Consider the following 57,270-nt stretch of genomic DNA (forward strand, 5'->3'; position numbering starts at 1 on the left):
TAGGACTGGAACATCATGTTGACCGGCCGCTGGTACGGCGGCAGCGCGTCCAGGCGCTGGCCATCGAGGGTGATGCTGCCCTTGGTGGGCGTCTCGAAGCCGCCCAGGCAGCGCAGCAGGGTCGATTTGCCACTGCCGGAGCCACCGAGCAGGGCAAAGATCTCGCCCTTGCGCACGTCCAGGTTGACGTCGTCGACGGCGACGAAACCGTCGAATTCCTTGCGCAGGTCACGAATGGAGAGATAGCCGGGCGCACCGGTCGTGTCGACGACGGCGGCTACCGGCTGGGCTTCAACGGGCATGGGGGCTCCGGGAGCGGGCGGTGGACAGCGGCCGCCATTCTACCGGCCGGGGGCCGCAGGGGATATGACGGCAGCAGGTGGAACCGGCCGGTGAGCGGCCTCGGGGCCTCGAGGGGTGTCGGTTTTCCCCCGCCATGCTGGCCTGTCCGCCGGAAGGCCCGGGCTCTCTTCGACGCCCGGGCGGCCGTCCCGACCAGACACCACGGGCGGCAGCCCGATCTGCAACATTTTTCAGAACGGGATCCGTTGAAAGCCAAGGACATTCCCCGCGCAATGCCTCGGATCAAGGCCTTGCATGGACCCACACTGGTGATTCCCCCGGACAGCCCCTCCCCCTCCCCCTTCCCGCCCCGCCTGCCGGGCTCCCTGCCCGCAAGGCTGCCACTGGTCATCATCGGCGCCGGCCAGGCCGGGTTGTCGCTCAGCGCGCTCCTGCAGGAGGCCGGCGTCGAGCATCGCGTGCTGGAGGCCGAAACCGTGGGCGCCAGCTGGCAACGGCGCTGGGAGTCGTTCCAGACCAACACCGCCAACGCGACGATGGCCCTGCACGGTCATGCCTATGCCGGCGATGACCCGGAAGGCTTCATGGGCGCCCCGGAGGTGATCCGGCACCTCCGCGAGTATGCCCACGAGCGTTCCCTGCCGATCAGCGAGGGGTGCGTGGTCCACCGGGTCGGGCCCGAGTCCGGTGGCTATGCCATCGACAGCAGTGAGGGGCCGATCCATGCCCGCGCAGTGGTGGTCGCCACCGGTGAATACCGCCGCGCGCGGATGCCCCGGGCCCCATTCGCACCCGCACCAGGCCTCACCGTGCTGCACTCGGGTGACTACCGCAGTCCCGGCCTGCTACCCGAGGGCGCGGTGTTGGTCATCGGCGGCGGCCAGTCCGGCGCGCAGATCGCCCAGGACCTGCGCGACAGCGGTCGCAGCGTGTACTGGTCACTGGCCCAGCGTCACTCGCACACCCGCCGGCTGCGCGGGAAGGACTCGATGACCTGGTGGGACATGGCCGGGCGCATCCACCAGCATGTGAGTGAAGCGGCCGCCGTACTGGCCGGAGAACCGGATGCGCTGCGCAGGGCCCGCACCGCGGAGTTTCCGCTGATCTCGGGCAAGGGAAGCGGCGGCCGGGGCAGCTCGATCAGCCTGCTGGCGATGCACCGCGCAGGCATCAGGTTGCTGGGCCGGTTGCAGGAAATCAGTGGAAACACCGCCCGCTTTGCCGATGTCCGCCCGCAGCTGCGCACCGCGATCGAGGTCACTCGGGCCGAATATGCCTATCTCGATTCGCTGGCCAGCGCGTACTACGCAACGCGGCCCGAACCGCGCACCGACGATGCCCGCTACATTCCCGAAGAGGTCTACCTGCACTGGGAGCCGGAACCGTCCCCGTGCGAGCTGGATCTGCAGGCCGCAGACATACGCTCGGTGGTGCTGGCCACCGGTTTCGTCGCCGAATGGCCGTGGCTGGACGTGCAGGGCGCGCTGGATGCACACGGCTATCCGCTCGGCGAGTTCGGTGTTTCACCGCAGCCGGGGTTGTTCTTCATCGGCATGCACAACCTGCAGCGGATGAGTTCGTCGTTCCTGTGCAACGGCGGCCGCGATGCACGCGACCTGCTGCCGGCCATCCTGCGGCACCTGGGCCGAAGCGGGAGTACAGGCTTCGGCGCAGGGTAAGGGAGCCGCCGGGCAAGGCCCGGCGGCGCCAGACCAGCTCAGCGGCCGGTCTTCACCTCGGTCCACAGCCGGGTGTAGAGCTTGTCGGTCTCCGGCGTGTTGATCGAGTACGTGAACATCTTCTCGGCCACATCGGCCGGCGGGTAGATGGTCGGGTCGGTACGGATCGCCTCATCCACCAGCGGGGTCGCAGTCGGCACCGGGTTGGCGTAGTGGATGAAGTTGGTGTTGGCCGCGGCAACCTTCGGCTGCAGCAGATAGTTGATGAACGCGTACGCGGCTTCCGGGTGCTTGGCATCCTTCGGGATCGCCAGCATGTCGAACCACTGCGGGGCGCCTTCCTTCGGGATCGAATAGGCCACGTGCACGCCGTTGCTGGCTTCCTCGGCGCGGTCGCGGGCCTGGATGATGTCACCCGACCAGCCGACCACCAGGCAGGTTCCACCGTTGGCCAGCGAACCCACGTACTGCGAGGAGTGGAAATTCTGCACGTACGGGCGGATCGACTTCAGCAGGTCGGCCGCCTTCTGCAGCTCGGCCGGGTCACCGCTGTGCGGGTCCAGGCCCAGGTAATGCAGCGCGATCGGAATCATGTCCGCCGGCGTGTCCAGGATGGTCACGCCGCAGTCCTTCATCTTGCTGATGTTCTCCGGCTTGAACACCAGGTCCCAGCTGTTGGCGATGTCGGTGCTGCCGCCGAAGCGCTGCTTCAGCATGTCCACGTTGTAGCCGATGCCGGTGGTGCCGATCATGTACGGCACGCCGTACTGGTTGCCCGGGTCCTGGGTGGCGATGCGCTTCATCACCGCCGGATCGAGGTTGGCCAGGTTCGGGATCTTGCTCTTGTCCAGCGGCAGGAACACGCCGGCCTGGATCTGGCGGCCGAAGAAGTTCAGCGTCGGCACCACCACGTCGTAGCCACTGTTGCCGGCCAGCAGCTTGGTCTCGACCATCTCATCACTGTCGAACACATCGTAGGTCACCTTGATGCCGCTCTCCTTCTCGAAGGTCGGGATGGTGTCCTCGGCGATGTAATCGCTGTAGTTGTAGACGTTCAGGACCTGGCTGTCCTGCGCGCCGCCGTTGCCACCGCTGCAGGCGGCAAGCATGGCGGAGGCCAGGCCGAGCGTGAGGATACGCAGCTTCATCGGGTGCTCCAGAATGCGGAAAGGGGGCCGGCGGGGCCGGCAACGGGTGCCAGCCTACCCCCCGGCGGCGGATTTTTCTATTCCAGATGCTCAGACGTTCAGCAGCAGGAACTCGCGCTCCCACGAGCTGATGACGCGGAAGAAGGTCTCGTATTCCTTGCGCTTGACCGAGATGTAGGCGCGGCAGAAGCGCTCGCCCAGCAGCGCCTGCAGCTCGCTGCACTGCTCCAGCCCGTCCAGCGCTTCGCCCAGCGAGCGCGGCAGGTTGTAGCCCAGTTCCTTGGCACTGCCGGTGACCGGTGCGTCCGGTGCCAGCCGCTCACGGATGCCCAGCAGGCCGCAGGCCAGGGTCGCGGCCATCGCCAGGTAGGGGTTGGCGTCGGAGCCGGCGAAGCGGCTTTCCACGCGCATGTTCTCAGGCGTATCCAGCGGCACGCGCAGCCCGCAGGTGCGGTTGTCATAGCCCCAGTGCACGTTGCTCGGCGAGACCTCGCCGAACACCAGTCGCCGATAGGAATTCACATTCGGCGCGAAGAACGCCATTGCCTGCGGCACGTACTTCTGCAGGCCGCCCAGGTAGTGGCCGAACACCGGGCTGAACTCGCCTTCGGCATGGGTCTCGCCGGCGAACACATTGCTGCCATCGCTCACCCGCACCAGGCTCTGGTGGATGTGCATGGCGCTGCCCGGCTCGTTCTCCATCGGCTTGGCCAGGAAGGTGGCATACACCCCGTGGCGCATCGCTGCCTCGCGCATGGTGCGCTTGAACAGGAACACCTGGTCGGCCAGGTCCATCGCATCGGCGTGGGTGAAGTTCACCTCCAGCTGCGCTGCGCCGGATTCGTGGATCAGCGTGTCCACGTCCAGCTTCATCGCATCGGCGTAGTCGTACATCAGGTCGAGGATCGGGTCGAATTCGTTGACCGCGTCGATCGAGTACGACTGCCGCGCGGTTTCCGGGCGCCCGGAGCGGCCGGCCGGTGGCAGCAGCGGGAAGTCCGGGTCGGTGTTCTTCTGCACCAGGAAGAACTCCAGCTCCGGCGCCACCACCGGGCGCAGGCCCAGCTCGGCGTAGGCTGCCAGCACGCGGCGCAGCACATTGCGCGGTGCCAGTTCGTGTGGCTCACCGTTCTTCGTATAGCAATCGTGGATGACCTGCGCGGTGGCATCGGCCGCCCACGGCACCATGCGCACCGTGTCCGGATCGGGGCGCAGCATCATGTCCGAGTCCGACGGCGAGGTCAGCTCGTAGTAGTCATCAGGGAACTCGCCGGTGACGGTGGTGGCGAAGATGCCTTCGGGCAGCCGCGTGCCGTAGTCGTGCGAGAACTTGTCGGCGGGAATGATCTTGCCGCGCGCGTTGCCGGTGATGTCCGGCACCAGGCATTCGACCTCGGTGATGCGCCGCTCCTTCAGCCAGCGCAGCAGGCTGCTTTCCTGCGGTGCGGGGGGCGTGGCCGTCTTGCGCGGGCGCGTTCGGGAACTCATCGGGAATCCAGTCGGTTCTGTTGGTGCTGCCGGCAAGCTTGGCCGAACGCACGGAAAATAGCGTGATAGAACGGCGCCTGCATGACACGCCACTCCGGGTGCCACTGTACGCCGAGCACGAAACGATGGTGCAGGCTGCGCGCCGCCTCGACCAGTCCATCATCAGCCACGGCCTCGACCTGCAGACCCTGCGCGAGGCGGGCAATGCCCTGCCCGTGCACCGAATTGACCTGCGCCCGGTCACTGCCGTGCCACTGCGCCAGCCAGCCATCGGCAACCAGGGTAACCGCGTGGGCCGGTCCGTACTGCACCTCCACCGGCGCCTGCGGGTCTTCGCGATGATCGGACAGGCCCGGCACCGCATGCACCTGCGGATGCAGGCTGCCACCCAGCGCGACGTTCAGTTCCTGGAAGCCGCGGCAGATCGCCAGTACCGGAACATCCTGCGCCAAAGCCTCACGCAGCAACGCGAACGCATTGGCATCACGGGCCGGGTCATGCGGATTGCCCGGCCAGCTGCGACCGCCCTCGTAGTGCTGCGGTTCGATGTTGCTGACCGCGCCGGTCAACAGCAGGCCATCAAGCCCCTGCAGCCAGTCGCCAGCCGGCAAAGGAGGCTGCAGGCTCGGCAGTACCACCGGGGTCACTTCGGCGGACTCGGCCAGCGCGCGCACGTACTTCTCGCCGGCCACCGCGAAGCGGTGATGGCCGAGCACGGTACTGTCGGTGGGCAGGCCCACCCAGGGCAGGCGGCGCATGGAAAAACTCCTTGACGTGCCGACACGTTACCCGTCGCCCGGCGAAGGCGGCAAGTCGGTGCCGTCACACCACAGCCCTCACGCATCGGCGAAACTACTTGGGTGAATGCTGATCGTCCTCCCCCGCTCTCCTCTCCCGCACTGCGCCCGCGAGGCCTGCGGTGAGTGCCGCGTTCCCGCCCAGCTGGTATGCCGCCAGCCTGCCCGAACCACCCGCGCTGCCCCCGCTGCAGGGCGAGGTTCAGGCCGATGTCGCAGTGCTTGGTGCGGGCTACACCGGCCTGACCGCGGCCCTGGAACTGGCCTCACGTGGCCAGCGTGTGGTGGTGCTGGAGGCGCAGCGGATCGGTTGGGGCGCGTCCGGCCGCAATGGTGGCCAGGCGCTGGTCGGCTATGGCTGCGAGGTGGACGAACTGGAGCGTCAGCTCGGTCGTGATGATGCGCGCCACCTGTTCGACTGGTCACGCGACGCGGTGCAGGCAATGCGCACACGCATCGATCGCCACGGCATCGACTGCCATTGGGTGGAAGGCCACGCCAGCGTCGCCATCCGCGAACGCCATGAGCGCGACCTGCGGGCCAACTGCGAGCATCTGCAACGCCACTACGACTACCCCATGCAGTGGTGGGACCGTGATGCCCTGCGCGCACAGCTGGACAGCCCGCGCTACCGCGCCGCGATGTTCGATCCGCTCAGCGCGCATCTGCAGCCCCTGGCCTATGCCCGCGGACTGGCCGATGCGGCGCGTGCGGCCGGCGCGGTGATCCACGAGAACTCCGCAGTGACCCGCGTGCAGCGCGGACCGCAGCCCACCCTGCATACCGCGCAGGGAAGCGTGCGCGCCGCGCATCTGGTGGTGGCCGGCAACGCCTGGCTGCAGGGCCTGCTGCCCGAGCTGGAACGGCGGATCATGCCGGTCGGCACCTATATCGGCGCCAGCGCGCCGCTGGGTGCCGAGCGCGCCCATGCCCTGATCGGCAACAACATGGCCGTGGCCGACACCGCCTGGGCACTGGACTACTTCCGTCTCAGCCACGACCACCGCCTGCTGTTTGGTGGCCGTGCCAGCTATTCAGCACTGCCCCCGCCCGGCCTGCGCGGGGTGATGCAGCGGCGCATGCACCAGGTGTTCCCGCAGCTGGCCGACGTGGCGCTGGAACAGGTCTGGGGCGGCTACGTGGACATCACCCGCAACCGCGCCCCGCATTGGGGCCGGCTGGACGGCAACCTGTACTTCGCGCAGGGGTTCTCTGGGCACGGGGTCGCCGCCGCCGGGCTGGCCGGGGAGGTGATCGCCGCCGCGATTGCCGGCCAGAGCGAGCGCCTGGACGTGTTCCAGCGCCTGCGGCATGCCCCCTTCCCCGGCGGCCGGCTGCTGCGCACGCCGCTGCTGGTGGCGGCGATGTCGTGGTACAAGCTGCGGGATGCGTTGTGGTGAAACAGTGAGCTGACACGGAGAGATTCCGAAGAACTGGCAATTCCTGGACCTCCACAGCATGTGAAGAGCACTCATCCAGAAGGGCGTGACGGAATTCTCATTTGATCGGCAGATCGCATCGGCAATTGCATTATCTATTTCATGCCGATACCGTCCCTCAGAACCGGGTCCCGCGGCGAATGGATGCTGACAGGGAACGTACTAGAGGGAGATGTGCGATTGAACTGGTGGAATGAAGGCCTGCAGTTGAAGTTGCGTATCCGCCCGGCGGGGCTGGTCCTTGCGCTGTTGTACGCCATCGCATGCTGGGCGTCTCGCCAGTTGTCGCTCGACCAGTTCTACCTGCCCGCCGGCGTCCGCGTGGCTGCGGTGCTGTTGTTCCCGCCTCGATGGTGGCCGTACCTGCTGCTGGGCGAATACGCCTACTTTGCGCAGATGCGCGTGCCAATGATCGAGAAGTATGGACTGGCCTGGATAGTGCTTGGTTCGGCACTGCTGATGCCTGCAGTGATGCTGATCGTGCATCTGCACCGGAAAATGATGGTGACCACGAAGAATGCATGGCTGATTTCAGTCGCGGCGGCTTCGGCACTGGTGGTCACGGCGCTCAATCTGATGTTGGCACACCTTCTGTGGCCGACACCTCCGGAGATGCCGGTACTTGCGAGCATCGCGCGCCTGGTCGTTGGCGACTTCATCGGCATACTGACCCTTGCACCGCTTGCGTTGCTGTGGACACGCCGGACCGGCAACGCCCGTTGGACATCAGGTTTCGCCCCGCCTGCACTCGCTGCCCTGACGCTGATGGCCATAATTGGCCTGTATGCCGCACAGCTGCCCTTGGACGAAGCCAACGCCAAGACATCGATGCAGCTGCTGATGGCGCTGCCGGTCGTCGTGCTCACCTGTCTGTATGGCTGGCGAGGTGCGGCGATCGGAGTACCGTCGCTCAACTTGATCATTGGCCTGACCACCCCAAGCCCCTACACGGGTGCGTTCGATCCAGCTGCGTTCGCGACCCAGCAGATCATGGCGGTCACCGGCGCTGCACTGCTGGTGTTAGGGTCGCGCATCACCCACTACTACCACCGTTCGCGATTGGGCGAAGTGGGTGAAAGAGATGCGCTCAAGCACGCGCGCAATTCACTGGTGGCAAGCGAGCTTGATCTCCGTGAGCGCGCGCGACACCTGAGGAAGCTGGGGGACGGCATCGACACCTCGCTCAGCGAGGTGGTGAATTGGCTCAATGCGCATGGCCATCCCACGATAGCGAACAGTCTCCTGCATATGGCTTCGGTCCATTCGCGACAGTTCCGCGAACAAACCAGCATGGTCTATCCCGCAGCACTGGAACATCTTGGGCTCTACGTCGCCCTCCAGGCCGGCGGCGTACGCGAAACCTGGGACCTGAGCCATCGCGTGATGCGCCCTCGATTGCTCGGCGATCCCTGTCAGCTCAGTGTCGGCCTGCAGCTGGCCGCCTATCGCGCCCTCACCGATGCCGTTTCGCTGTTGATCAACAGTGAATCCGGTCAGATCAGCATCCGCGTGCGTTGCGGCAGGAGAGGAGGACGCCGCGGCATCCTGATGACGGTCGCACTGCTGGATTCATACCGCAGCCTGTCACCGTCAACCGTCACCGCCACGGTCGAGCGCTTGGCTGGCCGCACGATTGCCTATGGCGGAACAGTGCAGTGCCATCGGAATCGGATACGGATGGCGATGGTGGAGACGGGTGACTCCGCCGCCATCGGCATTGCATCGTTCAACGCTATGGATCACGTGACCATCTCCGGGCAGGGAAACTCGCAGACCCAGATCTGATGGCCGGTGTCCGCCAAAGGGCCGGCCCTACAATAATCGCCCTCTGCCGCGTTCATCGCGGCAAGCGCAGCGGCGCAGGATATCCCGACACCGCTGCGCACTTCTACGTCTTTACGGTGTTTCAACCGACCAGATGACCTCGCCGCCACTACGATAACGCACCAGCGAAAAATCGCTGCCGCTGTAGATCTGCGAGCGGCTGGCGCCTGCCGGTATCTGGATCTTCTGCTGGGGCAGCGAAACCTTGGTCGCATTGTTGCCTGCCGGCAGCACCCAGTAGGTCCCCCCTGCGTTGCCGATAATCAGCTGCACGTTTCCGAGGAGGTCGTTCACCTGCAAATAGGTAATGCCATCACGCTGGAATCCATACAGTTGCCAGCTGGGGTCCTGGCTGAGATTGACCGCAGCCGGACTGGCCTGCCCCAACCCAGCCGTGGCCAATGGCTTTCCATGAAAATCCGAGGGACCGCCCGCGATTGCCGGGGCAGCGGCAAGCATCAGAAATCCAGTAGCCGCACCAAAACATGAAAATCGCACAGTGACCTCCAGGTCGAAGTTGAAATCGAGAACCTCCAGCTGATACTAACCGCTTCCCATCTGAGCAATGGGCCAAACGACGAGCACGGACGTTTTCGTCCTAAAGTTACGCCCGAAACCGCCGCTATCCGTGCCGAGCCCTCCTTCGTGAGCCACCGCATCATGCCCGTCCTGCCGCAGGCCGCCGTCGATGGCGACCTGGCCGATCCCCTGCCACAGCGGATCCTGCTGGTCGAAAATTCCCGTGCGTTCACCGGCATGCTGCGCGAAGCCATCGAACAGCGTCTGGAACTGCCGGTGGTGATCGCTTCCACCCTCGCCGAGGCCGATCGCCTGCTCGGCGAAGGTGGCGGCTGGTTCCTGGTGCTGACCGGGCTGGTGCTGGCCGACGGCGACCGTGATGCGGTGGTCGAGTTCTTCCTGAAGCGCGACCTGCCAACGGTGGTGGTCAGCGGCGTGTACGACGAGGACCTGCGCAAGCGCGTGCTGCAGCAGCAGATCATCGACTACGTGCTGAAGAACACCCCCGGCAGCATCGACTACCTGGTGTGGCTGGTGCAGCGGCTGGAACGCAACCGCCGCATCGCCGCGCTGGTGGTGGACGATTCGCCGTCCGCGCGTGGCTATGCTGCGGCCCTGCTGCGCATGTACGGCCATGAGGTGCATGAAGCCGCCGACGGCAACGAGGGCCTGGCTGCGATCGAGGCGCACCCGGCGATCCGCCTGGCGGTGGTCGACCAGGAAATGCCCGGCATGCAGGGCGTGGAGTTCACCCGTCGCCTGCGCACCCTGCGCTCGCGCGACAAGGTGGCGGTGATTGGCATCTCCGGCAATACCGATGCCTCGCTGATCCCGCGCTTCCTGAAGAACGGCGCCAACGATTTCCTGCGAAAACCCTTTTCGCGCGAGGAATTCTTCTGCCGCGTCTCGCAGAACGTGGACCAGCTGGAACTGATCGGCACCCTGCAGGATCTGGCCACCCGCGACTTCCTGACCGGCCTGCCCAACCGCCGCTGCTTCCTGGAGCAGAGCCAGCGCCAGCTGCCGCAGCTGCAGCTGCATGGCCAGTGCGTGGCGGTGGCGATGATCGACATCGACCACTTCAAGCACATCAATGACACCCATGGCCATGAAGCCGGCGACGATGCACTGCGTGCGGTGGCCGGCGCGGTGGCCGCACATGCGCGCAGCCAGGACCTGATCGCACGTTTCGGTGGCGAGGAGTTCTGCCTGCTGGTGCCGGACATGGAACAGGACGAGGCGCTGCTGTACTTCGAGGAACTGCGCCAGCGCATCGCCGCGCTGGAAGTGGACATCGGCACCGCCACCCTGCGCATGACCGTGAGCATCGGCCTGTGCTGCCTGCGCCCGCAGCGTGATGCACTGCACCGGTTGATCTCCGAGGCCGACCGCCAGCTGTACCTGGCCAAGGCCGGTGGCCGCAACCGGGTCAGCTGCACCACGGTGGCCAGCCCGCTGCGCCCACGCGAGCCTGCCCTGCCCTGACCGGCCCGCTTTGATCCAGATCAACGCCGCACCCGCGCGGCAGTTCTACAGTCGGCCCCGACATACGCATGAAGGGGAGCCGGGGATGGCACTACTGGTCTGGCAGGACGATCTGAACATCGGCATCGATGTGATCGACCAACAACACCGCCGCATCATCGAGATGCTCAACCACCTGCACGTGGCCCAGGCCAGCATGCAGCGTGCGGCGGTGGGTGAGGTGATCGATGAGGTGGTGGACTACACCATGTCGCACTTCGCGTTCGAGGAAGAGCTGATGGAGGAAGCGGGCTATCCATTCTGTGCCGCGCACAAGCGCGTGCATGAGGTCTTCATCAAGCGGGTATCGGAATACCGCATGCGCTTCCAGGCCGGCGAGGACATCAGCGATGAACTGCGGACCATGCTCTCGCGCTGGCTGTTCAACCACATCCGCGGTGATGACCAGGCCTATGCCGAACAGGTCAAGGCGCACCTGAACCAGTTCGCCCGCGAACACCAGGGCGGCGGTTGGCTGGGGCGCACGCTCAAGCGCTTCTTTGGTTGAGCTGCAGCGCGCGCCGGTGCAGTGCCACCAGCGCGCACAGGGTCGCCACCGCGGTCAGGCACAGGTAGTAGCCCACCGCGACCAGGCCGAAGCGTTCGGCCAGCCAGGTGGCCAGGTACGGCGCCGGTGCCGCACCGAGGATGCCGGCCAGGTTGAATGACAGCGACGCGCCGGTATAGCGCACCTCCACCGGGTAGATCTCGGCCAGGAAGGTGCCGCAGGGGCCGTAGGTCAAGCCCATCAGGAACAGGCCCAGGCACAGAAAGCCGGTGACCAGCCACGGGCTGTGCGGCTGGAACAGCGGCGCGAACAGCACACCGAAGCCGACGATCAGTACGCTGGCGACGATCATCGTGCGCCGCGTGCCCCACCGGTCGCCATAGCGCGCCGACAGCGGGATGCCCAGTGCGAAGAACAGCATGCCGGCCATCTGCATCAGCAGGAACTGCTCGCGGCTGTAGCCCAGCACCGCAGTGCCATGGCCGAGACTGAACACCGTCATCAGGTAGAACAGCACGAAGGTGGCGAACGCGCCCAGGGTGCCCAGCAGCATGGGCACCGGATGGTCACGCAGCACCGTCCACATCGGCAGCCGCACCGGCGCCTTGCGCTCCAGCGCCTTCTTGAAATCGGGTGTCTCGTGGATGTTCAGGCGCACCCACAGGCCAAGGCCGACCAGCAGCGCGCTGGCCACGAACGGAATACGCCAGCCCCACTGCAGGAAGTCGTCCTGGCTCAGGCAGCGGCCAAGCACGAGGAAGATGCCGGCCGACAGCAGAAAGCCGAGCGGTGCGCCCAGCTGCGGGAACATGCCGTACCAGGCGCGCTTGCCCGGCGGTGCGTTCTCGGTGGCCAGCAGCACCGCCCCGCCCCATTCCCCGCCCAGGCCCAGACCCTGGCCGAAGCGGCACAGCGCCAGCAGCGCCGGGGCCCACAGGCCGATCTGGGCATGGGTGGGCAGCAGGCCGATCAGCACCGTGGACAGGCCCATGGTCAGCAGCGCGGCCACCAGTGTGGCCTTGCGGCCGATGCGGTCACCGAAGTGGCCGAACACCGCCGAGCCCACCGGGCGCGCGATGAACGCGACCGCAAACGTTGCCAGTGACTGCAGCAGCGCCGCCTGTTCACTGCTGTCCGGGAAGAACAGGTGCGGGAACACCAGCACTGCAGCCGTGGCGTAGATGTAGAAATCGAAGAACTCGATGGTGGTGCCGATCAGGCTGGCCAGCAGGACTCGACTGGGGGAATTCACGGGCGGCGCGGCAGCGGTGATCGTCGACATCGGCAACACGGGTAACGGCGGATCGCCCGATTCTGCCACGGGCCGATGGCCACACGGGGCGATGGTTTCAGCCGACACCGATGCCAACGGAATTTTTCGGGCCGCCCGCTAGTCTGCGCCACCGGTCCCTGCATGGATGCTTTGCCAATGACTGCAGTCGCGCTGTCGTGGTCCGATTCGCCGAAGCTGCCGCGCATGGCGGCGTGGCTGGTGGTACTGCTGGTGCATGGCGGGCTCGCTCTGTGGCTGCTGGACAGCGGCCGGATCGAACTGCGCAGCGACGACGGCCCACGGATCTTGCTGCGTTGGCTGCCACCGGAACTGCCGACGCCGGTAGCCAAGCAGCCCACCTTGCCCTCCGCACAGATGACGCGTCCGGCCGCATCGGTGATGCCCCGCCCGGCCCCGGTTGCGCAGGCAGACAGCGCCCAGCCTGCCGCAGAGAACGCGGCTGCGGTGGCGCCACTGATCCTGAGTCTGCCTGCGGGCAGCATCGACGGTGGTGACGGCATCAGCGCCGCAGGTATCACTCCCCGCCTGATCGGCCGCCGCGAGGTCCATCCCGCGTTCGGGCCGCACCGCAATTACTTCCGGATCCGTCGGCAGATGACCCCCGAGCAGATCGTGCATGGCGTGGCGCAGCTGCTGGGGTTGTGGCCACCGGGGTACATCGTCGACCCGTGCGAGCTGGGCAAGCAGGACATGGACTATTTCCAGAACGCCGTCGAAGAAGCCGACCGCGACATGCTGCGTGCGGCAGTGCTGCAGGTGAGCACCCGCTGCCGGTAGCGGGCACGCCTTTGTAGAGTCGAGCCATGCTCGACTGCTCTTGCCGAGACGCAGCCGAGCATGGCTCGGCGCTACAGAAGAACGAACGGCAGTCGAGCATGGCTCGACTCTACAAAGAGCGAACAGCCATCCAGCAATCGCGTCGTCACAACTGGATCCAGGTAGCCTTGATCTCGCTGTACTTGTCGAACGCATGCAGCGACTTGTCCCGCCCATTGCCGGACTGCTTGTAACCACCAAACGGGGCGGTCATGTCGCCACCATCCCAGCCGTTCACCCAGACACTACCCGCGCGCAACTGCCGCGCGACCCGATGGGCGCGGCTGAGATCACGCGTCCACAGACCCGCGGCCAGGCCGTAGCGGCTGTCATTGGCCAGGCGCACCGCTTCGGCCTCGTCGTCGAAGCCGAGTACGGCCAGCACCGGCCCGAATACTTCCTCACGAGCCAAGGCCTGCTCCGGGCGCACCTGGTCGAACACTGTCGGCTGCACATAGCTGCCGCCGGCCTCGACCTCGGCCCGTCGCCCACCCAGCAGCAGCCGCGCGCCCTCGCCTTCTGCGCGTGCGATATCGTCCATCACCTTGTCCAGATGCGCGGCATCGACCAGTGCGCCCATCGGTGCATCGGCCTCCAGCGGATGCTGCGGCTGCATGTGCTGGCCATGGGCGATCACCTGATGCACGAAATCCTCGCGGATCGAGCGCTGGACCAGCAGCCGGGAGCCGGCAGTACAGACTTCGCCCTGGTTGAAGAAGATGCCCTGTGCCACCGCCTTGGCGACGACGTCCAGATCGGGGGCGTCGGCGAACACCACATGCGGGCTCTTGCCACCGCATTCCAGCCAGACCCGCTTGAGGTTGGATCGCCCGGAATGCTCCAGCAGTTTCGCGCCGGTGGCACTGGAACCGGTGAAGGCCAGCACGTCCACGTCCATGTGCAGGGCCAACGGTTCACCGACGCGCGCACCGTGGCCCGGCAACACGTTCAGTACGCCCTCCGGCAGGCCCGCCTCGGCGGCCAGTGCGGCCAGCCGCAGCGCACTCAGCGGTGACCGCTCGGAAGGCTTGAGCACCACCGAGTTGCCCATGGCCAAGGCCGGTGCGATCTTCCAGCACGCCATCAACAGCGGGAAGTTCCATGGCACGATGGCCGCCACTACGCCAGCGGCCTCACGCGTGACCAGCCCCAGCTCGTGCGGGCCGGTGGGCGCGACCTCGCCGTACAGCTTGTCCACCGCTTCAGCGGTCCAGCGCAGGCAGCGCACCACGCCGGGCAGGTCGATACGGCGCGCGTCACGCACCGGCTTGCCCATGTCCAGGGTTTCCAGCAGGGCCAGTTCATCGGCGTGCGCTTCCACCAATGCCGCCAGCGCCAGCAACACGCGCTTGCGATGGGCCGGAGTGGCCTGCGACCAGTGGCCCGCCTCGAAGCTGCGTCGCGCGGCCAGGACCGCGCGCTCGACATCCTGCGCGTCGCAGTCGGCAACCGCAACCAGCACGCGACCGTCGATCGGGCTGATGCAGTCGAAGCGGGCGCCACTGGCGGCATCGACATAGCGGCCGTCGATGAAGGCCTGGCCCGGCATCGACAGCTGGAGGGCCAGCGCCTGCCAATGGCTACGGTCGGGGAAATCAGCCATGGGAAGCTCCAACATTCAACGAGCCTTGGTTATACCGGGACCGCCGCGACTCCGCCGTGACGCGGCTGCGCTACATTCGTCGCATCGGACCCGACGGAGCTGGCATGAAGCGTCCCGAAAGCGACCTGCACGACCTGGCCACCCAGCGCCCCGAGTCACTGGACGCGTACTGGATGCCGTTCACCGCCAACCGCCAGTACAAGGCGGCACCACGCATGCTGGTGCGCGCCGAAGGCATGCACTATGAGGATGTCGACGGCCGCCAGATCCTCGATGGCACTGCCGGCCTGTGGTGCTGCAACGCCGGCCATGCCCGCCCACGCATTGTCGAGGCTATCGTCGAGCAGGCACGCACCCTCGACTATTCGCCGGCCTTCCAGATGGGCTCGCCGCCGGCCTTCGCGCTGGCGCAGCGGCTGGCTGCACTGGCGCCGGGCCCGCTCAACCACGTGTTCTTCACCAGCTCCGGTTCCGAGGCGGTGGATACCGCGATGAAGATCGTGCTGGCCTACCACCGCCAGCGTGGCGAGGGCCAGCGCACCCATTTCATCAGCCGCGAGAAGGCCTATCACGGCGTCGGTTTCGGCGGCATGGCACTGGGGGGGCTGCCCAACAACCGCAGGGCGTTCGGCCTGCAACTGGGCGGCGTGGACCACCTGCGCCACACCCTGGACCTGCCGCGCAATGCGTTCAGCAAGGGCCTGCCGCGCCAGGGCGCGGAACTGGCCGACGACCTGGAAAGACTGATCACGCTGCACGACGCCTCGACGATTGCCGCCGTCTTCGTCGAGCCCATCGCCGGCTCCGCCGGGGTGATCCTGCCCGCACCCGGCTACCTGCAGCGCCTGCGCGAGCTGTGCGACCACCACGGCATCCTGCTGGTGTTCGATGAGGTCATCACCGGCTTCGGCCGGGTTGGCATGCCGTTCGCCGCGCAACGCTTCGGGGTCACCCCGGACCTGCTGACCTTTGCCAAGGCGGTCAGCAACGGCGCGGTGCCTCTGGGTGGCGTGCTGGCCAGCGACGCCGTGCATACCACGCTGATGCAGGCACCGCCGCAGGCCATCGAGCTGTTCCATGGCTATACCCATTCCGGCCACCCGCTGGCCTGCGCCGCAGCGCTGGCGACGCTGGACGTCTACGCCGAGGAGCGCCTGTTCGAGCGCGCCATCGAGCTGGGCGAGTACTGGCAGGAACGGCTGCATGCGCTGCAGGGCCTGCCCAACGTGATCGACATCCGCAACTTCGGGCTGGTCGGCGCGGTCGAGCTGGCACCGCGCCGCGATGCTCCCGGCAGCCGTGGCTACGAGGTGTTCCGGCGCTGCTTCCATGACGGCCGGTTGCTGGTGCGCTGCACCGGCGACATCATCGCGCTGTCGCCGCCACTGATCGTGGACAAGGCACAGATCGACCAGATCACCGGCACCCTGGGCGAGATGATCCGGGCCACCGCCTGAGCCCGGGCCGGCGGTGGCGAGCGGGTACAATGGGCGGTTCCGCTCCTGCTCGCTGCCGTGCCCATGGATATCGTCGTCAAAGAAGAACTCAAGGCCTATATCGACCCGCTGACCGCGGACGAACATGACGCGCTGGAGCGCAGCATCCTGGCCGAAGGCTGCCGCGATGCGCTGGTGCTGTGGGGTGATGTGCTGGTCGATGGCCACAACCGTTTCGGCATCTGCCAGAAGCACGGACTGCCCTTCAACACCGTGCAGAACACCCGCTTCCAGAGCATGGAAGACGTGCACCTGTGGATGATCGAGCAGCACCTGGGCCGCCGCAGCGTGTCCGATTTCCAGCGCGGTGTGCTGGCGCTGCGCAAGCGCGACATCCTGGCCGCCCGCAAGCAGGTCGAGCAGGCCCAGCTGCAGCGCGAGAGCGACGGCACCGCCGACGTCGTCGAAGACGCGGGTGAGGACAGCCCGCCGTGGGAACCGGCGCCGAAGATCAGCCGCGCCGAGCTGGCCCGCGAGGCCAAGCTGAGCACCAGCCAGGTCGGCATGATCGAGCGCATCCACGCCCAGGCTGCGGCCGAGGTGGTGGAAGCGGTGAAGGCCGGCGTGATCTCGATCAGCGCCGCTGCGGCTGTGGCCGACCTGCCGGAAGACGAGCAGCGCGCTGCCGCCGCCGGTGGCAAGGACGAGCTGAAGCAGGCCGCCAAGCGCGTGCGTGATTCCAAGCGCAAGCCGCGCGCACCGAAGCCTGAACCAGCCGAGATGGATTTCGAAGAACCCAGCGAGGACGAGGTGGCCAGCCGCGATGCCGAGGTTCTGTCGGCACTGGAACAGCTGGGCGAGGATGCACCGGCCCTGCGCCGTCGCGTGGTCGCGCTGACCCGCGAGAACGACACCCTGCGCGCGCAGCTGGCCGCGCTGCGCAAGCAGCTGGAAGCGCTCTAAGCGCTCTCGACGCGCTTCTGTAGAGCCGAGCCCATGCTCGGCTGCTCTTTGCCACGCGCAAGGCAGCCGAGCATGGGCTCGGCTCTACAGACAGGCGTCACCGGGCTGCGGTTAGACTTTCCGCATGACGCCTGCCCACGATCCGCGCCGCGCTCAGCTGCGGCGCCTGAAAGCCCTCGCGCTGGGCCTGTTGCTGTTGATGCTGGCCGGTTTCGCAGTCAGCCACTGGCAGGGCGAGCGCGGTATCTGGGCCTGGGTCTCGGCCTTCTGCGAAGCCGCTGCCGTGGGCGCACTGGCCGACTGGTTCGCGGTCGTCGCCCTGTTCCGGCGGCCGATGGGCCTGCCGATCCCGCACACCGCGATCATCCCGCGCAGCAAGGAACGCATCGGCGACAGCCTGGCGCTGTTCGTGCGCGACCAGTTCCTGGAGCCAGGTGTGCTGCTGGCCAAGCTGCAGGTATTCGATCCAGCCAGCCGCCTCGGCAGCTGGCTGGCCGACCCGGCGCGCTCGCGGATGCTGGCCGACATGGCCCGCGGCTGGGCCCTGCAGGCGCTGGATTTCTTCGACGAAACCGCGGTACGCCGGCAACTGCACGCCTTCGTGGTGCAGCAGCTGCGGCAGTGGAATGCCGCTGCCACCGCCGGTGAACTGCTGGCCCTGCTGACCGCCGATGGACGCCACCAGCGCGTGCTGGACGAGGGCCTGCAGCGGCTGGGGCGCTGGCTGGAGCAGCCGGAGGTGAAGGAACGCGCCTCGCAGCTGATCGTGCGCTACATCCAGCGCGAATGGCCGACGCTGTCGAGCACGGTGAACTGGGTCAAGCCGATCGACGAGATCGGCGACAGCCTGGCCGAGCGCCTGGCGCGGGCGGTACTGGAAGAACTGCAACAGGTGCTGGCCGAGCCGCAGCATCCGCTGCGCCAGGACTATGAGACCTGGCTGCAGAACTACGTGCAGCGCCTGCGCGAAGACCCGGCGCTGGCCGAGCGCATCGAACAGCTCAAGCAGGACATGATCGACCACCCCGCCCTGCAGGACTACGTGCAGGGGCTGTGGGCGCGCATCCATGCCAGCCTGCGCGCCGACCTGCAACGCGAGGACTCGGCACTGGTCGGCCACCTGCAGCGCAGCCTGGCGTCGCTGGGCAGCAGCCTGCAGGCCGACCCGGCCCTGCGCGAGGCCCTCAACCAGCACCTGCTGGAAGGTGCGCAGCGCCTGACCGGGCGCCTGCGCGAGGGCGTGACCACGCATATCGCGCAGACCGTGAAGGGCTGGGACGAGCGGCACCTGGTCGAGCAGCTGGAACTGAGTGTGGGTCGCGACCTGCAGTTCATCCGCTTCAACGGCACCCTGGTAGGTGGCCTGATCGGCCTGCTGCTGCATGCGGCGACAGTAGTGTTCAGGTTCTAGGAACCCATCCGGCAGTCGATCCACGCCCTGCGTGGAGGGCGGAGTTCGTCACGCTTGATTAACGAAATGCGAATGCCTATCATTTGCCGATCGGTTGTACGCTTAGCCAAGCGGGGCACGGAAGCACGCACCTACCCGCCCCTTCGCCCGTGTACATCCCCCGACTACCGGGTCGCCCGCACCAAGCGGGTGGCGCACCGTCGATGGGACTCGCTGGGCGACGTGCGCGAAGCGCATGGCTGCTGTGTCTGCGCATTCCATCGCCTGTTTCGTCCTGCATGGAATCGCACCGATGGCAACGCCGCTGAACCTCCCTCGTCCCACTCTGCTGGCCCTGGCCGTGACCGCACTGATGATCGCCCCGCTGGCCCACGCCGACGGCACCGCCGAATCCTCCGCGCGCACGCTGGACACCGTGAAGGTGACCGCCGATGGCGAGATTCCCAACAGCTACACGGTCAAGGGCGCGCGCAGTGCGACCAAGCTTGACCTGTCACTGCGCGAGACACCGCAGTCGGTGACGGTGCTGACCCGACAGCGCCTGGATGACATGGGCCTGTTCTCGTTGTCGGACGTGATGGGCCAAGTCACCGGCGTCAGCGTGTCGGTCACCGACAGCGAGCGCATCAACTATGTCTCGCGCGGCTACACCATCGAAAACTTCCAGGTCGATGGCATGCTCAATACGTTCGGTGGCTCGGTCAAGACCAACACCGACAACGTCATCTACGAGCGAATCGAAGTGATCCGCGGTGCCACCGGCCTGACCACTGGCGCGGGCGATCCGTCCGGCACCATCAGCATGATCCGCAAGCGTCCGACCGACACCTTCCAGATGGGTGCCAACCTGACCCTCGGCCGCTGGAGCAACCGGCGCCTGGAAGCCGATATTGGCGGCCCCATCGCCTGGGACGGCCGCATCCGTGCACGCATCGTGGCCGCCAAGCAGCAGAGTGATTCCTTCCGCGATGTCTACGCACTGGACAAGGACGTGTTCTACGGCATTGTCCAGGCCGACCTGAGTGACAGCACACTGTTCGAGGTGGGTTACGAATACCAGTCGCCGCGCACCACCGGCGTGACCTGGGGTGTGGTGCCGTACTGGGGCGCCGATGGCGCGCCGGCCAACCTGCCGCGCTCGACCAACCTGTCCGCGTCGTGGAGCGCGTGGCCGATCGTGGAGAAGACCAGCTTCGCGCGCCTGGAGCAGCAGCTGGGCAACGGCTGGTCAGCGAAGGGCAACGTCAGCCATGCGGTGCGCGATACCGACGGCAGCGTCTGGTACGGTGCGGCCGGCAATCCGCGCGCGGACGGCACCGGCATAACGGCCTACATCTCGCACTTCAACCAGCACAGCACGATGGACGTGTTCGACGTCAACGTGGGGGGGCCGTTCAAGCTGTTCGGTCGCGAGCATGAGCTTGTATTCGGCCTGGGCCAATCGGTTCGCAAGGGCGAATCGGAAGCTATGGATTTCAACTACGACACGGCCTATGCGAAGGTGCCTGACTGGCGGCACTGGACCGGCAACGTCCCGGTGTTGCCGGTCACCCGTCTCGGCCGCCTGTCATCACAGGATGAGCTGCGCCAGCGTGCCGCCTACCTCGCCGCGCGCCTGCGGCTTGCCGACCCGCTGCTGGCCGTGGTCGGCGCACGCTACGGCAGCTGGGAAACCCGCACGTGGGAGTATTCCTACGACGCCGCCGGCAACCGCACTGGCACCAAGCGCAGCGGCTACAAGCCCGACGATACGCTCACCCCGTATGCCGGCCTGATCTACGACTTCAACTCGACGTTCAGCGCCTACGTCAGCTACACCGACATCTTCAAGCCGCAGGGCTACCGCGACCGCAACGGCAACTACCTGGAGCCCATAGTCGGCAACATGTACGAAGCGGGCGTCAAAGCGGAATTCTTCGGCGGCCTGCTCAATGCCTCCGCCGCCGTATTCGAGGGCAAGCAGGACAACATTGCCGAGATGGATGATTCGGTTCCAGCCAACTCGCTGCCCGGCGGAGAGCAGGCCTACCGCTCCACCGCCAAGGGCAACAAGGTCAAGGGCTGGGAGATCGAAACCCAGGGCAGCATCGGCGAGGAGTGGAACGTCTCGGCAGGCTTCGCCCACACCGTCATCCGCAACAAGGATGGCGTGCTGCAGCGGACTACGACCCCGCAGGACACGCTCCGCCTCAACACCAGCTGGCGCCCCGGCGGCATCGAAGGCCGCGTCTGGCTCGGTGGTGGCGTGACCTGGCAGAGCCGTATCTGGAACACCAGCACCAAGGCGGATCGCAGCAAGGCCAACATCACCCAGGACGCCTTCTACCTGGTCAACCTCGCCGGTGGCTACCGCTTCAACGAAAATTTCAGCGCCCAACTGAACATCAACAACCTGCTGGACAAGAAGTACTTCAACAACGTCGGTTTCTACAACGGCGTGTACTGGGGCGAACCACGCAATGTCACCGTGACGCTGCGCTGGAAGCTCTGAACCCGATGGACGGCGCTGGTTCTGCGACCAGCGCCCGGCCACGGATGGCCAACCCCGGCGCACTGCGGTGCGCCGGTCCCCTTTTCACTGAATCCTGCAGGAATGCCGTGGACCGCTCGCCCGCAACCGCCAGCCCCCGCACCTTCTTCTCCAACCCGCGCTGGGGCGTGCTGTCACGCTCGTTGGCTGCAATCTTCGGCGGCTACGCGCTGGCCTCGGTGACCAGCGTGTTCTGCGCGGTGGCGCTGCCTGGCGCGCGCGGCCAGACCGTGCTGACCGGCATGCTGCTGGCGATTCTGGTCGCCGCCTGCGCGGCGCTGTGGGCGTTCGCCACCCGCAGCGCGCTGCGTGCGTGGGTCGGCATTCTCGCTCCCGCCCTGCTGATGGCTGCCATCGCGCGCATGCTGGGGGCCTGGGCATGAAGAACGGATTCCGCCAGTCGATGGCCTGGCTGCACACTTGGACCGGCCTGCTGGTCGGTTGGTTGCTGCTGCTGATTTTCATGGCCGGCACGGCCAGCTACTACCGCGAAGAAATCAGCCGCTGGATGCGCCCGGAGCTGCCCTCCAGCAACGTCAGCATCGACGTCGCCGCGCAGCGCGCGGTGGACTACCTGCAGGCCAACGCCACGCAGGCCGAGAACTGGTTCGTCACCCTGCCGCAGCCGCGCAACCCGGCCATGCAGATGTTCTGGCGGCTGCCGCCGGAACTGGCCGACCCCAGCCGTGGCCGCCGCGGTGGCTTCGGCGACGCCACTTTGGACCCGAACACCGGCCAGGCATTGAAGGCGCGCGAGACCCGTGGCGGCGACTTCTTCTACCGCCTGCACTTCGACCTGCACTACATCCCGGTGCTGTGGGCGCGCTACCTGGTCGGCTTCTGCGCGATGTTCATGCTGGTGGCGATCATCACCGGCGTCATCACCCACAAGAAAATCTTCAAGGACTTCTTCACCTTCCGCAAGGACAAGGGCCTGCGCTCCTGGCTCGATTTCCACAACGTCAGCGCGGTGATGGCCCTGCCCTACCACGCGATGATCACCTACACCGGCATCGTCACCCTGATGATCATGTACCTGCCGTGGGGGGTGAAAGTCGCCTACCCACAGGACGAGGACAAGTTCTTCAGCGAAGCCTTTGGCGGTATGCCGGAGGTGACCGCGCCGGCCGAAGGCCGCGCAACACCGCTGCCGATCGCGCAGCTGCTGGACAGCGCGCGTGCGCATTGGCACGGCGTGGAAGTGGCCGGCTTCACCGTGTCCAACCCGGGCGCGGCCAATGCGGTGATCGACATCCGCCAGCGTGATGGCAAGCGCCTGTCCACCGACACCCCGGCCGTGCGCTACGACATGGTCAGCGGTGCATTGCTGGAAGAAACACCGCCCTCCGGTGGCGCCACCGCCACCCGCGGCGTGCTGTACGGCCTGCATCTGGCACGCTTTGCCGACTGGGGCCTGCGTGCACTGTTCTTCCTGTCCGGCCTGGTCGGCTGCCTGATGGTGGCCAGCGGCGTGGTGCTGTGGGCAGTAAAGGAACGTCCCAAGCATGCCAAGAGTGGCCGCATCGGCTTCGGCCTGCGCCTGGTCGATGCGCTGAACATCGGCACCGTGGCCGGCCTGCCGATCGCCTTTGCCGCCTACTTCTGGGGCAACCGCCTGCTGCCGCTGGACATCGCCGAGCGCTCGAGTGCGGAAGCCAACGTGTTCTTCTACGCTTGGGGCGGCGCGCTGCTGGCCGCTTTCATCTGGCCGAAGCGGATGATGTGGGCGTGGCAGCTCTATCTGGGTGCGGCGGCGTTCGCGCTGGTGCCGGTGGTCAATGCACTGACCACGCACGCGCACCTGGGCATCACCCTGCGCAATGGGGACTGGGTGTTGGCTGGCTTCGATCTGTCGATGATCGCCTTCGGCGCGATGCTGGCGTTGTGCGGCTGGCGCATGCAGCGCTGGACGCCACCACTGTCTGCTGCCGAGAAGAAGCGTGCGGCGGCGGCGGCTGCCCCCAAGGCCGTGGCGGAATCCGCCGAAGCGGAGGCCAGCGCATGATGCTGCTGGCGTTGACCCTGTCGTTCTCCGCGTTCACCGCGCTGTCGCTGGCGATGGAAAAGCACCAGCACGACCTGCACGGCAAGGCTGCAGCCCCCCCGGCACGGCGCACGCAATGGCGGGTGCTGGGCTGGGCTCTGCTGACGGTGGCGTTCGCGTTGTGCGTGGTCGACCACGGCTGGGCGATGGGCCCGGTGCTGTGGCTGGGTGTGATGACCGTGGGCGGCGTGGTGCTGTCGTTCGGACTGTACCCGTACCGACCGAAATGGATCGCGCCGCTGGCGATCGCGTTGCCCGTGGCCGGGCTGCTGGTGGCTTTGCTGTGACCACCATCCACGCATGGCGTGGATCTACTGGTCAGACGGGGTAGTGCCGGCCGCCGGCCGGCATCCCCTTTCGACTGGAATCACCCCAACCGCTTCAATTCCCACGCGCGGTGGATGCGCGCGTTGCGCTCGAAATCCGGACCGATGGTGCGCGCGGTGATCTCACGGCACTGAGCGAATTCGGCGATGGCGTTCTCTTCCAGCTTGAAGCGGCGGAAGTTGTTCGAGAAATACAGCACGCCGCCCGGCGCCAGCCGCGCCACGGCTGCACGCAGCAGCTTCAACTGCTCGCGCTGCACATCGAAGTCATCGGCACGCGCGGAGTTGGAGAAGGTCGGCGGGTCGCAGAAGATCACGTCGTACTGGCCACGGTCGCCTTCCAGCCAGGCCATCGCATCGGCCTGCACCAGCAGGTGCTGGTTGCCGCCCTGCCCGTTCAGCGCCAGGTTGTCGTAGCACCACTGCAGGTAGGTGGCCGACAGGTCGACGCTGGTGGTACTGGCGGCACCGGCCACCGCGGCCTGCACGCTGGCCACGCCGGTGTAGCAGAACAGGTTGAGGAAACGCTTGCCACGCGCCTGTTCGGCCATCATCCGGCGCAGCGGGCGATGATCGAGGAACAGGCCGGTATCGAGGTAGTCGAACAGATTCACCTGCAGCAGCGCGTTGTTCTCGCGTACCACGATGAACTCGTCACGCTGCTCGAAGCGGCCATACTTGCTGCCGCCCTTGCCGCGCTCGCGCGACTTCATCGAGACCTGCTCCGGCGGCACGCCGAACACTTCACGCGCAGCGGCCAGCAGTTCGTTGCGGCGACGGCGCACGTCGTTCTCCGGAATGGCAGCCGGTGCGGCGTATTCCTGCACGTGCAGGAAGGTACGGCGCTTGCCGCCGTCTTCCTCATAGACGTCGATGGCGGCGGCGTACTCCGGCAGGTCGGCGTCATAGGCGCGGAAGCAGGTGATGTCCTCGCGGGCACGCCAGCTCTTGAACTTCTTCAGGTTCTTGCGCAGGCGGTTGGCCACCATCTGCGCACCTTCGCTCAGCTCGCGCGGCTGTGCCGGATCGCGGCCCGGCACAGCAATCGGGTCGCAGACGATCAGCGCGCATTCCAGCGCACCGTTGAACATCTGGTACTTCTTGCCTGCGCGCAGGCCGGTGGCGAAGGCCAGTTCGTCGTTGCCGCACAGCAGGCTGGCACGCCACTGCGGCACCGCCTTCTGCAGGGCGCTGCCCAGTGCGCGGTACAGCGCCGGATCGGCGGCCAGGCGCTCGTCGTACGGCGGGTTGCAGACCACCGCGCCGATCTCCTGCTCCGGTGCGGCGAGGTCGGCGACGTCGGCGCGGGTGAAGCGAATCGCGTGGGCGACGCCCGCGACCTCGGCATTCTCGCGTGCCGCCTGAATCGCGGTCGGGTCGATGTCGCTGCCGTGGATGACCGGCTTCAGCGCGGCCAGGCCTGCGGCCTCACGGTCGCGCGCTTCGCACTGGATGGTCTTCCAGGCGGCCTTGTCGAAGCCCAGCCAGCGGCTCGGCGGCAGGCTGCCATGGCGCATCAGGCCGGGAGCGACGTCGGCGGCCATCAGCGCGCCCTCGATCAGCAGCGTGCCGCTGCCGCACATCGGGTCCAGCAGGCCACCACCGGCGGCGTGCAGGCGCGGCCACTGCGCGCGCAGCAGCAGCGCGGCAGCCAGGTTTTCCTTCAGCGGTGCCTCGTGGGCGGCCCCGCGCCAGCCCCGGCGATGCAGCGGGCCGCCGCCGAGGTCGATCGACAGCGAGGCACGGCCCTTGCGCAGTGACAGGTTGACGCGCACGTCCGGCAGGTCGGTGTTGACCGAGGGACGTTCCAGCCCCTCATCGCGCATGCGGTCGACGATGGCGTCCTTGATCCGCTGGGCGGCAAAGCGGGCGTGGGTGATCTTGTCGCCGGACACATGTGCGTCCACCGCCAGGGTCATCTCCGGCTTGATGTGCTCATGCCACGGCAGCGCACGCACGCCGTCATACAGGGCCTGCTCGTCCGGGCACTCGAACTCGTCGATCGGCCACAGCACGCGGCTGGCCAGGCGCGACCACATCACGATCCGCAGCGCCTGCTCCAGTTCGCCCTCGGCGTTGACGCCGGCAATGGTGGCAGTGGCCTTGGCAAGGCCCAGGGCCGGCAGTTCATCGGCAAGCAGGTATTCCAGGCCCTTGGCGCAGGAGACGAAGAATTTCACGGGATCGGTTCGCAGGTGGTCGGGCGCGGCACAGGGGCCGGGCCGGTCGGAAAGGAGGGCCGCAAGCACGGCCAGCAGGCCCGCGCCGGGGGCGGCGGGGCTGCCATTGTAGTCAAAGCGGGCGGGCGCGCCGTGCGCCCGGGCTTCACAGTTGCCGCAGCAGGCGCTCGAAGGCCTGCGCGGAGGCCTCCACGTGGTGTTCCAAGCGGTGACCGTCATCGACCAGCAGCAGCTGCGCGGCGCGCGCCTGCGCCCAGGCAATGACCCCGGCGGCCGGGACCACATCGTCATGCCAGGCCTGCACCACCGTGATCGGCACCGCCGCGGCATCCAGCGCCGGCATCGGGCCCATGGTGGTCGGCGGCACCATCAGGAACAGGCCGGCCACAGGCACCTGCAGCGAGGCGATGGCGGAGATGTAGGCGCCCAGGCTGGAGCCGGCCAGCACCACCGGGCCCTGCTGGGCGGCGATGGCGGTGCGTTCCACCAGGCGCTGCAGCCGGGTGCGCACGTCGCCCACCCGGCTGACCTCGCTCATCGCGTCCAGGTCGGTGTAGTCCGGGCGTTCATGGGTCCAGCCCAGGCGTTGCGCCACGTCGGCCAGCGCGGTGACCTTGGTCGCTTCCGGGCCGCTCTCGAAACCGTGGGACAGGATGCAGTGGCCGCGGCTCATGCGCGCGCTCCGTGGGAGCGGGTCGGCGGCGAAAGAGGAGGCAGGTTCATGCCGCAATGCTAGCATCGCCGGATGCCCAACCCGCTCCTGCCCGGCCTGCAGCTGCAGCCCCTGCCCTACCAAGACCGCCTGCCGCTGCGCAACCCGGCCACGCTGGAGATGGTGGTGATCCACTGCACCGAGCTGCCCGATCTGGCGATGGCCCGCGAGTACGGCGAGCGCGTGCTGTATGACAGCGGTGCCGGCAACAGCGGCCACTTCTACATCGACCGCGATGGCAGCGTGGTGCAGTACGTGGCACCGGAACGCGTGGCCCACCACGTGCGCGGCATGAACGCGCATACGCTGGGTATCGAACTGGTCAACACCGGGCGCTACCCGGACTGGTTCGACAGCCGCCACCAGGCGATGGACGAGCCGTACACCGAAGCACAGCTGGCGACGCTGGAGGCGCTGCTGCAGGCGCTGGTGGCACGCTACCCGTCGCTGCGGCGGATTGCCGGGCATGACCAGCTGGATCTGGAGCAGGTGCCGGCCAGCGATGACCCGACGCTGATGGTGGCGCGCAAGCGTGATCCGGGACCGTTGTTCCCGTGGGCGCGGGTGCTGGCGAAGGTACCGCTGCAGCCTGTTGGGTAAGCGGCAGGGCTGCGCCCTGCACCCGCAGAGGCAACGGCCGAAGCAAGGGCAACAGCAGGATTCCGTGGGATGGCGGGGTGGGTCCGGTTGCGGGGGACGCCGTAAACCCGTCCATGGGGGCTTGTCCGCGGCATCCATGCCGCGGACACCCCCGCAACCGGACCCACCCCGCCTTCGACAGATCTCCGCCGCTGTTGGTGGGTGCCGACCGTTGGTCGGCACGAGGTCGAATCGATCGGAACGGGCTTTTGTAGAGTCGAGCTATGCTCGACTGCTCTTTGCGTGGATATCGAGACGATAGAGTCAGGCGCCGCTGGCCACCGGGCGGCTGCTGTCGCTCACCCAGCCGCTCCAGGAATCGGCATAGATGCGTGCGCCGCTCAGTCCTGCGCTTTCCATCGCCAGCAGCAGGTGGCAGGCGGTCACGCCGGAGCCGCACATCAGCACCACCTGCTGCGGATCACGGTTGCCGATCACGCTCTGAAGTTCGGCGCGCAGCTCCTGTGCATCACGCAGGCGGCCGTCGGCGACGTTCAACGCAAACGGGCGGTTGACCGCGCCGGGTACGTGGCCGGCGACCGGGTCCAGCGGCTCGACTTCGCCGCGGAAGCGTTCGCCCGCGCGTGCGTCGACCAGCCAGCCCGGCGCGTGCTTCAGGCGTGCGCTGATCTCCTCGGCATTGGCGATCTGGGTGGTGTCGAAACGGCCCGGGTAGGACGGCAGCGACGCGACGATGCCCTGCCCGGCCGCCAAGGGATGACCGGCGGCCTGCCAGGCGGCGATACCGCCGTCGAGCACGGCCACTTTGGTGTGCCCGATCAGGCGCAGCAGCCACCACAGGCGCGAGGCGGCCATGCTGCCGTCGCTGCCGTCGTAGACCACCACCTGGGTGTCGGGACCGATACCCCACTGGCCGAGCTTCGCCGCGAAGGCATCGCTGTCCGGCAGTGGATGACGGCCGTGGCCGCTGCGGGTCAGATCCGACAGGTCACGATTGAGGTCGGCGTACACCGCACCCGGAACGTGCCCCGCCAGATACTGGCCGCTACCCGCCTGCGGATCGGCCAGCGAGGACCGCGCATCGACCACACGTACAGCGCTGCTGGCAGTGGCACGTGCATCGACGACACGTACGCCCTCACCCAATGCAGCCGCCAGGCTGGCGACATCGACAAGCGTGGTCCACGGCGGATCGATCGGCTTCATTGCACTTGCTCCAGGCGGCGACGCAGGTTGTAGAGAATGGCGGCGGTCGCGCCCCAGATACGCTGGCCGGGCCAGCCGTACTCAAGGACGTGGCGGATGCGGCCGCGGTGATTGATTTCGACCTGGCGCAGATTGTCTGCGGCCATCAGGTAGGCCAGCGGCACTTCGAACACTTCGGCCACTTCGCTGGGCTGCGGCACCGGCACGAAGTCCGGATCGACCACGGCGACCACCGGCGTGACCCGGTAGCCAGTGATCGTCACAAAGGGATCGAGATAACCCAGCGCCTGCACTTGCCCCGGAGCCAGTGCGATTTCTTCCTGGCTCTCGCGCAGCGCGGCCGCCAGTGCGTCGCGGTCATCGGGTTCGGTGCGCCCGCCGGGGAAGCCGACCTGGCCACCATGCTGGCGCAGGGTTTCGGTGCGACGGGTAAGGATGACCTGTGCTCCATTGGCGCGCGGCACGATGCCGGCCAGTACGGCGGCTTCCACAGGTGGTCCCGGCGGCAGCAGGTCACTCAGTTCGCTGCGGTTCCAGCCGTCGCCGGCCGGCGGCTCGGCCAGTGGATGCAGCGCGCGCATCAAGCGTTCGTGATCGGCCAGCGAGCCGCGCAGTGATTGCTGCAGCTGTTCACGCAGAGGTTGCACGCGATGCAGGATGCGGCTGCGCTCCTCGTTGCTCATCGACGACCACCGTGCGATTTCATCGATGTGCCGCCCGCAGCCGGTGCATCGCCGGTCCGGATCCAGCGTGCACACTCCGATGCAGGGACTTGCGACAACACGCGCCGTTTCTTCCATTGTTTGCACCCGGCAACAGTAGCGCGATCGGGCTGAATTTGCGCGGGGTGCAGATGCGGTGCGTGGCACCGTCGCGCTCCGCGCAAACAAAAACGCGCCGGTGGAATCACCGGCGCGTTTCGTTTACGGCTTCGATTTACTTGACGCTGACCAGCTTGATCTCGAACTGCACAGCCACGTTCGGCGGGAACGGGGTGCGCGGGTCGGCACCGTAGGCCTGGTCCGGCGGCAGGGTGACTTCCCACTTCGAGCCTGCCGGCATCTGCAGCAGGGTCTCGCGCATGGCCTTCATTTCGACTTCGCTGACCTTGATCGACGGAATCTGCTGGGCCGGGCGGGCTTCGGTCGGGCGCTGGCCGTACGGGAACGGACCGGCCACTTCCAGCTGCACGGTGCTGGCCTGGGTCGGCTTGGCGCCCTTGCCAGCTTCGATCACGCGGTACTGGACGCCGCTCGGCAGGGACTGCACGCCGGCCTTGGCCTTGTTCGCCGCGATGAACTGATCGCTCTTGGTCTTGTTTTCGGCAGCAGCCTTTTCGTACTCGGCCTTGGCAGCCTGGGCACGGCCCTGCTCGCGCTTCTGGAACGCTTCAACGGCCGGCTTCAGCTGGTCGGCGGTGATCGCCGGCTGCTTCTTGGCGTAGGCGTCCTGCAGACCCTTCACCACCGAGTTGATGTCCAGCTGCTCACCACGACCGGTCAGCTCCGCCAGGTTGTTGCCGTAGTCGTAACCGAAGTAGTAGCTCAGCTTGCCCTTTTCGGACGAGACGTCCTGGGCGAAGGCATTGCCCGTCAGGGCCAGGGCCAGGGCCGCGACGGCGACCGCGATAGAACGCAACTTCATCAAACAGTTCTCCAGGGGTGGTAACTCAGGGACGTTCTGCGCCGCCCTGAGGCGACGGGTTAGGATAACGGGCACAACGTGTAACCGCTACTCACGATGCAGGCTAAGACCCGTCTGCGTTGGCGGAGTTCAATCTCACTTTTTTTTAACGTTTCAGGAGTTTTCCCGTGGCCGATGCCCTGATCGCTGTCGCCGACGACGGCGCCATCCGCACCGTGACCGTCCAGCGCCCGGACAAGCTCAACGCCTTGAATGCCGCGACCCTGCAGGCGCTGGCCGAGGCATTCAGCGCCGCCGCTGCCGACCCGGACGTGCGCGTGGTGGTGCTGACCGGTGCCGGTCCGAAGGCGTTCGTGGCCGGGGCCGACATCGCCGAGATGAACACACTCAGTGCGGTTCAGGGACGTGATTTCTCCCTGCTCGGCCAGGCCCTGATGCGCCAGATCGAGCGCATGCCCAAGCCGGTGATCGCGCGCGTGAACGGCTTCGCCTTGGGCGGCGGGCTGGAACTGGCCATGGCCTGCCACCTGCGCATCGCTGCCGATACGGCCAAGGTCGGGCAGCCGGAGATCAATCTCGGCCTGATTCCCGGCTTCGGCGGCAGCCAGCGCCTGCTGCGCCTGTGCGGCCGCGCCGCCACCCTGGAGCTGTGCCTGCTGGGTGCACCGATCAACGCCGCGCGTGCGCTGGAACTGGGCATCGTCAACGAGGTGGTGCCGGCCGACGCGCTGGACAACCGTGTGCAGGACGTCGCCCGCCAGTTGGCGCGCTCGGCGCCGCTGGCCCTGCGTGGCCTGCTGGACGCCGTGCACGTGGGTGGAGAATGCAGCCTGGAGGCAGGGCTGGAGTACGAAAGCGCGCAGTTCGGCCTGCTGTTCGCCACCGAGGACATGCGCGAAGGCACCGGCGCGTTCCTGCAGCGCCGTCCGCCGGCCTTCCAGAACCGCTGACGCCATGGCATCCCGACCCAACCCCGCGCAGCTGTTCGCCCGGGTCCAGGCAGACGATCTCGATGGCGCCCTGCAGGCGGGCCTGATGGACTACATTGCCCGCGCCGGCGACGAGCAGCTGCTGCCCGGCCACCCGGACCTTCCACAACGCCTGCAGCAGGCCCAGCAGCAGCTGCACGCGGCATGGGCCGCACGCGAACGCTACCGCGCGCGCGCGGTGCGTCTGGCGCGCCGTGAGGCCGAGCGCGATGCACGCCGTACGCCGGCCCCGGCGCCGGACGTGAAACCCGCCCTGCCCGCCGCAGCCGCCGCCATCCTCGCCCGGGCCAAGGCCCGCGCCAGCGGCAAGGAGCAGTAATGGCCACCATGAAGAAGACCGCACGCGCCCCGGCGCGGCGTGGCGGCACGATGCCGCGCGCCGACGTGGTGGAAATGTTCACCCGCCTGCGCGAACTCAATCCACACCCGAAGACCGAACTGGAGTACAGCTCGCCGTTCGAGCTGCTGGTGGCGGTCGCGCTGTCGGCGCAGGCCACCGACGTCGGCGTCAACAAGGCCACGCGCCGTCTGTTCCCGGTCGCCAACACGCCGGCGAAGATCCTCGCACTCGGCGAGGACGGGCTGAAGCAGTACATCGCCACCATCGGCCTGTTCAACGCCAAGGCGAAGAACGTGATCGCCACCTGTGCGATCCTGCTGGAGAAGCACGGCGGTGAAGTGCCGCGCGATCGCGATGAACTGGAAGCGCTGCCAGGCGTTGGACGCAAGACCGCCAACGTGGTGCTCAACACTGCGTTCGGCGAGCCGGTGATGGCGGTGGACACGCATATCTTCCGCGTATCCAACCGCACCGGCCTGGCGCCAGGCAAGAACGTGCGTGAAGTGGAAGACAAACTGGTGAAGGTGATTCCGGCCGAGTTCCTGCTCGACGCGCATCACTGGCTGATCCTGCACGGGCGTTATGTGTGCAAGGCGCGAAAGCCGGATTGCCCGGGCTGCGTGATCGCCGACCTGTGCCGGTTCAAGGAAAAGACCACGGCCGAGGCGTGACCGCGTTCGTGGTGTGACAAAACAAAGACGGCGGGCACAAGGCCCGCCGTCTTTGCTTGTAGACAAGGGTGCTTCAGGACATCAGAACGACAGGTCGCCCCAGACGCCGAATTCCTTGGTCTTGTCGTTCTTCTTGTCGCTGGCGTTGGCCAGGTGCGTGTACTTGTACACGGTCGACAGCTTGAGGTTCTTCATGACCGGGAACTCGACGCCGACGTTCCAGTACTTGTCGCTCAGGGTCGGGTCCAGGGTCTTGCTGACGTCGGTGTCATCGTAACGACCGAACACGTTGATGCCGCCGTCGGTGACGCGCACGCTGCCCCACACCGACCAGCCACTGGTCTTGTCGGTGGCAACGGTCATCACGTTGTTGAGGTTCTTGGCCTGGAAGTACTCGCCACCGACGCGGAAGTCGCTGCTGGCGTAGGCCACCATCGCATTGGCGCGGGTGTAGGTGTTCTCGGCGCTCTGGATGTCGGTCTCCTTGCCCAGCTTGCCGCTGTAGCCACCGATGGCAACCACGAAGTTCTCGTTCGGGGTATAGGCCGCGCGGCCTTCCACGTCCATGCCCTTGCTGCGGGTCGGGTTCTTGTAACCGGCGCCGGACACGACCGAGACCGCATAGTTGAAGTTGTTGCCCAGGTTGCCGAAGCCATGCAGGCCCCAGTCGGACGAGTTGCCGTACTTCAGGCGGTCGGTCAGGGTGTTCTCGACATAGCGCATGCCGTAGAACTTCTCGACGTACGGGATCCACGGCATGTCGGCGGCACCGACGCGCAGGTTGAAGGCCGGGTCGAAGCTGCCCTGCACGTAGGCCTTCTTGACGAACAGTTCGGTGTTGCCGATGGCCGAGCTGTACTGGAAGTCGGTGGTCAGGTTGGCCGACCAGATGTCGTTGAACTTGTGATCGACGGTCAGGTAGAAGCGCTTGACGTCCAGACCGGTGCCGCTGGCGGCGGTGTCCTTGCCGTTGCTGGTCTTGTCGATGTTGGTCAGGTCGAAGAACATGCGACCGCCGATCTTGTTGTCATTGACCAGCTTGGCCAGCTTGTCGACGCTGGTCTGGGTCTTCTGTGCACCTTCCAGGGCCTGCGCCTGAGTGATGTTCACTTCGGACTGCGCGTCGGACTGCGCCTGCAGCGCCTGCGAATCGTTCTGCAACTGCTGGACCTGGGCCTGCAGCGCAGCGATCTGTGCCTGCAGCTGCTGCAGCTGTGCCTGGGATACGCCCGAGCTGGCGGGGGCTGCGAAGGCGTCGGCGGAAACCAGACCGAGGCTTGCAACGACCGCGGCGGCGAGCAAATGGGAACGCATTTTGGATTTCTCCAGAGGGTTGGAATGGCTTGGGCAGAACGCCACGCCGGCAGGCCGGTCAAGCGTTTTGCGAACGTTCCGTTAAAACCATGACAACCGAATGACAGATTGAGCACCAACCACAGATTTCTTCGTGCGGTCATGCGTACGACTCATTTGTGGCTACATGCTTGTCGATCCCTTGCGGCATATGGCGTGACGTATCAGCGTCCGTGCCCGGGCCGGTCGCCGCGCGACCTTCACCGGCATTGCTGGTTTCGTGTGGATGACGCGGCATCACTGCGGAATGCCGGGCAGGGTCGGCATTGACGACCGCACCGGACAGGCCATCAGCGACATATAGAACGTGATCGCAACCGGCTTATGTCCGTTTCCGGTGCATTGGCCATCACGTCGCCCGCAGCACTCAGAACCTTCACGCACCTGCTGTGCGGGCACCGGGCAGCGCTGTAACGGTTGCGTCATACAACGGTCCCTGCGCTGTCATCGAACCGTTATGGAATGTGCGCCGGGCGGGTAACCCCGCATCCCAATCAACCCAGGAGCCACCCCGTGATCCACGCCTTCAAGTCGCGCGTTGCCGTTGCCGTCTTCGCAGCGTCGTCCGTGTTCGCCGCCAACGCCGCTGAAATCACCGGCGCGGGCGCCTCGTTCATCTACCCGGTGATGTCGAAGTGGTCGGCCGACTACAACGCCGCCACCAGCAACAAGGTCAACTACCAGTCGATCGGTTCCGGCGGCGGCATTGCGCAGATCAAGGCCAAGACCGTTGATTTCGGCTCGTCCGACGCCCCGCTGAAGCCGGAAGAGCTGGCGGCTTCGGGCCTGGCGCAGTTCCCGTCGGTGATCGGCGGCGTGGTGCCGGTGGTCAACGTGGCCGGCATCGCCCCGGGCGCGCTGAAGCTGGACGGCACCGTGCTGGCCAACATCTTCCTGGGCAAGATCAAGACCTGGAACGACCCGGCCATCGCCGCGCTGAACCCGGGCGTGACCCTGCCGAGCGCCAAGATCACCGTCGTGCACCGTTCGGACGGCTCGGGCACCACCTTCAACTTCGTCAACTACCTGTCCAAGGTCAGCCCGGAGTGGAAGAGCTCGGTCGGTGAAGGCACCTCGGTCCAGTGGCCGGCCGGCATCGGCGGCAAGGGCAACGAAGGCGTTGCCGCTTACGTGAAGCAGATCAAGGGCGGCATCGGCTACGTCGAACTGTCCTACGCGCTGCAGAACAAGCTGTCGTACACCGCGATGAAGAATGCCGCCGGCCGCTTCGTGCAGCCGAGCGACACCTCGTTCGCTGCCGCTGCCGCCAGCGCCGACTGGGCCAGCGCCAAGGACTTCTACCTGGTGATGACCAACGCCCCGGGCGCCGAGTCCTGGCCGATCACCGCCACCAACTTCATCCTGGTGCACAAGAAGCCGAAGAACGCTGCCAACGGCAAGGCCACCCAGGAGTTCTTCCGCTGGGTCTACAAGAGCGGCGACGCCCAGGCCCGCCAGCTGGACTACGTGCCGCTGCCGGACAGCCTGGTCCGCCAGATCGAGACCTACTGGTCGCAGAACCTGAAGTAAGCAAGCGCGTTCCCCCGCAGGAACGGGATCGGCGGGTCCTCTCTCCCCCGCCGATCCCACCCCGGGCGCGAGATCCTCGAGATCTCGCGCTCTTCTTGTTTTGGTGGTTGGTCGTGAAATGCGCTGCGCCTCCGATCTACCGGGAGTAGGCGACGCAGGGCCCAGCCCGGGACACGCCGTAAACCCGTCCATGGGGGCTCGATCGCGCCATCCATGGCGCGAACGGTCCCGGGCTGTGCCCTGCGTCGCCTCTGGTCAGTTCATCGGGGGCGCGGTGGGGTCATGGAAGGCAGGAGCAAAGGCAGGAGCGCGTGTAGAGCCGAGCCCACGCTCGGCTGGATGCTGGCGCGTGCGGACCAACGGTCCGCACCTACCGAGGGCAGGGAGCAGTCGAGCAAGCTCGACGCTACAAGGGCCAACCTGCCGTCATACCGGTGCGCAGATCCGGGCATCCCGGGCTCTGCGCGATGGGGGCCAACCCCGTGAAACCCTTGTCAGAACGTGATCCAGGACACCTCTGTCATGGTCGTAATACGGCTGTAACAAAAACATCATTTCATAGCCGCATCCGCCGACCACGTCGGCTCTTCCCCGCTATGGAGTGACCATGAAACTGCACTCGGCCGGCCTTGCCGCCCTTTCCCTGGCCATCGCCCTGGGCCTGTCGGCCTGCGGTGGCGACAAGCAGGCCGCACAGCAGCCGGCTGCCGACGGTGCCGCTGCCCCGGCCGCTGCCGGTGCCAAGGTGACCGCCGAAGTGTCCGGTGCCGGCGCTTCTTTCATCTTCCCGCTGGTCTCCAAGTGGTCGGCTGACTACAACGCCAGCACCGGTGCCAAGATCAACTACCAGTCGATCGGCTCGGGCGGCGGTATCGCCCAGATCAAGGCCGGCACAGTCGACTTCGGTTCCTCCGACAAGCCGCTGAGCAGCGAAGAGCTGGCCCAGGCCGGCCTGGCGCAGTTCCCCTCCGCCATCGGCGGCGTGGTGCCGGTGGTCAACATCGAAGGCCTGGAAGCCGGCAAGCTGCGCCTGAGCGGCGCCCTGCTGGCCGACATCTTTCTGGGCAAGGTCAAGACCTGGAACGACCCCGCCATCGTCGCCGCCAACCCGGGCGTGAAGCTGCCGGAAGGCAAGATCACCCTGGTCCACCGTTCGGACGGTTCGGGCACCACCTTCAACTTCTCCAACTACCTGTCCAAGGTCAGCCCGGAGTGGAAGAGCAAGGTCGGCGAAGGCACCTCGGTGCAGTGGCCGGACGGCGTCGGTGGCAAGGGCAACGAAGGCGTTGCTTCCTACGTGAAGCAGATCAAGGGCTCCATCGGCTACGTCGAACTGGCCTACGCCCTGCAGAACGGCATGCCGTACACCGCCATGCAGAACGCGGCCGGCAACTGGGTCGCGCCGAGCGCGGAAACCTTCGCCGCCGCGGCCGCCAGCGCCGACTGGGCCAGCGCCAAGGACTTCAACCTGGTCATCACCAACGCTCCGGGCGAGCAGGCGTGGCCGATCACCGCCACCAACTTCATGCTGATGCAGAAGCAGCCGAAGGACGCCAAGCGCAACCAGGACACCCTGGCCTTCTTCAAGTGGGCCTTCGAGAACGGCCAGGCCCAGGCCAACGAGCTGCACTACGTGCCGCTGCCTGCCGAACTGGTCAAGCAGATCGAGGCCTACTGGGCGACCGACCTGAAGTGATGGACACGACGGTGCCCGCCCCGCGCGGGCACCGCCTCTTCCACGCCGTGCCGCCCCGCCCCTTCCTGGCCCTGCCGTCCCCATGAATGCCATCGCCCAGCCTGTAGCAGCCCCGTCCACGCGTGATACGCGTGATGCCCGCAACGACAAACTGTTCCGATGGGTGCTGGTCGGCACCGTCATCTTCGTCCTGATCGCCCTGGCCTGCGCCGCACTGTCGATGCTGTGGGGCGGCCGTCATGCCCTGCAGATGCAGGGCCTGAGCTTCTTCTTCTCCGCTGACTGGAATCCGGTCGAAAACAAGTTCGGCGCTCTCGCCCCGATCTACGGCACCCTGGTCACCGCGCTCATCGCGATGGTCATCGCCGTGCCGGTCAGCTTCGGCATCGCCTTCTTCCTCACCGAAGTCGCGCCGCGCTGGCTGCGTGGTCCGATCGGTACCGCCATCGAACTACTGGCCGGCATTCCCTCGATCATCTACGGCATGTGGGGCCTGTTCGTGCTGGTGCCGGTGATGACCGAGTACGTCACCCCGTTCCTCAACGAAACCCTGGGCGAGATGCCGATCATCGGCCCGCTGTTCCAAGGCCCGCCGCTCGGCATCGGCATGCTCACCGCCGGTTTCGTGCTGGCCATCATGGTCATTCCGTTCATCTCCTCGGTGATGCGCGAAGTGTTCCTGACCGTGCCGACCCGACTGAAGGAATCGGCCTATGCGCTGGGTTCCACCAAGTGGGAAGTGAGCTGGGACATCGTCCTGCCCTACACCCGCTCGGCGGTGATCGGCGGCATCTTCCTCGGCCTCGGCCGCGCTCTGGGCGAGACGATGGCGGTGGCGTTCGTTATCGGCAACAGCGTGCGCCTGTCGCCGTCGCTGCTGGAACCGGGCACCACCATCGCCGCGCTGATCGCCAACGATTTCGGCGAAGCCACTGAAACCTACCGCTCGGCCCTGCTGCTGCTCGGCTTCGTCCTCTTCATCGTCACCTTCGTGGTGCTGGCCATCGCCCGCCTGATGCTGATGCGCCTGTCTCGCAAGGAGGGCAACTGATGTCCACCACCGCTGATTCGCTGTACCTGCGCCGCCGCATCGGCAATGTCATCGCCATCGCCGCATCGTGCGCCACCGCCCTGTTCGGCCTGTTCTTCCTGGGCTGGATCCTGTTCACCCTGGCCTCCAAGGGCCTGGCCGGCATCAACTGGGATCTGTTCACCAAGATGACGCCGCCGCCGATGCAGGAAGGCGGCCTCGCCAACGCCTTCTTCGGCAGCGCGGTGATGTGCGCGCTGGCGATCGGCATCGGCACCCCGCTGGGCGTGCTGGCCGGCACCTGGCTGGCCGAGTACGGCAACGCCCGCAAGGCCGGCACCGTGGTCCGCTTCGTCAACGACATCCTGCTGTCGGCGCCGTCGATCGTGCTCGGCCTGTTCGTCTACACCCTGTACGTGATGCAGACCGGCGGCAACTTCTCGGCGTTCGCCGGTGCCCTGTCGCTGGCCTTCATCGTGCTGCCGGTGGTGGTGCGCACCACCGACGAGATGCTGCGCCTGGTGCCCTCGCAGATGCGTGAAGCGGCCCTGTCGCTGGGCATCCCGCAGTGGAAGGTGATCGTGCAGGTGCTGTACCGCAGTGCCTCGGCCGGCATCATCACCGGCATCCTGCTGGCGCTGGCCCGCATCTCCGGCGAGACCGCGCCGCTGCTGTTCACCGCCTTCGGCAACCAGTACTGGAACAACAACATCTTCCAGCCGATGGCCTCCGTGCCGGTGGTGATGAACCAGTTCGCCGGCAGCCCGTATGAATCCTGGCAGGTCCTGGCCTGGGCCGGTGCCCTGGTGCTGACTGTCTTCGTGTTGCTGGTCAGCCTTGCCGCCCGCGGCATCCTGCTGCGCAACCGTATCTCCCATGACTGACCTTTCCGTGGATAACGCCATGAACGACCTTTCCAACGCCGTGCCGATGCAGCGCATCGCCGTGCCGTCCTCGCACGAGAGCCTGCACACGCCGTCGCCGGTGAAGCTGGCTGCGCGTGGACTGGACTTCTACTACGACAAGTTCCACGCCCTGAAGGGCATCAACCTGGAAATTCCGGAAAAGCGCGTGACCGCGCTGATCGGTCCCTCCGGTTGCGGCAAGTCGACCCTGCTGCGCATCTTCAACCGCATCTACGCGCTGTACCCGAAGCTGGAAGCGCGCGGTGAAGTGCTGCTGGACGGCGAGAACATCCTGTCGCCGAAGTACCCGATGAACCGCCTGCGCAGCAAGGTCGGCATGGTGTTCCAGAAGCCGGTGCCGTTCCCGATGACCATCTTCGAGAACGTGGCCTACGGCATCCGCCACCACGAAAAGCTGAGCAAGGCCGACATGGCCGACCGCGTCGAGCAGGCGCTGCGCCAGGGCGCGCTGTGGGACGAAGTGAAGGACAAGCTGGGGCAGAGCGCGCTGGGCCTGTCCGGTGGCCAGCAGCAGCGCCTGTGCATCGCCCGTGCCGTGGCGCTGCGCCCGTCGGTGCTGCTGCTGGACGAGCCGACCTCGGCGCTGGACCCGATCTCGACCAGCCGCATCGAGCAGCTGGTGGAAGAACTCAAGCACGAGTACACCATCGTGATCGTCACCCACAACATGCAGCAGGCCGCGCGCGTGTCCGACTACACCGCCTTCATGTACCTGGGCGACCTGATCGAGCACGACCGCACCGAGGTGATCTTCTCGCAGCCGTCGCAGCGGCAGACCGAGGACTACATCACCGGTCGCTTCGGCTGAAACGGCAGTCGAGCGTGGCTCGGCTCTACAGACAACGGCAGTCGAGCATGGCTCGACTCTACAGAGTGGAACAACCATGAATCTTCCCAACGACCACATCGTCAAGAGCTACGACGAAGAGCAGCAGCGCCTGGTGGCCGAAATCGTGCACATGGGCGAGATGGCCGTCGCCCAGCTCGAAGCGGCGATGGACGTGATCGAGAAGCGCGACGAGAACGCCGCCCATCGCATCATCGCCAACGACGAAGCGATCGATGCGCTTGAGCAGCAGATCAGCCACGACGTGATGCGCCTGGCGCTGCGTGGCCCGATGGCGCGCGACCTGCGCGAGATCCTCGCCGGCCTGCGCATCCCGGCCGACATCGAACGCATCGGCGACTATGCGGCCAACGTCGCCAAGCGCTCGATCGCGCTGGGCAAGGTGCCGCCGCTGCCGCAGATCCAGGGCCTGCGCGCACTGGGCCGCCTGGCCGCGCAGCAGGTGCGCCGCGCCATTGCCGCCTACCGCGACAACGACGCCGACGCCGCACTGGCACTGCGCGAGGACGATGCCCGCCTGGACGCGCAGTACACCGCGCTGTTCCGCGAGCTTCTGACCTACATGATGGAAGACCCGCGCAACATCACCCCGTGCACGCACCTGTTGTTCATGGCCAAGAACCTGGAGCGCGTGGGTGACCACGCCACCAACATCGCCGAGAACGTGTGGTTCCTGGTGCACGGCGAGCAGCCGCTGCCGCCGCGCGAGAAGCGCGACGAGACCTCCAGCACCGGCCAGCCCTGACGCTGCACTGCAACACCGGAGTCGACTCCAAGGTGGCCGCTGTCCTGGTGACAGCGGCCTTCCTGTTTCTGGGCGTTCCACCCGCGTTGTGGGCGCCGGGCTTGCCCGGTGCGAACCTTCCGGATGCTTCTGTAACAAACCTCACGAAAATTTGAGGTCTTGGCGAGGATTCGTTGAGTAGGATCGCTGCACCATCGTTTCCACCGGCATCCCTGCCGGCCACTCGGGCACCCGCCCACACCACCCAGGAGCACGACCGATGAGCAGTTCCAACAAGACCCTGTCCCTGCTGACTGCTACCGCCCTGGCCGCCGGCCTGGGCATGACCGCCAGTGCCTCGGCGCTGAGCATGAGCGACCTGGCCCAGGGCTATCTGGTGGCCGGCCAGGCAGCCAAGGCCAGCACCGATGCCAAGGCAGCAGATACCAGGATGGCCGCCGACGCGACCAAGCACGCCGAAGGCAAATGTGGTGCCGACGGCAAGAGTGCCGAAGGCAAGTGCGGCGCCGACAAGGGCAAGGCCGCCGGTGCCGCGGCAGGCGCCAAGGCCAAGACCGGCGACAAGAAGGCGGCCGAGGGCAAGTGCGGCGAAGGCAAGTGCGGTGCCAAGCACTGACGTCCGCGCCAGCGCCGTCCACCTGCGGTCGCCGCTTCATGCGGCGGCCGCCGGGTTGGGGCTGCGCAGGGCGCTGCTGCAGGATCTGCGCGATGCACCGGCGGGTGACTTCGATTTCCTCGAATGCGCACCGGAGAACTGGATCCATGTCGGTGGCCCCGCTGGGGATGCGCTGGCCGAACTGGCGCAGCGCCATCCGTTGAGCTGCCACGGCCTGTCGTTGTCGCTGGGCGGCAGTGCGCCGTTGGATACGCAGCTGCTGGAACAGGTCGGCCAATTCCTGGAAAAGCACCGTGTGCCGCTGTACAGCGAGCACCTGAGCTACTGCAGCGACGACGGCCACCTCTACGACCTGCTGCCGATTCCGTTCACCGACGAAGCGGTGCGCCATACCGCCGCACGCATCGCCCGCGTGCAGGACCTGCTGGGTCGCCGCATCGCGGTGGAAAACGTGTCCTACTACCTGGCACCGGAGCCGGCAATGGACGAACTGGCCTTCACCAAGGCCGTGCTCGCCGAGGCCGACTGCGACCTGCTGCTGGACGTCAACAACGTCTACGTCAACGCCTGCAACCATGGCTACGACGCCGACGCCTTCATTGCCGGGCTGCCCGCAGAGCGCATCGTCTGCCTGCACGTGGCCGGGCACCTGGACGAGGCACCGGACCTGAAGATCGATACCCATGGCAGCGCGGTGATCGACCCGGTCTGGGAGCTGCTGGCGCGTACCTACGCGCGCATCGGCCCACGCCCCACCCTGCTCGAACGCGATTTCAATTTCCCGCCCTATGCAGAACTGCAGGGCGAACTGCAGACCATCCGCCGCCTGCAGGCCGCGCACGCCGGGGCTGCACATGGCTGACGCCACCGACACCCTGCGCGCGCAGCAGCACGCGTTCACCGCTCACCTGCGCGATCCACATGCGGTGCCTGCACCGGCCGGCCTGGAGCCACGCCGGGTGGCGGTGTACCAACGGCTGCTGTTCAACAACCTGCTCGGCCTGTTGAGCAACGGCTTCCCGGTCTGCGTGCGCCTGCTCGGCGAACCGGCCTGGAGCGGACTGGTGCGCCAGTACTTCGCGACCCATCGCTGCCAGACGCCGCTGTTCACCGAACTGGCCGCCGAATTCGTGCAGTGGCTGCAGGCCCAGCCACAGCTGCCGCACCCGGCGTTGGCCGAACTTGCTCATTACGAGTGGGTGGAAACCGCGCTGTACCAGCTTCCTGCCGAGCCTCTGCCTGCGCCGGGTGGCATCGACCCGCTGCGGGTGCCGCTGCAGCGCTCGCCACTGGCATGGCCGCTGCTGTATCAGTGGCCCGTGCACCGGCTCGGTGCCGAGGACGCACCGTCACAACCGCCGGCGGAACCGACCGGCCTGCTGGTTCGTCGCGAGGCCGATGGCGGGGTGCGCTTTGCCGTACTCAGCCCGCTGGCGGTGTACCTGCTGTCCAGCATCGGCGAACACCCTGGCCTCGATGGCCATGGCTACCTGCGGCACCTGGCCGCCGCGCACGGCCTGGCCGAGGACGCGCTGGCCGGACCCGGTGCCGCGCTGCTGCAGCAGTTCCTGCAGGCCGGCGTGATCGGCCCGCTCGCAGTCCCCGGCTGACGCCCCCTTCCCCCGGAGAACCACCGATGAACCTCCCGACCCTGGCCGCCGTGCGCGGCCAGCTGGACCGTCTCGCCCCCTGGCTGGCCCCGCTCGGCCTGCGCCTGCTGCTGGCCTGGGAATACTTCGAATCCGGCCGCGAAAAACTGCACGGCCAGAACTGGTTCGCCGACCTGCAGGATGCCTTCCCGTTCCCGTTCGACCAGCTGCCGGCCACCCTGAACTGGCAGCTCGCCACGTGGTTCGAACTGATCGGCGCGGCCTGCCTGCTGGTTGGATTCGGCACCCGGTTTGCCGCGGCCAGCCTGCTGGTGCTGACCGTTGTGGCCACCTATGCAGTGCATTGGCCGATGGAGTGGAACTCGCTGTCTGACCTCGCCATGGGCTACGCGATCACTGACCAGGGCTTCGGCAACTTCAAGCTGCCGGTGCTGTTCATGGCGATGCTGCTGCCACTGATCTTCACCGGCGCCGGCAGGCTGAGCGTGGATGCGTGGTTGGCGCGGTGGCAGCCATCGGGCACGACGGCACGGCCCGCAGTCCGGTAAATGCCGACCCTGGTCGGCGCGCACCGTGCCAACCAAGGTTGGCACCTACCGGAATCCTGAGCGTGCGGTGCCCGGTAGGTGTCGACCTTGGTCGACACACGACCACGCAGGGAACCCATGCACAGAAGGCTGGCCGGGCGCTCAGGGTCGCTCTGCTAGAATTCACGCATGACTGACCCCACGCCCGCACCTGCCGCCGCTCCCGATTCCGCAGTACCCCAGGCGCAGCGCGCGATGTCACAACGCTTCCGCGGCTTCCTGCCGGTGGTGGTGGATGTGGAAACCGGCGGCTTCGACAGCCAGCGCAACGCCCTGCTGGAAATCGCCGCCGTGCCGATCGAGATGGACGAGAACGGCCTGCTCTACCCCGGCCAGACCGCCAGCGCCCACGTGGTGCCGGCCGAAGGCCTGGAGATCGACCCGAAGTCGCTGGAAGTGACCGGCATCATCCTCGACCACCCGTTCCGGCTGGCCAAGGAAGAGAAGGCCGCGCTGGACCACATCTTCACCCCGGTGCGTGCGGCGATGAAGAAATACGGCTGCCAGCGCGCGATCCTGGTCGGCCACAACGCCCATTTCGATCTCGGTTTCGTCAATGCGGCGGTGGCCCGGACCGGTCACAAGCGCAATCCGTTCCATCCGTTCAGCGTGTTCGACACAGTGACCCTGGCCGGCATCGCCTACGGGCAGACCGTGCTGGCACGTGCGGCCACGGCCGCCGGGCTGGGTTGGGATGCCAACGAGGCGCACAGCGCGGTGTATGACACCGAGCAGACCGCGCGGTTGTTCTGCACCATCGCCAACGCCTGGCCGCGCTAAGGCAGCGCTTTCTGTAGAGCCGAGCCATGCTCGGCTGCGCCTTTTTCCGCGCTGTCGCGCTGTAGTCGAGCATGGCTCGACTCTACCGATCGATAGAGGCATATCCACGCCACGCGCGGATGTGATCAACCGATGCTCGTGCGATCGCGGCCGTCGCTCTTGGCGCGGTACAGCGCGCGGTCTGCGCGCTGGTACAGCAGCGCCGGGGTGCGGTCGTCGGCGTCCAGCTCCACCAGCCCCGCACTGAAGGTCACGCGCAGGCCGTCCACACCGGCCCAGTCGGGGTGGTCATGGAACAGGCCGCGCAGGCGTGCACACAGCTGTGCGGCTTCCTCCAGGCGGGTGTCGTTGAGCAGCAGCGCGAACTCTTCGCCACCGGTCCGCGCGGGCAGGTCCGAGTCGCGGCTGGCGGCGGCGATCAGCCGCGCCACCTGCACCAGCACGGCATCACCGATGCTGTGGCTGTGGCGGTCGTTGACGTCCTTGAAGTGGTCGATATCCAGCACCACCAGGCACAGCGGATGACCACTGCGCTGCGAACGCGCGAAGTCGCGGGCCAGGGTTTCATCGAAGGCACGGCGGTTGGCCAGGCCGGTCAGCGCATCTTCGCGGGCCTGCCGTTCGAAGGCCTCGGCCTGGCGTGCCAGGCGCTCGGCCAGTTCGGTCTTTTCCTGGTTCAGCGCCTGCAGGTGCACGGTCTTCGCCTGCAGGTCGAAAGTGGCCTCGTCCACCCGCCGCGCCAGGCGCAGGTTGCTGGCCTTCAGCTGCTGCAGCAGCAGGCGGTACAGCGCCACCAGCCCGGCCAGCAGCAACAGTCCACCCAGCCCCTGCACACTGCGTCGCTGCCACCAGAACGGCTCCACGGTGAAGCTCCATACCGCTTCCTGCTGGCCCCAGCTGCCACTCGGATGGGCAGCGGCCACGTGCAGGGTGTAATCGCCCGGCGGCAGGCCGACGAACTCCACGCTGCGCTGCGGGCCGCGTTCGACCCACCCCGCATCCAGGCCATCCAGCCGCGTGCGGTAGCGGATCCGGTCAGACATCAGGTAGCTCAGGCCGACATAGCTCACCGTCAAGCGGCGGCCGCCGGGAATGTAGTTGCGGTCCGGGCCCTCCCAATGCACCGGTGCGCCATCCACCTGCACGCTTTCAATCGCTGCCGGCGGTGAAAGGCGCTCGCGGAAGCGCTGCAGGCGTTGCGGGTCAACGGTGCTCAGGCCTCCGGCGGTGACCACCCAGAACGTGCCGTCCTGGCGCAGGATCGCCGATGGCCCGGAGCTGCCGTTGGCCTGCGCGTTGGCCATGCCGTCGATCTCGTTGTAGCGCTCCACCATCACCCGGGGTGCGCGGCCATCGGCCACGGCGTTGAGGGTGGCCATGTCGGTGCGCAGTACACCGCGGTTGCTGCTGATCCACACATTGCCAAGGCGATCCGGCACCAGCTGGAACACCGCATCCACCGGCATGCCCTGCTCCAGCCCCACCCGCGCCAGCGTGCCGTTCCGCCAGCGGTACAGGCCGCGGTCGCTGCTGATCCACATCGCGTCGCCCAGCTGATGGAAGCCGAACACGCTGCGGCCACCGCCCAGCGGCGCCAGGTCGATCGACTGCACGTGGTCGCCGCGCAGCACGCGGATTCCCTCGATGGTGCCGATCCACAGGTTGCCCTGATGATCGTGTTCAAGCGCGGTGATCAGGCCGCCAGGCATGCCCGGGACGTTCGATACCTGCACGCGGTCACCGTCGATGCGGACCACGCCCTTCTGCGTGCCGGCCCAGACCACGCCCTGCGGGTCCACGCTGATCGCACGGATGTTGCCACCCGGCATGCCATCGGCGGCGGCATAGTTGTGCCGCAGCCGGCCGTCACGACCAAGACGGTAGACGCCATCGCCGAACGTTCCGACCCACAGGTCACCGTCCGGGCCCTGCGCCAGGCTGAGCACCGAAGGTGCCTTGCCGCCGCGGTTGTGCAGCGGCATCGCACGGAAGTGGCCATCGGCGGTCTGCAGATCGAGGCCGCTGGCACTGCCGACCCACAGCTGGCGGTCGCGGTCCTCGAACACGGTGCGCACATAATCACCACTGAGGCCATCGCGCTCGGTGTAGCTGCTGAACAGCGTTTCGCGCAGGCGGTACAGTCCACCGTTGGCACCGACCCAGATGCTGCCCTCGGCATCCTCGCGCAGGCTGACCACGCGTCCACCCGGCAGGTTCAGGCCCGCCGGCAGCCGCTCCAGGCCATGCGAGGAGATCCGCAGCAGGCCCTGGTTCTCGGTGCCCAGCCACAGGTCTCCATGGCGATCCTGCAGCATCGAGGTCAGGTGCAGCTGGCCCGGCAGGCGGTGCATCAGCACCAGCTGATCATCTTCCACGCGGTACAGGCGCTCGCCGGCGACGATCCACAGCGCGCCGTCCGGAGCGCGGTACGGCCACGACAGGCCACTGCCGGCGCCCAGCCCCCACGCCGCGGGCGCCCGCTTGAGCACGCCGTCGTTGTCGCGCAGCACCAGCCCGTCCAACGTACCGGCCCAGACCCGGTCCTGCGCATCGACCACCAGCTTGGTGAAGCTCATCGCCATCGGCAGGTCGGCGGCCGGCGCCTGGTAGACGATGCCGGTGTCCGGCGTCAGATAGCCGATGCCCTTGCCTTCATAGAGCAGCCACAGGCGGCCCTGGCTGTCCATCTGCATGGACTGGATCAGTACCTGCGGGGTATCGGCCTGGTGCTCCCAGACCCGCCACTGGCCATCGTTACCGCGGTGGCTGACGTTGCCGCGCGAATCACTGATCCACAGCCCACCCTGACGGTCGACGAACAGCGCACCGATGCCGTTGTCACGCAGGCCCGGGCGGGTGCTGCGGTCGAACACGGTGAAATCGAGGCCGTTGTATCGCACCAGGCCTTCCCAGGTGGCGAACCACAGGTGGCCTTCGGGGGTCTGCGCGATGTCGCGCAGCGAGTTGTGTGGCAGGCCGTTGCGCGACGTCCATACATCGATGGCGTAATCGCGCAGCGGCGGTGCCCCCTCCTGCGCAGCCACCGGCAGTGCAAGGGCCAGCAGCAGCCACAGCAGGCCCTGTCGCAGCCATCGACCGATATCTGATCCGCAGCGCTCCGCCCAGCGCCCGATGTCCCCCTGTCCGGCCATCAGTGCAGCGGCGGCGGCCAGGCAGGGCTGCCGGGCCTGGCAGCATGCGGGAACTGCCAGGCAGCGCTGAACGGCATGCCGGCGGGAACGGGCTGGCTCATCGGGGGGAAACTGGGAAGATGCGCAGATGATAGGCCAAACCCGGCCCACGGCGTCACCATCGCCAGCCGCGAAGACTCAGCCCGCGCGCCCCGGCGGCGTTACCTGTGCACTGGCCGGCCACTGCACTACCGCCTCCAGCCCGCCTTCGGCGCGGTTGCGCAGCCACAGCCGCGCGCCATCCTTCTCGGCCAGAGCGCGGGCGATGGTCAAGCCCAGACCGGCGCCGCCGGTTTCGCGCGAACGCGAGGTCTCCACCCGCACGAACGGGTCGAACACGGCTTCCAGCTGATCCTCGGCCAGGCCGGGGCCGTCGTCGGCCACCACCACGGTGATCGCGCCGCCACTGCGCTCGACCCGTACCCGCACCCGGTAGGCGTACATCACCGCGTTGTCCACCAGGTTGGAAAACAGGCGGTGCATGGCCAGCGGACGCAACATCAACACCGCTCCGCTGCCCCCTTCGAAGACGACATCACCGCCGCCCTCGGCGGTATCTTCAACGATGCTCTCCAGCAGCGAATCCAGGTCCAGTGCGGCACGCTGCTCGGCGCTCTCGGCACTGCGCGCCAGCTCCAGGCCTTCGCGCACCAACGCCTGCATCGCGGCCAGATCGCCGATCAGGCGCTCGCGAAGTACCTCGTCGCTGACATTCTCCAGGCGCAGGCGCAGGCGGGTCAGCGGGGTCTGCAGGTCATGGGTGATCGCCGCCAGCATCTGTGTGCGCTCGGCCAGGTGCCGCTGCAGGCGGTGCTGCATGGCGTTGAAGGCTTCGGCGGCACGCTGCACCTCGCGCGGCCCGCGCAGCGGAAGGGGATCGCGCTGCAGGTCGTCGCCCAGGTCTTCGGCGGCGGCGGCCAGCTCCTGCAACGGCGCGCTGGCGATGCGCGCGACGATGTAGGCCAGCACCGCGATCGCCAGCACCAGCAGGGTCAGGAACCACGGATCAACGGCGAGGATGCCGTTATGCGCCACCGCCGGCGAATCCAGCGCCAGCTTCAGCAACGTGCCGTCGTTGAGGGTCACGTCGACCGCACGGCACTTGGGCGGGATGAATGCCGGATCACGCTCGCGCGGGTGCTTGCGATGCCCGGGCGGCGGCGGCGGCAACAGGTCCTGCAGCTTGGGAATGCAGGAGCGGAACGAAGCGAAGTGCACATGCGCGCGTGCGACCGGCCCCGGCCGGTCATCCAGCACTTCCATCAACGCCGTGTCGGCCCGCCCCAGGCGTGCGCCGGGTTGCAGCGCGCGCACGCTCGGCCCACCGATTTCGAGCAGGCGCTCACGCAGTTCGGGATTGCCGTCGAGCAGGTTGACGTAGCCCTGCAGGCGATCGGCGATGCGGTTCAGGTTCTGCCGCTCGAACTCCTGCTGGCGCTTGGAGGTGGCCAGCATGGTCGCGCCGATCGCGGCCACGCTCATGCCCAGCAGCAGGATCACGAACAACCGCCCGACCATCGAGGACAGGAAATGGCGCAGGCGCTTCATCGCGGCTTATTCCAGGTTCACCGAGGAGGCCAGTACATAGCCTTCGTTGCGTACGGTCTTGATCAGTCCGTCCGGGCCACCATCGTCGCCCAGCTTGTTGCGCAGGCGGCTGACCTGCAGGTCGATCGCGCGATCCTGTGCCTCGTAGTTGCGGCCACTGCTGAGCGCGACCAGCTGCTCGCGCGACAGCACCTTGTTGGCATGGGCGATGAACACCCGCAGCAGGCGGAACTCGGCGCCGGACAGCACCACCACGCGATCGTCCGGGTCCACCAGGTGGCGATGCTCCAGATCGAACACCCACCGCGAGAAGCGCGCACGGCGCACCGCCAGCGGCTCCAGGTTGGCCGGCAGCGCCTCGGTCCGGCGCAGCACGTTGCGGATGCGCGCCAGCAGCTCGCGCGGTTCGAACGGCTTGGCCAGGTAGTCGTCGGCGCCCATTTCCAGGCCCAGCACGCGGTCGATCGGCTCGGCGCGTGCGGTCAGCATGATCACCGGCGTGTTCGAGCGCGCGCGCAGGTCGCGGCACAGGGTCAGTCCATCCTCGCGCGGCAGGTTGAGGTCCAGCACGATCAGGTCCACATGCTCGCGGTCCAGCAACTGGCGCATGGCGGTGCCATCGGCGGCCGTACTCACCTGGTAACCGGCACGGCCGAGCTGCTCGGCCAGCAGGGTGCGGATGTCGTTGTCGTCGTCGACGATCAGCAGTCGATGCATCGTGTTTTCAGTCTCCATGTCGCGATCATCCCGTGTCGGCAGCTGAACCGCATCCGGGGCAATGCGTACCAGTGTATCCACCCGTGGGTGGGATACCTGTGGTTACGCGTATTCACCGACAGTGTTACATAGAGACATACCCCGAGGATTGAGCCGCCCATCGCCCGGTCTTCACAATGCCCACCAACGCCGCCGCCGCGGCCCCGAGAGTGAAGCCACGACGTGACGTTCCGCCTGCTGCCCGCGACCCGCCGGGGTCGCCTGATACTGATCGCCCTGCTTGCCCTTGCCGTCGCCGCAGCCGCCTGGTGGCTGCTGCGCAAGCCCGCCGCCCCGGCGGTGGCGACCACGCCCGTCAGCCGTGGTGACATCGAGCAGACGGTGGAGGCCACCGGTGTGATCGACGCCTACAAGCTGGTCAGCGTCGGCGCCCAGGCCTCGGGCCAGATCAAGTCGCTGAAGGTACAGCTGGGCGACACGGTGAAAGAAGGCGACCTGATCGCCGAGATCGACGCCACCACCCAGCAGAACCAGGTGCTCAACGCGCAGGCCTCGCTGGACCAGGTCACCGCCCAGCGTGCCGTGCAGCAGGCCACCCTGCGCCAGGCCGAACTGGAATTCGCGCGCCAGCAGCAGATGCTGGCCGCCGAAGCCACCTCGCGCCAGGAATACGATGCCGCCGAGGCACAGCTGAAGACCGCCCGCGCCCAGCTGCAGTCCTACGAGGCACAGATCAAGGGCCGCGAAACCGAGCTGGGCACCGCCCGCGCCAACCTGGCCTACACCCGCATCACCGCGCCGATGGACGGCACCGTGGTGGCGGTGGTGGCCGAGGAAGGCCGCACCGTGAACGCCAACCAGACCGCACCGACCATCGTCATGCTGGCGCGGCTGGACGTGGTCACCGTCAACGCCGAGATCTCCGAGGCCGACGTGGTCAAGATCAAGGCCGGTATGCCGGTGTACTTCACCACGCTGGGTGACCCGGACCGCAAGTACCACGCCACGCTGCGCCAGATCAATCCGGCGCCGGCCTCGATCGCCAATGAAAACTCGTCCAGTTCCAGCAGCTCCTCCAGTTCCAGCTCCAGCAGCGCGGTCTACTACAACGCGCTGTTCGACGTGGAGAACCCGGACGGCACGCTGCGCATCGACATGACCGCCCAGGTCTCGGTGCTGCTGAAGCAGGCCAAGAACGTGCTGATGGTGCCAGCGGTGGCGCTGGGACCGAAGCGCCGTGGCGACGAGCGCATGGTGCGGGTGCTGGACGACAAGGGCCAGCCGCAGCCGCGCAAGGTCAGCGTGGGCATCAACAACGGCGCCTCGGCCGAAATCCTGTCCGGGCTGAAGGAAGGCGAGCGCGTGGTGGTGGGCGAAGCCGGTGCGGCCGGTGCCAGCGCCGGCGGCGGCAACCGCGGCGGCATGCAGATGCGGGTCGGCGGCCCGGGCATGGGGCGCCGATGAGCACGACGGCGCCGCTGCTGCGCCTGCGCGACCTGCGACGCGAATTCCCGGCCGGCGATGATGTGATCGCCGTGCTGCGCGACGTCAATCTCGACATCCACGCCGGTGAGATGGTGGCCATCGTCGGCCAGTCCGGCTCGGGCAAGTCGACGCTGATGAACATCCTCGGCTGCCTCGATCGCCCCACCCGTGGCAGCTACCAGGTGGCCGGCCGCGAAACCGGGAAGATGGAACCGGACGAGCTGGCCGAACTGCGCCGCGAACATTTCGGTTTCATCTTCCAGCGCTATCACCTGCTGGGCGACCTGGATGCGCGCGGCAACGTGGAAGTACCGGCGGTGTATGCCGGCAGCCCGGGCGCAGTGCGCAACGCGCGTGCCGAGCAGCTGCTGCAGCGGCTGGGCCTGAGCGACCGCATGCACCACAAGCCGGGCCAGCTGTCAGGTGGCCAGCAGCAGCGCGTGTCGATTGCACGTGCCCTGATGAACGGCGGCGAGGTGATCCTGGCCGACGAACCCACCGGCGCGCTCGACACGAAATCCGGCGAGGAAGTGATGGCGATCCTCGGTGAGCTGCACGCCGAAGGCCACACCATCATCATCGTCACCCACGACATGAGCGTGGCCGAACACGCACAGCGCATCATCGAGATCCGCGACGGCGAGATCATCGCCGACCGCGCCAACCCGAACGCACCCACCTACCGCGCGCAGCGCGAGGCCAGCACCGGCGTCGCCCGCGGCAACAGCTGGCGGGCGGCCCGCGACCGCTTCACCGAAGCGTTCCGCATGGCCCTGCTGGCGATGAACGCACACCGGCTGCGCACCTTCCTGACCATGCTCGGCATCATCATCGGCATCGCCTCGGTGGTCTCGGTGGTGGCGCTGGGGAATGGTTCGCAGCAGCAGATCCTGCAGAACATCAGCGCGCTCGGCACCAACACCATCGACGTCTATCCGGGCCGTGGTTTCGGTGACATGCGCTCGGCGCGGGTACAGACGCTCAAGGCCAGCGATGCCGATGCACTGGCAAAGCAGAGCTACGTGGACAGCGCCACGCCCAGCGTGTCGACCTCGGTCACCGCGCGTTACCGCAACCAGTCCTCCACCGCCCAGGTCAGCGGCGTCGGCGAGCAGTTCTTCCGGGTCAAGGGCGTGACCCTGCTCAGCGGCAGCTTCTTCGACAGTGACGCGGTGAAGGGCCTCGGCCAGGTGGCGGTGATCGACGAGAACACCCAGACCCAGTTCTTCCCCGATGTCGATCCGGTCGGCCAGGTGATCCTGCTCGGCAACGTGCCGGCGCGCGTGGTCGGCGTGGCCAAGCGCCAGAGTTTCGGTTTCGGCGGCAGCACCAGCCTCAGCGTGTGGGTGCCGTACACCACGGTGATGTCGCGCATGCTCGGCCAGAGCCACGTCTCCAGCATCACCGTGCGCGTTGACGACGACACGCCAATGGATGCGGCGCAGGAAGCAATCACCCGCCTGCTGACCCTGCGCCATGGCACCGAGGATTTCTTCCTCAGCAACAGCGCCGAAATCCGCCAGACCATCGAACAGACCACGCGCACAATGACGCTGCTGATCGGCGCCATCGCCGCCATCGCGCTGCTGGTCGGTGGCATCGGCGTGATGAACATCATGCTGGTGTCGGTGACCGAGCGTACCCGCGAGATCGGGGTGCGCATGGCCGTCGGTGCGCGGCAGAGTGATATCCGCCAGCAGTTCCTGATCGAAGCGGTGCTGGTGTGCTTGCTCGGCGGTCTGCTCGGCATCGGCCTGGCGCTGCTGCTGGGCTCGATGATCGGCCGCTTCGCCAGCGACTTCCAGGTGCTGTTCTCCACCGCCTCGATCGTTGCCGCCTTCGCCTGCTCGACCCTGATCGGCGTGGCGTTCGGCTTCCTGCCCGCGCGCAATGCCGCGCAGCTCGACCCGGTGGAGGCTCTGGCCCGCGAATGAAGATGATGACCCGACTGCCCTTCCCTGCTCCCTCGCGCCTGCTGCTGGCGGGCGCTGTTCTGCTCGCCCTCTCAGGCTGTGCATCGGTGGGCCGCTACCCGGTGCAAGCCCCCGACGTGGCGGCCAGCTACGGGCGTGGCGACGCCACCCTCAATGCACCCGCCGACGACCCGCGCAGCAGCCTGGATACATCCGGCCGCGACATCCGCCAGGACACCTGGTGGACCGGCTTCGGCGACGAACGACTGGACCGTCTGGTGGCGCAGGCGCTGGCCGCCAACAGCGATCTGGCCGCCGCCGGTCTGGCCGTGCAGCGTTCGCGCCTGCAGGCTGGCCTGGCCAGCAACGCGCTGTGGCCGCAGCCTTCGTCTTCCGGGGTCAGTGGCAGCGCCAGCCGCGCCACCGACCAGGCTGATGACTGGCGTCGCAGCTATTCCACCGGCGTTTCGCTGGGCTGGGAGGTCGATCTGTGGGGCCGCCTGCGCACCCAGCGCGACATCGCCCGCTGGGAAGCCGAGGCCAGCGAGGAAGACCGGCAGAACACCGCGCTGCTGGTGATCGGCGACACCATCACCCAGTACTGGAACCTGGCCTATCTCAACCAGTCGATCGCCACCGGCCAGGCCAACCTGGAGCGGCTGGAACGTACCCGCGAACTGGTCCAGGCCCGCTTCGACGCCGGTGCGGTATCGCGCCTGGAAGTACGCCAGGCACTGCAGAACCTGCAGTCGCAACGTTCCGCACAGAGCGCGCTGGAACAGCAGCGGGTGGAAGTGCGCAATGCGCTGACCGTGCTGCTGGACGGCACGCCGTGGCCACAGCAGGACGAACCGCAGGACCTGCTGGCCGCACGCAGCCCCGGGATCAACGAAGGCCTGCCGACCGACCTGCTCGGCCGCCGTCCCGACCTGCGCGCAGCCGAACTGCGCCTGCGCAACAGCCTGAAGACCATCAAGGTCACCGCGACCCAGTACTACCCGGCATTGAGCCTGACCGGCAGCCTCGGCTCCAGTGCAACCTCGCTGGGCGATGTGCTGCGCAACCCGGTGGCCACGCTGGGCGCCGGCCTGTCATTGCCGTTCCTCAACCTGCAGCGCGCGCAGCTGGATACCGACATCGCCGGTACGGCGTACCAGATTGCTGCAACCAACTTCCGCAAGACGCTGTACACCGCGCTCTCGGAAGTGGACAACGCGCTGTCGGCACGTGAGCAGCTGGCGCGCCAGGTGGCGGCCTCGCAGGCTTCGTATCACGAAGCGGTGGAAGTAGAGCGCGCGCAGGAAGTGCGCTACCGCGTGGGTGCCACCGATCTGCGCACCTGGCTGGAGGCACAGCAGACCCGGCGCGACGCCGAGCTGTCACTGGCGCGCGTGCGCCAGGGCCAGCTGAACAACGACGTGACCCTGTTCAAGGCGCTGGGCGGCAGCGCGGGCTGAGGCCCGTCCTGTAGAGCCGAGCCCACGCGCGGCGGCGCGTCGGGGCAGCCGAGCGGGGGCGGGGCTCGACCGCTCCACCGCGCGGGCGCACGGCCTCGAACAGGCTGACGCCGGCGGCGACGGAGACGTTCAGGCTCTCGATCTCGCCCGGCATCGGGATCTTGACCAGGCCATCGCAGTTCTCGCGGGTCAGTCGGCGCAGGCCGTCGGCTTCGCCACCCAGCACCAGGGCGATGTTGCCCTTCAGGTCCAGCTGGTACAGCGAAGCGGTGGCTTCGCCGGCCAGACCATAGATCCACACGCCCTGCTTCTGCAGGTCCTTCAGGCAGCGCGACAGGTTGGTCACCGCCACCACCGGGATCAGATCGGCGGCACCGGCCGAGGTCTTGCGCACGGTGGCATTGACCGTGGCCGACTTGTCCTTGGGGATGATCACTGCGGTCGCACCGGCGGCAGCGGCCGAACGCAGGCAGGCGCCGAGGTTGTGCGGGTCCTGCACCTCGTCCAGCACCAGCAGCAGGGCCTTGCCCTCGGCGGCAGTGACGAGGCCTTCCAGCTCGTTCTCGCTGTAGGTACGGGCGGCGGCATAGCGCGCGGCCACGCCCTGGTGGCGCACCGAACCACCCACGCCATCCAGCGCCTGGCTGTTCACCTTGCGCACGTCGATGCCCTTGCGGCGGGCATTTTCCTCGATCTCGGTCAGGCGCGGGTTCTTCGCACCGGCCTCGACCAGCACTTCGCGGACGTTCTCGGCGTCGTTCTCGATGGAGGAGGCGACGGCGTTGACGCCGACAATCCACTGGCTGTTCTTGCTCATGCGGGCGGGGACCGGAAAGGGGGTGGCTATGGTAGAGCATCGGCGGGCCGGGCGCTGCGGCGGGCCCGCCTGTAGAGCCGAGCCTGCACCCGGCGGCCCTGGGTTCAGGCTGCGACGACCTGCCAGCCGAGCGTGGGCTCGGCTCTACAGGTGCGTTACCGGCTGCGCGGCGGCCAGTGCGGAGTGTCGTGATCGGGGTGCTGGTGGGACACGATCGTGGCCAGGAAATCCAGCGCGGCGATGTCTTCCTCGGTACGACGGGCCGGCAGGCTGGCCAACGTATCGACGAACGGCAGCTTGCGCTCGACCCCGTACTGGATCGTCGGCGGCAGGCGCTCGGGTTCGTCAAAGGCACCGGCCGCCACCGCCACGCCGTCCGGCGCCTCGTAGGTCAGCGGCGTACCGCAGTCAGCGCAGAAGCCACGCCGCACCACGTTGGACGACTGGAAATAGCGCGGCTGGCCGCGGGTCCAGCTGAACTGCACGCCGCGCACCGAGACCAGCGGCGCGTAGTAGGCACCGAAGGCCTTCTGGCACATCCGGCAATGGCAGATCGAGCTGTCGGTGAGCGCGCCACGCGCCTGGAAGCGGATCGCGCCGCACTGGCAGCCGCCACTGTATTCGGGTTGACCCTGCATCTGCGGTCCTCCGTAACGTCGTGCCAACCAAGGTTGGCACCTACCGGGTGAGGGATGTGCCAACCAACGGTTGGCACCCACCAGCTGAAGTAGGTGCCGACCGTTGGTCGGCACACCTTTCAATACTGCTTCTTCGTCCGCTTGGCCGGCTTGCCGCGCTCCGGCAGTGGCGGCAGGCCCTCGCCTTCGTCCTCGCCCTTGTGCTCGACCAGGCGGAAGTCGATCTTGCGTTCTTCCATGCTGGCCTTCAGCACCAGGATCCGCACGCGATCGCCCAGACGGTAGCTGCTGCCGCGGCGCTCGCCGGTCAGCGTCTTGCGGGTCGCGTCGAACTTGTAATAGTCCTGCGGCAGCTGGGTCACGTGCACCAGGCCCTGCACTTTCGACTCATCCAGCTCGACGAACAGGCCGAAGCTGGTCACGCCGCTGATCACGCCATCGAACTGGCCACCCACGTGCTTTTCCATCCACGCCGCGCGGTAACGCTCGTCGACCTCGCGCTCGGCTTCATCGGCACGGCGCTCACGCTCGGAGCACTGCAGCGCCAGCGCAGCCATTTCGCGCGCGTTGTAGGTGAACTTGTCCAACGGCTTGCCGGACAGCGCATGCTTGATCGCGCGGTGCACCAGCAGGTCGGGATAGCGACGGATCGGCGAGGTGAAGTGCGCGTACGCCTCCAGCGCCAGGCCGAAGTGGCCGTGGTTCTCCGGGCTGTAGATCGCCAGGCTCTGGCTGCGCAGCAGCACCGATTCCAGCAGCGTGGCATCGGGGCGGTCGCGGATCTTCTTCAGCAGCTTGGTGTAGTCACCCGGGCGCACCTTGGACCACGGCGGCAGGCTCAGCTTGAACTCCTTGAGGAATTCCAGCAGGTCGGCGTACTTGGTTTCCGGCGGCTTCTCGTGGATGCGGTACGGGGCCGGCACGTGGCGCGACAGCAGGTACTTCGCTGCCTCGACGTTGGCCGCGATCATGCATTCCTCGATCAGCTTGTGCGCGTCGTTGCGCACCAGCATGCCGGCCTGGGTCACTTCACCGCGGTTGTCCAGCACGAAGCGTACTTCACTGCTTTCGAACTCGATGGCACCGCGCTTGGCGCGTGCCTTGGACAGCACCTTGTACAGCTGGTGCAGGCGCTGCACCTGCGGCAGCAGGTCAGCCATCCAGGCCTTGGTATCGGCATCGTCCTCGCCCACCGCCTTCCACACCTGGGTATAGGTCAGGCGCGCGTGCGAGTTCATCACCGCCTCGTAGAAGCGCGAATGCGTGACCAGGCCGTCGCGGTCGATCTGCATGTCGCAGACGAAGCACATGCGGTCGACCTTCGGCATCAACGAACAGATGCCGTTGGAGAGCGTCTCCGGCAGCATCGGCACCACGAAGCCGGGGAAGTAGACCGAAGTCGCACGCTTCTGCGCTTCCTCGTCCAGCGGCGTGCCGGGACGGACGTAGTTCGAAACATCGGCAATCGCCACCACCAGGCGGAAACCGTCGGCATTCGGCTCGCAGTACACCGCGTCGTCGAAGTCCTTGGCATCTTCACCGTCGATGGTGACCAGCGGCGTGCTGCGCAGATCGACACGGTCGCCGATCATCGCCGGTTCAACCACCATCGGCACCGAGGCGGCTTCGTCCAGCACCTCCTGCGGGAACTCGAACGGCAGCTCGTGGCCGTGGATGGCGGTCTCCACCACCAGCGATGCGGTCAGCTTGTCGCCGAGCACGGCGATGATGCGGCCGATCGGCGGGCGGCGGCTGTCCGGCGCCTGGGTCAGTTCGCAGACCACCAGCTG

At 67.1% G+C, this 57,270-nt stretch carries 48 protein-coding genes and 2 pseudogenes (2 of these 50 running past the window's edge); 31 read left to right on the forward strand and 19 right to left on the reverse strand.

Translation table 11 applies throughout. The features are described from left to right. Window positions 1-302: the beginning of an ABC transporter ATP-binding protein gene (locus tag AC13FN_RS00860; RefSeq protein ID WP_019337141.1), read on the reverse strand. The gene continues 835 nt to the left of window position 1, outside the view; the window shows 302 of its 1,137 coding nt (coding positions 1-302); the start codon lies at window positions 300-302; its stop codon lies off the left edge, out of view. A 273-nt stretch (window positions 303-575) separates the two neighbouring features. On the opposite strand from AC13FN_RS00860, the gene AC13FN_RS00865 reads away from it, so the two are divergent. After that, a complete protein-coding gene (locus tag AC13FN_RS00865) occupies window positions 576-1,982 on the forward strand; it encodes a flavin-containing monooxygenase (RefSeq protein WP_482984306.1) in 1,407 nt (468 codons plus the stop codon). A 38-nt stretch (window positions 1,983-2,020) separates the two neighbouring features. Here the strand turns inward: AC13FN_RS00865 and AC13FN_RS00870 are convergent, their stop codons facing one another. The 3 genes from AC13FN_RS00870 to AC13FN_RS00880 form a co-directional block, all read right to left on the reverse strand. Next, window positions 2,021-3,130, reverse strand: a complete 1,110-nt coding sequence (locus AC13FN_RS00870) for a polyamine ABC transporter substrate-binding protein (RefSeq protein ID WP_010486170.1) — start codon at window positions 3,128-3,130, stop codon at window positions 2,021-2,023. Window positions 3,131-3,220: 90 nt separating this feature from the next. Continuing rightward, window positions 3,221-4,618 (reverse strand): glutamine synthetase family protein, encoded by a 1,398-nt coding sequence (locus AC13FN_RS00875; protein ID WP_019337139.1) that lies wholly within the window; start codon window positions 4,616-4,618, stop codon window positions 3,221-3,223. Next, window positions 4,615-5,376 (reverse strand): gamma-glutamyl-gamma-aminobutyrate hydrolase family protein, encoded by a 762-nt coding sequence (locus tag AC13FN_RS00880; RefSeq protein WP_019337138.1) that lies wholly within the window; start codon window positions 5,374-5,376, stop codon window positions 4,615-4,617. Before AC13FN_RS00880 ends, AC13FN_RS00875 begins: the two co-directional genes overlap by 4 nt. Before the next feature lie 161 nt (window positions 5,377-5,537). Between AC13FN_RS00880 and AC13FN_RS00885 the strand changes: the two genes are divergently transcribed. Further along, on the forward strand, window positions 5,538-6,815 hold the full coding sequence (locus tag AC13FN_RS00885) for an NAD(P)/FAD-dependent oxidoreductase (protein ID WP_482984305.1): 1,278 nt from the start codon (window positions 5,538-5,540) through the stop codon (window positions 6,813-6,815). A gap of 213 nt (window positions 6,816-7,028) precedes the next feature. Continuing rightward, window positions 7,029-8,639, forward strand: a complete 1,611-nt coding sequence (locus tag AC13FN_RS00890) for an MASE1 domain-containing protein (protein WP_224329156.1) — start codon at window positions 7,029-7,031, stop codon at window positions 8,637-8,639. A gap of 111 nt (window positions 8,640-8,750) precedes the next feature. On the opposite strand, the gene AC13FN_RS00895 is transcribed toward AC13FN_RS00890, so the two are convergent. Continuing rightward, window positions 8,751-9,137, reverse strand: coding sequence for a hypothetical protein (locus AC13FN_RS00895; RefSeq protein ID WP_224329155.1), 387 nt, complete (start codon window positions 9,135-9,137; stop codon window positions 8,751-8,753). A 201-nt stretch (window positions 9,138-9,338) separates the two neighbouring features. On the opposite strand from AC13FN_RS00895, the gene AC13FN_RS00900 reads away from it, so the two are divergent. Beyond that, window positions 9,339-10,682, forward strand: a complete 1,344-nt coding sequence (locus tag AC13FN_RS00900) for a diguanylate cyclase (protein ID WP_010486178.1) — start codon at window positions 9,339-9,341, stop codon at window positions 10,680-10,682. Window positions 10,683-10,767: 85 nt separating this feature from the next. Then, entirely contained in the window at window positions 10,768-11,229 is a 462-nt protein-coding gene (locus AC13FN_RS00905; RefSeq protein ID WP_004151683.1) for a bacteriohemerythrin, read from the forward strand. On the opposite strand, the gene AC13FN_RS00910 is transcribed toward AC13FN_RS00905, so the two are convergent. Next, window positions 11,210-12,511: an MFS transporter gene (locus tag AC13FN_RS00910; RefSeq protein ID WP_019337132.1), complete on the reverse strand. Its 1,302-nt coding sequence runs from the start codon at window positions 12,509-12,511 to the stop codon at window positions 11,210-11,212. The two genes, AC13FN_RS00905 and AC13FN_RS00910, sit on opposite strands and share 20 nt — an antisense overlap. 147 nt (window positions 12,512-12,658) lie before the next feature. Between AC13FN_RS00910 and AC13FN_RS00915 the strand changes: the two genes are divergently transcribed. Continuing rightward, window positions 12,659-13,300, forward strand: a complete 642-nt coding sequence (locus tag AC13FN_RS00915) for a hypothetical protein (protein WP_482984304.1) — start codon at window positions 12,659-12,661, stop codon at window positions 13,298-13,300. A 145-nt stretch (window positions 13,301-13,445) separates the two neighbouring features. Here AC13FN_RS00915 and AC13FN_RS00920 read toward each other — a convergent pair whose 3' ends face one another. Then, a complete protein-coding gene (locus tag AC13FN_RS00920; RefSeq protein WP_109813791.1) occupies window positions 13,446-14,942 on the reverse strand; it encodes an aldehyde dehydrogenase in 1,497 nt (498 codons plus the stop codon). 104 nt (window positions 14,943-15,046) lie between these two features. On the opposite strand from AC13FN_RS00920, the gene aptA reads away from it, so the two are divergent. From aptA to AC13FN_RS00955, 7 genes are all read left to right on the forward strand, one after another. Continuing rightward, window positions 15,047-16,399: an omega-aminotransferase AptA gene (aptA, locus tag AC13FN_RS00925; RefSeq protein WP_482984303.1), complete on the forward strand. Its 1,353-nt coding sequence runs from the start codon at window positions 15,047-15,049 to the stop codon at window positions 16,397-16,399. A 63-nt stretch (window positions 16,400-16,462) separates the two neighbouring features. Beyond that, window positions 16,463-17,341, forward strand: a complete 879-nt coding sequence (locus AC13FN_RS00930; RefSeq protein WP_109813790.1) for a ParB N-terminal domain-containing protein — start codon at window positions 16,463-16,465, stop codon at window positions 17,339-17,341. A 124-nt stretch (window positions 17,342-17,465) separates the two neighbouring features. Continuing rightward, entirely contained in the window at window positions 17,466-18,752 is a 1,287-nt protein-coding gene (locus AC13FN_RS00935; protein WP_482984302.1) for a DUF445 domain-containing protein, read from the forward strand. A gap of 292 nt (window positions 18,753-19,044) precedes the next feature. Continuing rightward, on the forward strand, window positions 19,045-21,243 hold the full coding sequence (locus AC13FN_RS00940) for a TonB-dependent siderophore receptor (RefSeq protein ID WP_482984301.1): 2,199 nt from the start codon (window positions 19,045-19,047) through the stop codon (window positions 21,241-21,243). 107 nt (window positions 21,244-21,350) lie between these two features. Beyond that, entirely contained in the window at window positions 21,351-21,665 is a 315-nt protein-coding gene (locus AC13FN_RS00945; protein ID WP_010486186.1) for a DUF3649 domain-containing protein, read from the forward strand. Next, entirely contained in the window at window positions 21,662-23,287 is a 1,626-nt protein-coding gene (locus AC13FN_RS00950; protein WP_482984300.1) for a PepSY-associated TM helix domain-containing protein, read from the forward strand. The genes AC13FN_RS00945 and AC13FN_RS00950 overlap by 4 nt, the downstream gene beginning before the upstream one ends. Further along, entirely contained in the window at window positions 23,284-23,613 is a 330-nt protein-coding gene (locus AC13FN_RS00955; protein WP_054171367.1) for a DUF3325 domain-containing protein, read from the forward strand. The genes AC13FN_RS00950 and AC13FN_RS00955 overlap by 4 nt, the downstream gene beginning before the upstream one ends. Window positions 23,614-23,693: 80 nt before the next feature. Here the strand turns inward: AC13FN_RS00955 and rlmKL are convergent, their stop codons facing one another. Both rlmKL and AC13FN_RS00965 read right to left on the reverse strand, forming a co-directional pair. After that, the gene (gene rlmKL / locus AC13FN_RS00960; RefSeq protein ID WP_482984299.1) at window positions 23,694-25,832 is read right to left on the reverse strand and encodes a bifunctional 23S rRNA (guanine(2069)-N(7))-methyltransferase RlmK/23S rRNA (guanine(2445)-N(2))-methyltransferase RlmL; all 2,139 of its coding nucleotides are present in this window, start codon (window positions 25,830-25,832) and stop codon (window positions 23,694-23,696) included. Between the two features lie 145 nt (window positions 25,833-25,977). Then, window positions 25,978-26,505 (reverse strand): alpha/beta hydrolase, encoded by a 528-nt coding sequence (locus AC13FN_RS00965; protein ID WP_049436518.1) that lies wholly within the window; start codon window positions 26,503-26,505, stop codon window positions 25,978-25,980. A 72-nt stretch (window positions 26,506-26,577) separates the two neighbouring features. On the opposite strand from AC13FN_RS00965, the gene AC13FN_RS00970 reads away from it, so the two are divergent. Next, entirely contained in the window at window positions 26,578-27,144 is a 567-nt protein-coding gene (locus AC13FN_RS00970; protein WP_049436517.1) for an N-acetylmuramoyl-L-alanine amidase, read from the forward strand. A gap of 303 nt (window positions 27,145-27,447) precedes the next feature. Here AC13FN_RS00970 and AC13FN_RS00975 read toward each other — a convergent pair whose 3' ends face one another. The 3 genes from AC13FN_RS00975 to AC13FN_RS00985 form a co-directional block, all read right to left on the reverse strand. Next, window positions 27,448-28,350, reverse strand: a complete 903-nt coding sequence (locus AC13FN_RS00975; protein WP_054171364.1) for a sulfurtransferase — start codon at window positions 28,348-28,350, stop codon at window positions 27,448-27,450. Then, window positions 28,347-29,150, reverse strand: coding sequence for a CoA pyrophosphatase (locus AC13FN_RS00980; protein ID WP_054171363.1), 804 nt, complete (start codon window positions 29,148-29,150; stop codon window positions 28,347-28,349). The genes AC13FN_RS00975 and AC13FN_RS00980 overlap by 4 nt, the downstream gene beginning before the upstream one ends. A 136-nt stretch (window positions 29,151-29,286) precedes the next feature. Then, the gene (locus tag AC13FN_RS00985) at window positions 29,287-29,994 is read right to left on the reverse strand and encodes an FKBP-type peptidyl-prolyl cis-trans isomerase N-terminal domain-containing protein (RefSeq protein ID WP_482984298.1); all 708 of its coding nucleotides are present in this window, start codon (window positions 29,992-29,994) and stop codon (window positions 29,287-29,289) included. A 167-nt stretch (window positions 29,995-30,161) separates the two neighbouring features. Between AC13FN_RS00985 and AC13FN_RS00990 the strand changes: the two genes are divergently transcribed. The 3 genes from AC13FN_RS00990 to nth are packed head-to-tail and all read left to right on the forward strand — an operon-like array spanning window position 30,162 to window position 31,994. Beyond that, complete coding sequence (locus AC13FN_RS00990) at window positions 30,162-30,944, forward strand: enoyl-CoA hydratase/isomerase family protein (protein WP_010486201.1); 783 nt, start codon at window positions 30,162-30,164, stop codon at window positions 30,942-30,944. Window positions 30,945-30,948: 4 nt separating this feature from the next. Further along, on the forward strand, window positions 30,949-31,302 hold the full coding sequence (locus AC13FN_RS00995; protein WP_482984297.1) for a hypothetical protein: 354 nt from the start codon (window positions 30,949-30,951) through the stop codon (window positions 31,300-31,302). Then, a complete protein-coding gene (nth, locus tag AC13FN_RS01000; RefSeq protein ID WP_054171362.1) occupies window positions 31,302-31,994 on the forward strand; it encodes an endonuclease III in 693 nt (230 codons plus the stop codon). Before AC13FN_RS00995 ends, nth begins: the two co-directional genes overlap by 1 nt. An 81-nt stretch (window positions 31,995-32,075) precedes the next feature. Here the strand turns inward: nth and AC13FN_RS01005 are convergent, their stop codons facing one another. Beyond that, a complete protein-coding gene (locus AC13FN_RS01005) occupies window positions 32,076-33,308 on the reverse strand; it encodes a porin (RefSeq protein ID WP_049436513.1) in 1,233 nt (410 codons plus the stop codon). A 552-nt stretch (window positions 33,309-33,860) separates the two neighbouring features. On the opposite strand from AC13FN_RS01005, the gene pstS (AC13FN_RS01010) reads away from it, so the two are divergent. The 11 genes from pstS (AC13FN_RS01010) to rnt all read left to right on the forward strand — a co-directional run bounded on the left by pstS (AC13FN_RS01010) (window position 33,861) and on the right by rnt (window position 43,714). Continuing rightward, window positions 33,861-34,877 carry a phosphate ABC transporter substrate-binding protein PstS gene (pstS, locus tag AC13FN_RS01010; RefSeq protein WP_049444582.1) on the forward strand — a complete coding sequence of 339 codons (1,017 nt, stop codon included), beginning with the start codon at window positions 33,861-33,863 and terminating at the stop codon, window positions 34,875-34,877. 607 nt (window positions 34,878-35,484) lie between these two features. Further along, a complete protein-coding gene (gene pstS / locus AC13FN_RS01015) occupies window positions 35,485-36,573 on the forward strand; it encodes a phosphate ABC transporter substrate-binding protein PstS (protein WP_049436511.1) in 1,089 nt (362 codons plus the stop codon). Window positions 36,574-36,655: 82 nt separating this feature from the next. Next, complete coding sequence (pstC, locus tag AC13FN_RS01020; protein ID WP_197579631.1) at window positions 36,656-37,624, forward strand: phosphate ABC transporter permease subunit PstC; 969 nt, start codon at window positions 36,656-36,658, stop codon at window positions 37,622-37,624. Next, entirely contained in the window at window positions 37,624-38,487 is an 864-nt protein-coding gene (pstA, locus tag AC13FN_RS01025; RefSeq protein WP_049436509.1) for a phosphate ABC transporter permease PstA, read from the forward strand. Before pstC ends, pstA begins: the two co-directional genes overlap by 1 nt. A 19-nt stretch (window positions 38,488-38,506) precedes the next feature. Further along, on the forward strand, window positions 38,507-39,337 hold the full coding sequence (pstB, locus tag AC13FN_RS01030; RefSeq protein ID WP_005408788.1) for a phosphate ABC transporter ATP-binding protein PstB: 831 nt from the start codon (window positions 38,507-38,509) through the stop codon (window positions 39,335-39,337). 76 nt (window positions 39,338-39,413) lie between these two features. After that, complete coding sequence (phoU, locus tag AC13FN_RS01035) at window positions 39,414-40,121, forward strand: phosphate signaling complex protein PhoU (protein ID WP_482984296.1); 708 nt, start codon at window positions 39,414-39,416, stop codon at window positions 40,119-40,121. Between the two features lie 259 nt (window positions 40,122-40,380). Then, complete coding sequence (locus AC13FN_RS01040) at window positions 40,381-40,737, forward strand: hypothetical protein (protein ID WP_019337649.1); 357 nt, start codon at window positions 40,381-40,383, stop codon at window positions 40,735-40,737. Then, the gene (locus AC13FN_RS01045) at window positions 40,724-41,599 is read left to right on the forward strand and encodes an HvfB family MNIO-type RiPP peptide maturase (RefSeq protein WP_049436508.1); all 876 of its coding nucleotides are present in this window, start codon (window positions 40,724-40,726) and stop codon (window positions 41,597-41,599) included. Before AC13FN_RS01040 ends, AC13FN_RS01045 begins: the two co-directional genes overlap by 14 nt. Continuing rightward, window positions 41,592-42,347 (forward strand): HvfC family RiPP maturation protein, encoded by a 756-nt coding sequence (locus AC13FN_RS01050; RefSeq protein WP_197644789.1) that lies wholly within the window; start codon window positions 41,592-41,594, stop codon window positions 42,345-42,347. The genes AC13FN_RS01045 and AC13FN_RS01050 overlap by 8 nt, the downstream gene beginning before the upstream one ends. 26 nt (window positions 42,348-42,373) lie before the next feature. Further along, window positions 42,374-42,895: an HvfX family Cu-binding RiPP maturation protein gene (locus tag AC13FN_RS01055; RefSeq protein WP_049411501.1), complete on the forward strand. Its 522-nt coding sequence runs from the start codon at window positions 42,374-42,376 to the stop codon at window positions 42,893-42,895. Window positions 42,896-43,063: 168 nt separating this feature from the next. Continuing rightward, complete coding sequence (gene rnt / locus AC13FN_RS01060; protein WP_014036542.1) at window positions 43,064-43,714, forward strand: ribonuclease T; 651 nt, start codon at window positions 43,064-43,066, stop codon at window positions 43,712-43,714. Window positions 43,715-43,839: 125 nt separating this feature from the next. Here the strand turns inward: rnt and AC13FN_RS01065 are convergent, their stop codons facing one another. The 3 genes from AC13FN_RS01065 to AC13FN_RS01075 form a co-directional block, all read right to left on the reverse strand. Then, the gene (locus AC13FN_RS01065) at window positions 43,840-46,866 is read right to left on the reverse strand and encodes a two-component regulator propeller domain-containing protein (protein WP_401743588.1); all 3,027 of its coding nucleotides are present in this window, start codon (window positions 46,864-46,866) and stop codon (window positions 43,840-43,842) included. A gap of 177 nt (window positions 46,867-47,043) precedes the next feature. Further along, the gene (locus tag AC13FN_RS01070; protein WP_010486233.1) at window positions 47,044-48,453 is read right to left on the reverse strand and encodes an ATP-binding protein; all 1,410 of its coding nucleotides are present in this window, start codon (window positions 48,451-48,453) and stop codon (window positions 47,044-47,046) included. A gap of 6 nt (window positions 48,454-48,459) precedes the next feature. Continuing rightward, entirely contained in the window at window positions 48,460-49,188 is a 729-nt protein-coding gene (locus tag AC13FN_RS01075; protein ID WP_005408779.1) for a response regulator, read from the reverse strand. 204 nt (window positions 49,189-49,392) lie between these two features. Between AC13FN_RS01075 and AC13FN_RS01080 the strand changes: the two genes are divergently transcribed. From AC13FN_RS01080 to AC13FN_RS01090, 3 genes are read left to right on the forward strand one after another with little or no spacing between them, the layout of a single operon-like run. Continuing rightward, the gene (locus tag AC13FN_RS01080; RefSeq protein WP_043402608.1) at window positions 49,393-50,634 is read left to right on the forward strand and encodes an efflux RND transporter periplasmic adaptor subunit; all 1,242 of its coding nucleotides are present in this window, start codon (window positions 49,393-49,395) and stop codon (window positions 50,632-50,634) included. Beyond that, complete coding sequence (locus AC13FN_RS01085; protein ID WP_049436505.1) at window positions 50,631-52,589, forward strand: MacB family efflux pump subunit; 1,959 nt, start codon at window positions 50,631-50,633, stop codon at window positions 52,587-52,589. The genes AC13FN_RS01080 and AC13FN_RS01085 overlap by 4 nt, the downstream gene beginning before the upstream one ends. Next, on the forward strand, window positions 52,586-54,025 hold the full coding sequence (locus AC13FN_RS01090) for an efflux transporter outer membrane subunit (RefSeq protein WP_482984295.1): 1,440 nt from the start codon (window positions 52,586-52,588) through the stop codon (window positions 54,023-54,025). Before AC13FN_RS01085 ends, AC13FN_RS01090 begins: the two co-directional genes overlap by 4 nt. A 73-nt stretch (window positions 54,026-54,098) precedes the next feature. Here the strand turns inward: AC13FN_RS01090 and rlmB are convergent. The 3 genes and pseudogenes from rlmB to rnr all read right to left on the reverse strand — a co-directional run. Beyond that, window positions 54,099-54,842, reverse strand: a pseudogene (rlmB, locus tag AC13FN_RS01095) (23S rRNA (guanosine(2251)-2'-O)-methyltransferase RlmB); the annotation flags it as partial. A gap of 155 nt (window positions 54,843-54,997) precedes the next feature. Then, window positions 54,998-55,480, reverse strand: coding sequence for a GFA family protein (locus tag AC13FN_RS01100; RefSeq protein ID WP_010486247.1), 483 nt, complete (start codon window positions 55,478-55,480; stop codon window positions 54,998-55,000). A 119-nt stretch (window positions 55,481-55,599) separates the two neighbouring features. Then, window positions 55,600-57,270 (reverse strand): annotated as a pseudogene (gene rnr / locus AC13FN_RS01105) (ribonuclease R) (its annotated part continues 558 nt past the right edge of the window); the annotation flags it as partial.

It is taken from the genome of Stenotrophomonas sp. 115C5 (genome assembly GCF_056861055.1).

Excerpts from the sequence above, each read along its gene's own strand:
- AC13FN_RS00930 (WP_109813790.1), top strand. The coding sequence starts at position 16,463 with ATGGATATCGTCGTCAAAGAAGAACTCAAGGCCTATATCGACCCGCTG.
- AC13FN_RS00940 (WP_482984301.1), top strand. The coding sequence starts at position 19,045 with ATGGCAACGCCGCTGAACCTCCCTCGTCCCACTCTGCTGGCCCTGGCC.
- AC13FN_RS01065 (WP_401743588.1), bottom strand. The coding sequence starts at position 46,866 with ATGGCCGGACAGGGGGACATCGGGCGCTGGGCGGAGCGCTGCGGATCA.
- AC13FN_RS00895 (WP_224329155.1), bottom strand. The coding sequence starts at position 9,137 with ATGCTTGCCGCTGCCCCGGCAATCGCGGGCGGTCCCTCGGATTTTCAT.
- AC13FN_RS01070 (WP_010486233.1), bottom strand. The coding sequence starts at position 48,453 with ATGAAGCGCCTGCGCCATTTCCTGTCCTCGATGGTCGGGCGGTTGTTC.
- AC13FN_RS00910 (WP_019337132.1), bottom strand. The coding sequence starts at position 12,511 with ATGTCGACGATCACCGCTGCCGCGCCGCCCGTGAATTCCCCCAGTCGA.
- AC13FN_RS00865 (WP_482984306.1), top strand. The coding sequence starts at position 576 with ATGCCTCGGATCAAGGCCTTGCATGGACCCACACTGGTGATTCCCCCG.
- AC13FN_RS01100 (WP_010486247.1), bottom strand. The coding sequence starts at position 55,480 with ATGCAGGGTCAACCCGAATACAGTGGCGGCTGCCAGTGCGGCGCGATC.
- AC13FN_RS01040 (WP_019337649.1), top strand. The coding sequence starts at position 40,381 with ATGAGCAGTTCCAACAAGACCCTGTCCCTGCTGACTGCTACCGCCCTG.
- nth (WP_054171362.1), top strand. The coding sequence starts at position 31,302 with ATGGCCACCATGAAGAAGACCGCACGCGCCCCGGCGCGGCGTGGCGGC.
- AC13FN_RS01085 (WP_049436505.1), top strand. The coding sequence starts at position 50,631 with ATGAGCACGACGGCGCCGCTGCTGCGCCTGCGCGACCTGCGACGCGAA.
- pstA (WP_049436509.1), top strand. The coding sequence starts at position 37,624 with ATGTCCACCACCGCTGATTCGCTGTACCTGCGCCGCCGCATCGGCAAT.
- AC13FN_RS00955 (WP_054171367.1), top strand. The coding sequence starts at position 23,284 with ATGATGCTGCTGGCGTTGACCCTGTCGTTCTCCGCGTTCACCGCGCTG.
- rnt (WP_014036542.1), top strand. The coding sequence starts at position 43,064 with ATGACTGACCCCACGCCCGCACCTGCCGCCGCTCCCGATTCCGCAGTA.
- aptA (WP_482984303.1), top strand. The coding sequence starts at position 15,047 with ATGAAGCGTCCCGAAAGCGACCTGCACGACCTGGCCACCCAGCGCCCC.
- AC13FN_RS00870 (WP_010486170.1), bottom strand. The coding sequence starts at position 3,130 with ATGAAGCTGCGTATCCTCACGCTCGGCCTGGCCTCCGCCATGCTTGCC.
- AC13FN_RS00970 (WP_049436517.1), top strand. The coding sequence starts at position 26,578 with ATGCCCAACCCGCTCCTGCCCGGCCTGCAGCTGCAGCCCCTGCCCTAC.
- pstS (WP_049436511.1), top strand. The coding sequence starts at position 35,485 with ATGAAACTGCACTCGGCCGGCCTTGCCGCCCTTTCCCTGGCCATCGCC.
- AC13FN_RS01050 (WP_197644789.1), top strand. The coding sequence starts at position 41,592 with ATGGCTGACGCCACCGACACCCTGCGCGCGCAGCAGCACGCGTTCACC.
- pstB (WP_005408788.1), top strand. The coding sequence starts at position 38,507 with ATGAACGACCTTTCCAACGCCGTGCCGATGCAGCGCATCGCCGTGCCG.
- AC13FN_RS01075 (WP_005408779.1), bottom strand. The coding sequence starts at position 49,188 with ATGGAGACTGAAAACACGATGCATCGACTGCTGATCGTCGACGACGAC.
- AC13FN_RS00950 (WP_482984300.1), top strand. The coding sequence starts at position 21,662 with ATGAAGAACGGATTCCGCCAGTCGATGGCCTGGCTGCACACTTGGACC.
- AC13FN_RS00880 (WP_019337138.1), bottom strand. The coding sequence starts at position 5,376 with ATGCGCCGCCTGCCCTGGGTGGGCCTGCCCACCGACAGTACCGTGCTC.
- AC13FN_RS00905 (WP_004151683.1), top strand. The coding sequence starts at position 10,768 with ATGGCACTACTGGTCTGGCAGGACGATCTGAACATCGGCATCGATGTG.
- phoU (WP_482984296.1), top strand. The coding sequence starts at position 39,414 with ATGAATCTTCCCAACGACCACATCGTCAAGAGCTACGACGAAGAGCAG.
- pstC (WP_197579631.1), top strand. The coding sequence starts at position 36,656 with ATGAATGCCATCGCCCAGCCTGTAGCAGCCCCGTCCACGCGTGATACG.
- AC13FN_RS00875 (WP_019337139.1), bottom strand. The coding sequence starts at position 4,618 with ATGAGTTCCCGAACGCGCCCGCGCAAGACGGCCACGCCCCCCGCACCG.
- AC13FN_RS00975 (WP_054171364.1), bottom strand. The coding sequence starts at position 28,350 with ATGAAGCCGATCGATCCGCCGTGGACCACGCTTGTCGATGTCGCCAGC.
- AC13FN_RS00985 (WP_482984298.1), bottom strand. The coding sequence starts at position 29,994 with ATGAAGTTGCGTTCTATCGCGGTCGCCGTCGCGGCCCTGGCCCTGGCC.
- AC13FN_RS01090 (WP_482984295.1), top strand. The coding sequence starts at position 52,586 with ATGAAGATGATGACCCGACTGCCCTTCCCTGCTCCCTCGCGCCTGCTG.
- AC13FN_RS00920 (WP_109813791.1), bottom strand. The coding sequence starts at position 14,942 with ATGGCTGATTTCCCCGACCGTAGCCATTGGCAGGCGCTGGCCCTCCAG.
- AC13FN_RS00915 (WP_482984304.1), top strand. The coding sequence starts at position 12,659 with ATGACTGCAGTCGCGCTGTCGTGGTCCGATTCGCCGAAGCTGCCGCGC.
- AC13FN_RS00980 (WP_054171363.1), bottom strand. The coding sequence starts at position 29,150 with ATGGAAGAAACGGCGCGTGTTGTCGCAAGTCCCTGCATCGGAGTGTGC.
- AC13FN_RS00900 (WP_010486178.1), top strand. The coding sequence starts at position 9,339 with ATGCCCGTCCTGCCGCAGGCCGCCGTCGATGGCGACCTGGCCGATCCC.
- AC13FN_RS00935 (WP_482984302.1), top strand. The coding sequence starts at position 17,466 with ATGACGCCTGCCCACGATCCGCGCCGCGCTCAGCTGCGGCGCCTGAAA.
- AC13FN_RS01055 (WP_049411501.1), top strand. The coding sequence starts at position 42,374 with ATGAACCTCCCGACCCTGGCCGCCGTGCGCGGCCAGCTGGACCGTCTC.
- AC13FN_RS01005 (WP_049436513.1), bottom strand. The coding sequence starts at position 33,308 with ATGCGTTCCCATTTGCTCGCCGCCGCGGTCGTTGCAAGCCTCGGTCTG.
- AC13FN_RS00965 (WP_049436518.1), bottom strand. The coding sequence starts at position 26,505 with ATGAGCCGCGGCCACTGCATCCTGTCCCACGGTTTCGAGAGCGGCCCG.
- AC13FN_RS00995 (WP_482984297.1), top strand. The coding sequence starts at position 30,949 with ATGGCATCCCGACCCAACCCCGCGCAGCTGTTCGCCCGGGTCCAGGCA.